The sequence below is a fragment of the Acetobacter sacchari genome, assembly GCF_017377715.1.
GTDB lineage: Bacteria > Pseudomonadota > Alphaproteobacteria > Acetobacterales > Acetobacteraceae > Acetobacter > Acetobacter sacchari.
In genome coordinates, this window is the sequence record NZ_JAFVMF010000018.1 from 1 (window position 1) to 56,854 (window position 56,854).

Below are 56,854 nucleotides of genomic sequence, written 5' to 3' on the forward strand. Positions count from 1 at the left end.
CAAGAAGAAACGCCGTCAGCATATCCCTCTCTATTCCATATTCTCTTGTCAAAGACCGCTTGAGGCGCTTCCGTTTTCAAGGCCGCGCCGTTTGGTGAGGCGGTTTCTACGTATTTCGGATGGGGCTGTCAACGCGCCTGTTTCAGGATTGAAAATCGGCTGACGACTGCGGAAAAACCCAACACGAATCGCAAAACGCCCGATTCTCATGGGGCAAAATTCGCTCGCCGAGGAAAGAATTTTGCCCTCGGCGCGCCGGGACCCGCTTTGGGCGTAGAAACTCACAAACGCCGGCCAAGGCCCATGGCCGGAGAGCGCGCACCTGACGGACGCAGGCGCGGCGCGTTCTCATTCTTCCGTCACTATGAGGGATTCAATTTTGGAATGCTGCGATCTTCGATTCGTCCGCCCATCCAGACCTGCACGCGACTCACAACCGGATGCAGATTAAAGCCAATTCAAGCACACGAGGCACATGGCGCAGCGCACACGGCGTGCCGGGCGCCAAAATGCTTCACCGAATCAAAACGCCCGATTTGTTTCGGAACGGGCAAACATGCCCAAAAATCCCCAAAAGACGGGAATCTTACCCCCGCCCGGCGGCTTCGCGATACTCGATGAACCATGACGCGAAACGTCGGATTCCATCCGCCAGATCGGTCTTGGGCTCCCACCCAACAAGGTCCCGTATCCTGTCGATCGACGCCCAGGTCGATTCCACATCGGCCGCCGGCCGGTCCATGACCTGAATATTCGTCTTCCGCCCAAGGGCGTCTTCCAGCAGGCCAACCATGGTCCGGACCGCTGTCGGCTGGCTGTTGCCGACGTTCAGCAACCGGGCGGCGCATCCGTCCGGCGGAGCCTCCAAAACCGCAAGCACCGCGTCAACGACATCGTCAATATAGGTGAAATCGCGCGCCAGAGCCGGACCATCGTAAAGCGTCAGACTCTCGCCACGCATGATCGCCTCGGCGAACTTGAAATACGCCATATCCGGACGCCCCCACGGCCCGTAGACCGTGAAGAACCGCAGACCAGTCTGCGGTATGCCATACAGATACTGATAACAATCCGAAGCCAGTTCGCCTGCTCGCTTCGTGGCGGCGTAGAATGACCCAGGATGGTCCACCCTGTCGCTCTCTCGAAACGGCATGGCCTCGTTCCGACCGTAGACGGAAGACGAAGACGCGTAGACGAAATGCCGCAGCTTCGGGAGGCGCCGCGCAAACTCAAGCAGCGTCACATGCCCAAGGATGTTGGCTTTCACGAAGGCGAACGGATCCTCCATTGAATACCGCACGCCCGCCTGCGCCGCCAGATGAAGGATTTCCGTAAATTCCTCCGGATTTCCAAGAACATCGGAGGAAAACGTCTCCTGCTCGGCGATGTCGCATTGGCGGAACGTGAAGCCGTCATGTTCGGTCAATCGCGCAAGGCGACGCCGTTTTAACTGCGGGTCGTAGTAGTCGTTGAGGTTATCGACCCCGACCACGCGCGCGCCCCGTGCAAGCAACGCCTCACAAACATGCGCGCCAATGAAGCCAGCGGCGCCGGTCACCAGAATCGTCACTAAAAAACCTCGCCCTTCCGCCGTCGCTTACTCGCCGCCACGTCAGCCGACGCGTTTGGCCCGGGCCGCCCGCGCACGCAAGCGCAACCTGCAAACGCCAACATGGCGGCGGACCGCCAGGTCTCCGTGGGCAGAGCGCAAAATCTCATGATACTTTACGATTTCCCGCCAAGTGCAGCCGCCTCGATACGGTCGCCGACGGAAATGCCTTCCTTGGCGGTCACGCCCCCCTGAAGCTCAAGCGTAGCGACGACCGGGCCATGGCTGCTGATATGCGCGAGGCTTCTGGGCACAGCGTTCTCGGCGATCGCCTGAATGCGGTGATCCGCGCCGATGAACACGATGTCCAGAGACGCCAGCGTATTCTCCATCCACATGTCGCTCTGCTGCGGATACGGCCAGACGAACAACATGCCGCGATCAGCCGGCACGGTCGGGCGGAACATTTCGCCCACCTGCTGTTGGCGCGGCGTTTTCGCAAGTTCGACCGAGAACAGGTGCTGTCCGTTTGCCGACACGATCGTCAGAGGCTGACGGGGCAGTTCCGGCTGGGCCTCAGTAGGCTCGCCAGTCTCGGCAGCCTGCCCAGAGGCCGCCAGTCCCGATAACGCCAGCGTCCCAATGAGCACGGCCGCCCTTCGGAATGGCGAGGAAAACAGGGACTGACGAAGATGGGACATTATGACACGCGTCCTGATGCTGCCGGAAACTCGGCGTAAGGCCAGATATTAGGAAACCAGACATATCCCGACATCCGGCGCGTAGGGAAGGCGTGACCGGAGAGGCCACGCCAGACCGGCGCTGAATGATTCACTGCAGAAACGGGTTTTCCGCGCGTTCAGCCCGGACGGTCGTCGGCGCGCCGTGCCCCGGCAGCACCAGAACGTCGTCGCCCAACGGAAGAATTTTCGTCCGCACGCCCTGCACCAGCGTCGGCCCGTCGCCATACGGAAAATCCGTGCGCCCGATCGTGCCCCTGAAGAGCGTATCGCCCGCAAAAAGCACACGATCCTGCGGTTCGAAGAACACCACATGCCCCGGCGTATGTCCGGGCACGTGCAGCACTTCGTAGCTCCGTCCCAAAAGCGGCAGGACATCGCCGTCCTGCGTGTACCGATCGGGCGCCACGCTGATCATGCCGGACAATCCGAAACGCGCGGCGTTCTCTTCAATGCTGGACAGAAGGAACTCATCCCGCTTGTCCGGCCCTATGACCGGAACCGGGGCGCCCTGCCGTTTCGTCAACGCATCCCGGAGCGCCTGCGCACCGCCCGCATGATCAAGATGTCCGTGCGTCAACAATATCGCCTCGACCGTCAGATCATGCGCAGCGATCCGCTCGAGAATGACGTCCTCGTCTCCGCCCGGATCGATCACGAGCGCGTGCCGGGTCTCCCCGTCCCAGACCAGCGAGCAGTTCTGCCGCAACGGCGTCACGGGAATGACCTCGACATCAAGTCTACGCTTCGGATCGCTCATGAATACTCCCCCGGTCGACGCCTGCGGTTCAGGCCGATTTCCAGCCGGTTTCCGGGATATCGAAGTGTGAAGCAAGCTGGCTTTCCGAAATGTTGACCAGATCCTTGACCAGCGTCTTCAGAATCTTCGCCTGAACCGCCTTCGAAAGATGTTCCCTGATCTCATGCAACGCCTCCGCTGGCGCCGCGAGAACAAAACCGTCGAAGGCCCCGCCATGCGCCTCCAGCGCGTTGAGGCGGTCCGCCACGACGCGGGCGAACGCGTCCTTCGCCCTGTCAGCAGGCGACGCGCCGGGAGGCGTTACGCCAGGACTTCCAGCCGCCTTGTTCGCGTCAAGCGTCTCAATCGCCGAAAACGCCCCGTCCTTGTGCCGAAGCAGCTTCGCTTTCGCGCCGTCCGCCACGATATAAACGACCTCTCCGTCAAAACTGTTCGTCATGATCACGGTCCTTCATCACAACGCGCCACAAGCGACGCGCGCCGCCCCAGCGTATCGGGGCATGCGGATAGGAAACCCAATCGTGTAGCGCGACAACCCCTGCGAAACGCGCGGGCGGTTCCGCAAATCCAGCGGTGTGCGGACCGTGTATCGGCTGATACAGTCATCTCATGCCCAATCCCTCGACAAACTCCTGGCCCAACGATCCCCTGCTCCATGCCCTGCAGTGGACGCAGAACGGCCATCCCGCCGCAGTCGCTACGGTCATCGGCACATGGGGGAGTTCACCCCGACCGGTCGGCAGCGTCATGACCATATGCGGCGACGGGCGCGTGGAAGGCTCGGTCAGCGGGGGCTGCGTCGAGGCGGACGTGATTTCGCGCGCACGGGAGATCATGGACGGATCCCCTCCGGCCGTACTTACGTATGGCGTGTCCAACGAGACCGCGTGGGGCGTGGGGCTGGCCTGCGGCGGACGTCTGGACGTGTTCGTTCAGGCCATCGGGACGGATGGCTTGGTAAAAGGCGCCTTTCCTGCCGCCGACCTCGAAGCAATCGCTGCGGCGCTGCGCGACAGGCGACCGGTGAGCCTCGCTCGCAGACTCGACGGCGTGCGTCATGCACTCGTCGACGGAACAAACCCGAATAGCCTGCCCGACGACATCCTGCGCGTCCTGGCCGAACCACCGCGTTCAGCTTGCGCTCGCGTCACGGACGCTGCCGGCGCGGAATGGTTCCTGCAGACCGTCGCGCCGCCCCCGAGGCTGCTCCTCATCGGCGCCGTGCACATCGCGCAAGCCCTCGCCCCGATGGCTCGACTGGCAGGATTCACGACAGCCATCATCGACCCGCGCACCGGACTCGCAACGCCGGAACGCTTTCCCTCCCAGACGTTGCTCACCGACTGGCCAGACGACGCTCTCGACAATGCGCATATCGACCCCACGACGGCTGTCGTCACACTCACGCACGACGCCAAACTCGACGATCCGGCGCTGGCGCGGGCGCTGGTCAGTCCAGCTTTCTATGTCGGGGCTCTGGGCTCGCGAGCGACTCAGTCCTCACGGCTGAAACGTCTCGCAGAGATCGGCGTGCCTGACGACGCCCTGAACCGCTTGCGCGGTCCTGTGGGCCTGGCGATCGGCGCAATCGGCGCGGAAGAGATCGCCCTGTCGATCATGGCGGACATCGTCGCGACCCGCCGAGGGGCGCGCCTTAGTCTGGAACCCGGCTGGTGATTGCGCCGGAGGGACGGATCGTCGCCGCCATTCTCGCAGCTGGACGATCCTCCCGAACGGGCAGCCAACACAAGCTTCTGGCGCAAGACGCTCTCGGGCGCGCCATGATCAGCCGGACAGTGGAACAGGTCGTCGCCAGCAATGCCGACGCCGTCCGTCTTTTCGTCGCCACGGACGGAGATTCTGTCGTCGCATCCGCGCTTTCGGGCCTGCGTCCACATCCGGCGCAATTTTCCATCGGAACAGTGCCAGACGCAGCGGAAGGCATGGCTGCGTCCGTACGGGCCAGCGTCGCATTCGCGCACGATCAGGGCGCCGCCGGACTGTTGATCTGTCTGGGAGACATGCCTCTCGTTCAATCCGAACTCATGGACGCCCTGATAACCGCCTTCCGTCGTTCCAGAGCGGACGCCATCGTCCCCGTCCACGAGGGACGGCGCGGCAATCCGACGCTCTGGGCCTCCAGTCAATTCGACACATTGTCCAGGCTGGAAGGCGATACGGGAGGGCGCGCCATTCTCGACGCTCTGGCGGCGGATTCCGATAGCCGCAGACTGTTTAGAATTGTTGGCGACGCCTCGGTTCTGACGGATTTCGATACCTCGGAACGGCTTACAGCCTTTGCCCGACTGACATGATCTGCGCGCCAGCATCACCGACGGATATGGTTCGACCTTTTACGGGACGGGCGATGAATCGCAACGAATAGCCCGAACGTTAACGATTGACCTGACCGCGCCAGACCGGAATGTAAGCAGGGTCCGGCCGACGCCCCGCGTCAGGACGGGAATTTATCGGAGTCCGACATGAGCAAAATTATCCGCACCGAACCCAACGCCATTCTATCGAAGGCGGTCGAGTATCACGGCTTCATCTATACGCAGGGCGTCGTCGCCCGTGACCTTTCACAGGACGCTACGGCTCAGACCAAAGACATCCTCGATCAGCTCGACGCGATCCTCGAAGAGCACGGTACGGACAAGACCCGCATCCTGCAGGCTCAGATCTGGCTGAAGGACATCGCTGACCGCGAAGCCCTCAACGGCGTCTGGAGCGCGTGGCTTCCGGAAGGCGGCGCCCCGGCCCGCGCATGCGTGCAGGCGGTTCTGGCGGATCCCCGCATGCTGGTCGAAATCATGCTGACCACAACGAAGTAAGAAACGCTGCCGTCGCGTCGCCCTGCGCGGCAACGCGACGGTTATCAGGCTGCGTTAACATGGCCGTTTGCCCGACCTGCGCCTTTGCAACCTGCCGGGCACATAATTGTGGCCTGCGCGCCACAATTCATCATACGGCCCGACGCCCGACGCGACTCCCCACACCAATCGCTGCAATTCCGTAAATAGCCGGGAAACATTGATTTTTGTTGTTTTTTTAGGAATTTAATCCTAATTTCTATGTACAAACATACGCTAAACGAACAAAATCATCTTCCTGTGTTTTTGCGCCGCCGTGTGACCTTGTCAGGTCAGCATTGCAATTGCTACGGAGAACAGCACGGAAGAAAGCGGGGCGTTTGAGTATGCGAATGGGTTGCTTGGGTCTGTCTCGTCTCCGCATGGCCGCCCTTTCGTTTTTCGTCACCTGCTTCGGACTGGCCGATGGAGCGCACGCTCATGTCCGCCACCCGGTCTCCCATGGCTATCATCACGTAAGACTGGCCGCCGCGCACTATCATGGCGGTCGGCATTACTACGGTGGCGGTCACGTCATTCAGTGCGTCGCTTTCGCGCGCTCCGCCTCCGACGTCGATCTTTCGGGCAACGCCCGCGACTGGTGGTATAACGCCGAAGGCCGCTACGCTCGCGGATCAGCGCCTGAACCCGGAAGCGTTCTGAATTTCCGTCCGATTCGCCGTATGCCCCTCGGTCATGTCGCCGTCGTCACAGGCGTAACCAACAGCCGCGTCATCACCATTGACCAGTCCCACTGGGGCCAGAGCGGCGTCAGCCGTAACGTCACCGTCGTCGACGTGTCGCCCGATAATGACTGGTCGGCGGTCCGGGTTGCACTGAATGGCCGAGAGGGGACTTTCGGCTCCATCTACCCGACCTATGGTTTCATCTATGCGCGCGGCGAGAACGAAGCTCCCAGCGCACCGCACATGATGACCGCGAGCGCCGAACCCGCGCAGCTCCCTGCGGGAGCCGCTGTCGAGCAGTATGCGGAAGCGACCGACACAACGGGCACGATCGAGGAAGGCTATGTCTCCCGACACGCAATGCATTCTACGCGTCGGCGCGCCCACTACACGCGGCGCGCTCACCACTGACGTTTCCGCCGGTCAAACTGCGACTTACCGGGCGCGCTTCTCTGCGGAGAGCGCGCTTTTTTTACAAGCTCTCGCTACGGAGCAAACGCCTCCGTTTTGTTTTAAGGTCACGTCAAAGCGTCGCCGCCGCCTGACGCCAGGCATTCAAAGTATCTTCCGTCCTTCAAACGCAAAAATTTGAACCAACACAGACTCCCGGCAAGACAACCTGTTGAAGCGTTTCGCTAAGCCCTTGCCCGGCTGAGGCGTGGTCGGAACGCAGGAAATCTCACATCCAGGGACTGCCGATGGAACTACGCCATCTCCGATATTTCGTCGCGGTTGCGGACCACGGCAGCTTCACCCGTGCCGCCGCAACCTTGCGCATGGAACAGCCGCCTCTCAGCCAACAGATTCGACAGTTCGAGAACGAGCTCGGCGTCACCCTGTTTCAGCGCCTGACAAGGGGCGTCAAACTCACCGATATCGGCGCCGCTTTGCTACCGCAGGCGCGCGCCGTGCTGGATCTCCAGGGCGATTTTCTTGCGGCGGCGCGAGGACTGGCGCGTGGCGATCGAGGGCAGTTGCGCGTCGGACTCGCCGGAGCCGTGCCATTGCTGCCGCTCATTCCGCTGACCATCCGCCGCTTTCGCGAAGCATGGCCGGAGGCGGACGTCTCCTTCGAGGAGAGCAACACCCCCGCCCTGTCGGAGGCGCTGCATGAGCGACGCGTCGACGTCGCGATCGTCCGGCCGCCTGTGCCCAATGACGCGCAACTGGCCGTCTATCCGCTCTTTGACGAGCCGACCGTCGTCGCTCTGCCAAGCGGCCATGCTCATGCAGCCGACGGCGCCGTCGGGCTGTCCATGATCGCGTCCGAACCGCTGATCATCTTCCCTCGCGAACTGGGGCCCGGTTTTCACGACGCAATTCTTGCCGCATGCCAGCAGGCGGGATTCACGCCGCGCCTCGGCCAGCAGGCGCCGCAGATCGCAGCGACCGTGCCGCTGGTGGCCGCCGGGCTGGGCGTGTCCGTCGTGCCCGCGTCGCTGTCGCAGATTCACGCGGGCGGCGTGACGTTTCATCCCATCAAGGAGCCCGCCCCCAAGGCGGCGCTCGCGATCGCGGTGCTACGCGGACAACATGCGCCGCTCGTCAGCCGTTTCGTCTCCGCGTTGCGTGAGGCGAGCGCAGAATGGGCAGAGCGTCAGGACGAAAACGTCACGCGCTCCAAAACGGCGACAAAAACAACAGAATCCCTGTAAAACCGATCCACGCCGCCACACCCACAGCCATACACATGACCGTCTTCCGACTATAATTTCGGAACGTCATGACCACGCCGACAATGACAAGCAGGCTCAACACTGGCAGGGCCATCACCAGAACTTCGATCCCGGCCAAAATTGGAATGGCGCTATCCGGCGGATTGTCCCACAGAAAAATGCTGGCAAAGAACAAGGGAAACGACGCCAGAAGTCCGATAACCCCGAACGCCGTCAACACGACGAGCCCCACGATGGCGGCGGGCGAGGGACGACGGGGCGCAAGAGGCGCAGAACGTCGCGTTTCGGGAACGAACGGTCGGGGCGCCGTCAACCCGCGCCAGACGGATCGCAAATCGGGCTTCACGCCCTGCGTCCGGGGCGCCCGGCCCTGTGATAGGGATGCCCCGCAGCGATGGCGCGCGCGCGATATAACTGCTCGGTCAGCATGATCCGGACCAACATATGTGGCCACGTGAAGCGGCCGAAAGACAACAGCGCATCCGCCCGCGCTACGACAGGCGCGTCGAGTCCCTCGGCCCCTCCGATAAGAAAACAGAGAGGACGACCAAGCTGCAGCCATCCCGACAGCATATCCGAGAACGCTTCGCTGTCCGGCGTCTTGCCATCCTGATCCAGCGCGACGACGAACGCGCGGTCAGGCAACGCAGCAAGCAGCGCCTCGCCCTCACGCCGCTTGATTTCGCCCGGTGAGCCTTTTCCATCCGGCAGCTCAACAATATCCAGCGCCGGCGCCAGGCGCTTCAGGTATCGCTCCATGAGCGCCCTGTCGGCCGCGTCTTTCATGCGCCCGATAGCGATAAGCCGCATCAAACTTTCCCCGCCACGCCGTCGCCGCTCCGCGCTCTTCGTCGCGCGCGATGGCCGACCCTCGCCTACAGCGTGGTGACGGCGCCGTCGTCCTGATCGTCCAGCTCCGCGCCCCACATGCGCTCAAGGCCGTAAAGCTCCCGCGCCTCGGCCTTGAAGAGATGAATAACGATGTCGCCCGCGTCGATCAGCACCCAGTCGGAGCCGTTCGCGCCCTCGACGAGAATGCGCTTCAGCCCCGCCTCAGTCAGCTTGCGGTCGATATGCTGGGACATCGCGCTGATCTGACGGTCCGCAAGGCCGGTTGCGATCACCATACGATCGGCGAACGACGCGCGACCGGTCAGGTCGATGACCACGATATCCTCGCCCTTGTCGTCGTCGATACTGTCGACAATGACCTTCAGGTACCGCTCAAGATCTTCGACGGGCGCGTGCGGTCTCTTCTTCGCATCCTTGCGCGGACCGGCTGCGGCCGCCTTCTTTCGGGGCGAGCCCGGCGCTTTGACTGCTTCCGCAAGGCGCGCGTCCACCGGCTTCGCACTCGCTTTGGGCGCTCCCGTCTTTGCGGCGGGCTTTGCTGCAGTACGGCGTTTCGGCTCCGTATCAGCGGGAGGCTTCCTGGCGATGACCGTATCTCCTGTCGGGCGGCGGCCCGTTTAAGGGCGTCTCTGGTAAGGCGTGAAACCGAAAAACGTCCACTGCATGCAGCCTGCTCGCCGCTCCGGCTCGTCCTGATCGCAGAATCTGCAGTCGGGACGGGGCGGGGCGACGACTAGACCGACGCTCGCGATCGTCTCAGATCTGTTGCCGATATACCGTTTTGCTGGCCGGGAAGAAAAGCCCAGACTGGCGGGGTTTTTTCAGCCAGCGCCCTCACCTGCCCGGAGGGCAACCGATATCGGGACAAAACAGAAGCGGTTCGCCCGCGCAACGCCGCCACATTGCTGTGCGGACGCGGCGCCACGGCGATGGGAACGCTGCGCACGAACTCCCGCCACCGGCTCCAGCGGGGAAGCTCCGCAAACACGTCGGCGCCCATAAGCCAGACGAAACGCACATGCGGAAACCGGATGCGAAGACGCCTGACGGTATCGAGCGCGTAGCGCGTTCCTAACCTCGCCTCGAGGGCAGTGGCGACGATTGCGGGCGAGTCGACCAGCGCCTGAGCCGAAGCAAGGCGCTCCGCCAGCGGCGCCATACCGCATGTCGGTTTCAGGGGGTTGCCCGGCGACACCATGAGCCAGACCTGATCAAGTCCGAGGACGCGGATCGCACGGTGCGCGATTTGCGCGTGCCCTTCATGGGCCGGATTAAACGAACCGCCCAGCAGCCCGACGCGAAGACGCCGCCCATCGCCCCAACGCGGCAATTGATCGACAGAAAAAGCCGAGGGAACCGGGGCGCTATCGTCCCCCGACCCCACGCCAGCGCCGTTTACGCGCCGGTCTGTCAGGAACGAACCTGACCATTACCGATGACCTCGTATTTATAGGTCATCAACTGCTCCAGCCCGACCGGGCCGCGCGCATGGACGCGCCCGGTGGCGATGCCGATCTCGGCGCCGAAACCGAACTCCCCGCCGTCGCAGAACTGGGTGGAGGCGTTCCACATCACCACGGCGCTGTCGACGCCGTTCATGAACCGCATGGCCGCGGCCTCATCGGCCGTTACGATGGATTCCGTATGCGCGCTGCCATAATGGGCGATGTGATCCAACGCCGCGTCGACCCCGTCGACCACGGCGATGGACAGGATCGCTCCCAGCCATTCAGTGGCGAAATCCGCCTCGGACGCCGCTGGCAACATGGGCACGATCTCTCGCGCGCGGGCGTCAGCACGGAAATCACACCCAAGCGCCGAAAGGTCTTCGACAATCTGCGGCAGCAGCGACGGCGCGATGGCCGCGTCGATCAGGAGCGTCTCGGTCGAGCCGCAGATCCCGGTGCGACGCATCTTGGCGTTGGCGACAATCTTGCGCGCCATCTGCGACTCAGCGCCCGAGTGAATGTAGGTGTGACAGAGACCTTCAGCATGTGCGAGCACCGGCACACGGGCTTCGTTCTGCACACGCTCGACGAGAGACTTGCCACCGCGCGGGATCAGCAGGTCTATCAGGCCCGCCGCGCTCATCATGTCGGCGACATGGCGACGGTCCGCGCTGGGTGCGACCTGCACCGCCGCTTCCGGCAATCCGGCGGCGCGCAGCCCCTCGACCATAGCGGCGTGAATCGCCTCGGCGCTGTAAAAACTCTCCGAACCGCCGCGCAGGATGATGGCGTTGCCCGATTTGATCGCAAGCCCTGCCGCGTCGGCGCCGACATTCGGACGGCTTTCATAAATGACGCCAATTACCCCGACGGGCGTCGCCACCCGACGAATCTTGAGGCCGTTGGGTCGCGTCCACTCGGCCAGCACGCGCCCGAGAGGGTCAGGCAGATCCGCCATGTCCTCCAGACCGCGCGCCATCGCCTCGATGCGCTCTTCGGTAAGGGTCAGACGATCACGAAAAGACTCCGTGCCGGAATACGTCTCCAGATCCCGGGCATTGGCTGCAAGGATTTCGTCCTTGCGCTCGCGCAGCGCTGCGGAGGCCGCCCACAACGCCTTGTCGCGCACGGAAGTTGGGCTTTGCGCCAGGTCCCGGGCCGCGCGCCGCGCTTCGCGGGCCATCGCCGCGATCGCGTTCGTTTCGCTGGTCTCCGCCTTCATGCTGGCGCTCATCCCGGTAACCCCATCCTTCCCTGACTTTCGGCGCGCATCGCGCCCACATCTTCAATGCGCACCCGGTGACAGGGGGCGCGTTCGACAAACTCTTAAACGTTGAAGCGGAACAGCAGCACGTCTCCGTCCTGCACCACATAGTCGCGGCCTTCGATGCGCATCTTGCCCGCTTCCTTGGCCCCTGCCTCACCGTTGTATTTCACATAGTCGTCATAGGCCACTGTCTCGCACGCAATGAAGCCGCGCTCGAAATCGTTGTGGATGACGGCGGCGGCCTGAGGCGCCTTTGTGCCCGCAGTGATCGTCCAGGCCCTCGTTTCCTTTGGGCCGACCGTAAAATACGTGCGAAGGCCGAGCAGGCCGTAGCCCGCCGCGATCACGCGGTCGAGCCCGCTGTCGCTCAGGCCGAGGCCATCGAGGAACTCCTTGCGGTCCTCCTCCCCAAGCTGGCTGACCTCCGCCTCGATGGCGGCGGAGACGATTACACAGGCCGCACCCTCGGCCGCCGCCCGCGCCTGCACCGCAGCAGAAAACGCATTGCCTGTCGCGGCTGACGCTTCCTCGACATTGCAGACATAAAGAACCGGCTTGGTGGTCATCAGCTGCAACCGTGACGCAGCGGCTTCCTGCCCCGCCGGGATCGCGGTGCGCGCAGGGCGACCTTCGCGCAGAACCTCGATCATCGGCTCCATCAGCGCGACCTGCGTCTGAGCCTCCCGATCGTTGCCGCGCGCCTTCTTCTGCAGGGCGACAATGCGCTTCTCCAGCGAGTCGAGGTCCGCCAGCATCAGTTCGGTCTCGATGATCTCAGCGTCGCGGACCGGATCGACTCCGCCCTCCACGTGCGTCACGTCATCATCCTCGAAGCAACGCAGAACGTGAATGATCGCGTCGACTTCACGAATATTGGCGAGGAACTGGTTGCCCAGGCCTTCACCGCGCGAGGCGCCGCGCACAAGACCCGCGATGTCGACGAACTCAAGACTGGTCGGCAGGATTTTCTGCGATTTGCCGATCTTCGCCAGCGCGTCCAGACGTGGATCCGGCACTGCGACGCGACCAACATTGGGTTCGATCGTGCAAAACGGATAATTTGCCGCCTGAGCTGACGCCGTCGCCGTCAAAGCGTTGAAAAGCGTGGACTTGCCGACATTGGGCAGCCCGACGATACCGCAGTTGAAGCCCATCAGTCCCTCATTCCTGTCTTGCGCGCCTGGTCTTGCCCCGGCTCCGCCTTGCCCCGATTTATCGGGCCTTGTTTCGTCTTACCGGACTCCACCGGATCATCCGCCTTGCCACCTGTCAGCAACGCGACCTTCGTCATGAACTGCTCCGGCTCGCCTCCCGCCAGAAATGGCGCGGCGTCCGCCACAGCCTCGAGAAGCGCCGCGAGCGCAGGCTGCTCGGCTTTCGCGAAATCGCCAAGCACCCAGCCATGAACACGCTCCTTAGAACCGGGATGGCCGATTCCAAGACGCACGCGCCAGTAATCGGGCACGCCAAGCTGTCGGTCGGTCGAACGCAGGCCGTTGTGCCCCGCCGCGCCGCCGCCACGCTTCACACGCACCTTGCCCGGCGCGAGATCAAGTTCGTCATGAAAAACGGATATCGCGTCGGGAGCGATCTTATAAAACGTGGCGGCTTCCCGCACGCTGTCGCCGGACGCGTTCATATAGGTCATCGGCTTGAGCAACAGCACTTTGGCGTCGCCTACGCGGCCCTCCGCGACTTCGCCACGAAACCGCTTCCGCCACGGGGAGAACCCGAAGCGCGAGGCGATCTCGTCGACGGCCATGAAGCCGATGTTATGGCGTTGGCGGCTCATGGATGGTTCGGGGTTGCCGAGTCCTACCCAGAGCTGAATCGCCGGCAGCATGTTTTTTGTCCCGAAACCGGAGGCGGCTCGCCGCCCGAGGTTCGCGGGCCTCCCTGGAGCGAAGCACGATCGACCCTAAATAGCACGACCACGCAAAAACGCTCTTGCAACAACAACCTGAAGCAGTTGCGACTGGCGATCCAGTCGCAACACGCCTCAGATCTTCGCTCAGGCCTCGGCGGCCGCAGACTCTTCCGCGTCAACCGTCGGCGCAGCGACGGTCGCGATGACGAAGTTCGGCAGCTGCAGGACCGGCGTGACGCCCTCCGTGCCCTTCAGATCGTCCCAGCGCACGTTGTCGTGGATGTCCAGCGCCGAGATGTCGACGGTGAACGCCTCCGGGATGTTCTCCGGATCGGCGTAGACTTCGACAGTGTGACGCACGACGTTCAACACGCCGCCGCGCTTCACGCCCGGAGCCTTGTCTTCGCCCGTGATGTGCACGACCACTTCCACATGCACCTTTTCGCCAGCGGCGAGGCGCTGGAAGTCCACATGCAGCGGCGCGTCGGTGACCGGGTGGAACTGGATGTCGCGCATAAGCCCGCGCTCCGTCACATCCCCGGCCTTGATTTCATACAGACGCGAACGCCAGCCAGCCTTGTTCAGCTCGCGCATAATGATGCGCGGATCGATGGCGATAAGGGTCGCCTCTTTCTTCGCGCCATACACAACGGCGGGCACCAGCCCGGCGCGCCTCGTCGCGCGCGCCGCCCCCTTACCAGCCTCCGCGCGCGTCGAAGCCTCGATTGTCGTCAATTTAGCCACTTTAAGCTCCCGAATACGAAAACACGCCAGCCTCCAGGGGTGCCGACGCGAGGCGGGTCGTGTAGCGGAAAAGCCGAGCAGAAGCAATCACGCCGTGACGCAGCCTCCTGCGGCACCGGTTCTCCTCAGCTCTCGTCTGACGTCAACCAGTTTGAAGCAACGTCAGTATCCGCCGCCGTAACTCTGGTAGCCGGACGGATAACCAGCATTCGAATATCCTTGAGGGTAGCCATACCCTCCGTAACCTTGAGGATAGCCGCCCTGTTGCTGAGGATATGAGCCATATTGCTGATTGGGCTGGTAATAGCCCGGTTGAGACTGTGGATAGCCGCGATAGCCGGAAGCACGTGCAGGCGTCGTCAACGCGCCCGTTCCGGCGCCAAGAACGCCGCCAGCCAGCGCCCCTATGGCGGCGCCCCGTCCTCCGCCAGCCAGCGCTCCGATCGCGGCGCCCGCGCCGCCGCCAAGCAGCCCGCCGCCAAGGGCCCGCTGTCCCGGATTGTACGGATCGGTGCAGCCCGCGAGCAACGTGATCAGCCCGATCCCTCCAATCAGCGACGCATTTTGCAGTAACTTCATGATCAATCACCTGAATGAGATCGAGAAAAACGTCTGGCCGCCCCATCGTCCGGAAAGCAGCGACCAGTCGCTCCGGCGCCACGGACCGCATCTCTTACAAATCGATATACGGGACCACCGTTTTGCTCGACTCCACCAAAGCCCGCATCGAATCAAACCTGACAGAGCGCGTGGATGGAGCCGAGGTTACCTTATACTAAATGTGGATCAGTACCCGTTGCGATAGTTTGAGTTCGGTCGGCTCGGCGTCGTCGCAGCGCCGCCAGCCGCGCCCACGGCGCCGCCAGCCAGCGCGCCGATCGCAGCCCCACGGCCACCGCCCGCAATCGCACCGATCGCAGCCCCGCCGCCAGCTCCGATAAGCGCCCCGGACCCTGCGCGGGCGCCCGGATCATACGGATCGCCGCAACCCGCCAGAAGCGCGGTGGAGACCAGACCGACCGCGAGCAGAGGGCGCGCGTGGCGCGCCAATTTCGATCCGGTTGACGTTTCTGTTTTGTTCGTAATCATCATGCAATCTCTCTTTTTATTTAGAACTGACCCCGCCACTTCAATGACCTCAAAAGAACCTCGAAGGTCGGCGTCATTACGGAGCTATGTATCCGGCAAGCATAGAAACGGTTTTCGAAGTCCTCGGTTCTCTGGTGGCGGCGTCACGACGCCACGAATGCTGTCCGGCCACTCAACTCCGGTTCCGGCGAGAAGAATCACCCTCGATCCGCGCCGCCTCAAGGCGGGCTGATGGCCGAAATGTGGCGGGCGTTCACGAATTATCTCTCCTGCGCGCGATTCTCTCCTTAGGCCCTTGCGGCCCGGAGGCTGCGTCGCTAAGCCCTCGGACCACCCCTGCGGACCGGACCGAATGATCAATCGCTGCGTCCGGCAGGGCCATGCGATCGAAACGCGCTGTTTTTGCGCGCCCTAAATCTTGCGCGCTCGTCACGCTGGCCAGGAGTTGTGAATGTTCTCTCGCCTGCTGGGTCTCATGTCCGCCGACATGGCCATCGACCTCGGCACCGCCAACACCCTGGTTTACGTCAAGGGGCGCGGCATCGTGCTTAACGAGCCCTCGGTCGTCGCCATTGCGGAGTCGCGCGGCAAGAAACAGGTACTCGCGGTCGGTGAGGAAGCGAAGCTGATGGTCGGGCGTACGCCGGGCAACATCACCGCCATTCGACCAATGCGCGACGGCGTCATCGCCGATTTCGAAGTCGCCGAGGAAATGATCAAGCATTTCATTCGGCGCGTTCACAATCGCCGCGCTTTCGCTAGCCCGCAGGTCATCATCTGCGTGCCGTCGGGATCGACGGCCGTCGAACGGCGCGCGATTCAGGAAAGCGCCGAGAGCGCGGGCGCCCGTCGGGTTTTCCTGATCGAGGAGCCAATGGCTGCGGCTATCGGCGCCGGGCTTCCGGTTACGGAACCATCAGGCAGCATGATCGTCGACATCGGCGGCGGCACGACCGAAGTCGCCGTGATCTCTCTTGGCGGCATTGTCTATGCGCGTTCGGTCCGCGTCGGCGGCGACAAGATGGACGACGCCATTATTTCTTATATTCGCCGGAGCCATAATCTGCTGATCGGCGAAAGCTCAGCCGAGCGGATCAAGATCAGCCTGGGCTCTGCGATGATGCCCGACGACCCGAACGACCCCGGCCCGTGGCAGCACGTCAAGGGGCGCGACTTGATCAACGGCGTCCCGAGAGAGGTCATCGTCTCGCAGGCGCAAATCGCTGAAAGCCTCGCGGAGCCGGTTTCCCAGATCGTCGACGCAGTCAACACGGCTCTTGAGAACACGCCGCCAGAGCTGGCCGCGGACATCGTCGACAAGGGCATAGTGCTGACCGGCGGCGGCGCGCTGCTTTATCGCCTCGACGAGGTTCTGCGACTGTCGACCGGGCTGCCCGTCACGGTCGGAGAAGACGCCCTGTCCTGCGTCGCGTTGGGAACCGGACGCGCTCTGGAAGAGATGAAGCGACTGCGCGACGTTCTGACGACGATGTATTAACGAAAAATAGTCATGCATCCTCGGCGTCTACCTGTCAGTATGACGCCTTGGTTCGCGGTTTCGACACAGTCGACATGAACGCGAATACAGGGAGGCTGCATGAAATCTTCACCCGCAGGCGTGAGGACGATGCAATGAGGCTGGGCTGGCGCCCTGGGACGATGGAGACGACGCTGAACCTCCTCCGCCTGATTTCCGAAACGGCGCTCGCTACTCGCGACCTCCGGGTGGGGGAGCGCCCGGCGCCATGATTCCGGTTTCCATTCAAGCTCGCCAGGCCCTCGACAAACTTCTCCTGCCGTTCATGCTGCTTATTGCCGTCGGCGTCATCCTGCTGGGTCAGGCGGATCGAAACCTTACACATGCGGCCCGCATGCTGGTCGCGGACGTGCTGTCCCCGATCTGGTCGCTGATCGCTGAACCGGGTGAACGGGTCGCCGCAGCGGTGGCCGAAATACGCGGCATCAACCATCTGGCGGAAGAAAACGCCAGTTTGCGTGCAGAGAACGAGACTCTCCGGGGCTGGTATGACGTCGCCGTGTCGCTGACCCAGGAAAACCAGACTCTGAAAAACAATCTGCGCTGGATGCCGGACCCCGTCCCGTCTTTCGTGACCGGACGCGTTATCGCTGACGCTGGCGGGTTGTATTCGCATGCTGTGCTGATCGGCGCAGGACCACAGAGCGGCGTGCGTGTCGGTAATGTAGCGCTCGCTGCGGATGGATTTGCCGGGCGCGTGACTGAAACGGGACAACGTTCCGCCCGTATCCTGCTGATCAACGATCTGTCGAGTCGCATCCCCGTAACGCTGGAAGCCAGCCATGGCTCCGCTATAATGACGGGAGACAACTCTTCATCACCGCGATTGATGTATTACGCTCAGGACAACCACCCGATTGAAGGCGAGCGCGTCGTCACCAGCGGTCAGGCTAACCTGTTGCCCGCCGGTCTGCCGATTGGCGTCGTTCACTACGCTCGAGCAGGCCAGCCTGTGGTCACGCCGTATGCACGGCTGGATCACCTGAGCATTCTGCGTATTTTCGACTTCGAAGTCGCCTCGATCGACGCACCCGACGCGCCCGGTCGGGTGCCACTGGCACCGTTGCATGCGGGCGCCGGTCCGAACGGCGCCCTTCCCGGCACAAGCGCAAGAGATGGGGACAGTGGCGACGGGACCACGTTAAGTGGAGCGACCCTTGGCGGCGTCATTGGCATCCGACCGCACGAGCGGGACGAAAAGTCGATGTCGAAGGCGAGCAATCAGACCGACAATACCGATGAAACGCAGGATAGCGACGACACGGCGCACGCACGGCAGGGAGCGACGCCGGATGCACAGGCCCCAGACGCGCCGAACGCAGACCCGTCCCTTTCCGGACGCAAAAAGGCGCAAAGCCCGAGTCCAGCCTACCCGCCGCCATTTACGGAACGCGGATGAGAGATCGCTGTGATGGCCTCCGATCCTCCGCAACAACGCCAGCAAGGGCTGCGCGCGCGCCCTTCTCTGGCGCTACGTCTCGACAGATTCGCTGCTCGGATGGCTCCAGGCGGCGTCACGGCGGCCCTGATCGCCCTGCTCTCCGCTCCTACCGGCTTGCCAGGCGCAACTGCGCTTTTGCCAGGCGTCGTCATGTCGCTGGTGTTTTTCTGGTCGGTCTGGCGGCCGGACGCGATGCCAGCGCCTATGGTCCTGTTGCTCGGCCTTTTCATGGATCTTATCGGCTTCGCGCCTCCGGGCGTGAACGCGTTCGTGCTGCTGTTGCTGCACGGGGTCGCTTCGCATCTTCGCTTTGGATTGATGCGCCTGAGTTTTCTTGTGATCTGGCTGGTGTTCGCCGTGGTCGCGGCGCTCGCCTGTGGCCTGGACTGGCTGTTGGTGTCGACTCTGTCGCTCCAGCCAATGCCTTCCGCGCCCGCGATCTTCGAGACCATGCTCGCCGTTGGCGTCTATCCGCCGTTGTCGGCGTTAAGCTCACGCGCACATCGGTTACTATCGCATCCGGACCCGCACGCATGAAGACTGACGACGAAGCAATTCGGCGTCCCGAGAACCACGCGACGGGGAGGCGCGCCGTATGAAGTTGCGCCGCCGCAAAGAACCCAAGCGCCTCATGCCGATCCGGGATCCGAAGGATCCGGGCAGCGGCGTCTTCACGCGCCGCGCGCTTCTGCTCATGGCGGCCCAGACTGCAGCCCTTGGCGTACTCGGGCGCAGGCTCTACGACCTGCAGATTCGCGATGGTGACCATTTCGCGAAGCTGGCCGACAACAACCGCATCAGCAAGCGGCTGCTGGCGCCGCCGCGCGGACTGATCGTCGATCGTTACGGCGTCGCGATCGCCGCCAACAAGACCAACTGGCGCGCACTGCTGCTTCCTGAAGAAACCACGGACGTGCAGGGCACGATCGACCGTTTCTCGGCCCTTGTACCACTTGACGAACGGGATCGCGCGCGCGTCGCCCGTGAAATGCGCCATAAACGCAAGTTCGTGCCGGTCATGCTGCGGGACTTCCTGTCGTGGGACGATATGGCCCGGATCGAACTGAACTCGCCGGGGCTGCCGGGCGTGCTGATCGACGTGGGCACGACCCGGTTTTATCCCTACGGGTCGCTGCTGGCGCACACCGTTGGCTACGTGGCGCCGCCCAATGAGCAGGATGTCGCGAAGTCCGCCCTGCTGGCGCTTCCCGGCATGCGCATGGGCCGTGCGGGCGTCGAGCAGAGTCAGGACGACCTCCTGCGCGGCGAATCCGGGTCGGTGCAGATGGAGGTCAACGCCGTCGGGCGCGTGATGGCGGAACTCGACCGGGTCGAGGGCACGCCGGGCGATCAGATCTCTCTGTCGCTCGACGTCGGGTTGCAGCAGGCGGTTCTGGGGCGCATTGGCGACCAGGTTGCTTCCGCTGTGGTCATGGACTGCCGCAATGGCGAAGTCGTGGCGATGGTCAGCAACCCGTCTTTCGATCCTTCCCTGTTCGACAGCGGCGTCAGTCGCGCGCAATGGGCGGAATGGACCAGCAATGAACGTACGCCCCTGATCAACAAGGCCGTGGCAGGCGTCTACCCACCCGGGTCGACGTTCAAACCGGCGGTGGCCATGGCGGCGCTCAGCTCCGGGGCCATCAGCGCGACTGACCGCTTTTTCTGCCCGGGGCACTTCGACATGGGCGGCGCGCGCTTCCATTGCTGGGCGAAGTACGGCCACGGATCACTCGACCTGCATCAGGCGTTGAAATTCTCTTGCGACGTTTATTTCTATGAAGTCGCGCACCGCATCGGCATGGAAAAAATAGCCGAGTCTGCGCACGCGTTTGGCCTGGGCACGGAACTGGGCATCGAATTGCCGCACCAGCGCGAGGGGCTTATCCCGACGCCCGAATGGCGTAGACGTCACGGCCATCACTGGAACGGCGGCGACACAGTCGTGAGCGGAATCGGACAAGGCTTTGTGCAGGTCACGCCGCTACAACTTGCCACGTATACCTCGCGCATCGCCACCGGACGCGCTGTCGAACCGCATCTCGTCCGAGCGGTGAACGGGTCTGTGGGCGCGAAAGCGGAGCCGACGAATTGGCCCGCACTCGACATGGATCCCAAATTTCTCGACGCCCTGCGCGGCGGTATGTTCGCCGTTGTGAACGAGCCGCATGGCACGGCGCCCAAGGCGCGGCTGGACATTCCGGGCGTGCAGATGGCGGGCAAGACCGGCTCGGCGCAGGTGCGGCGCGTCTCTCGAGCGCTTCGCGAAAGCGGCCACTTCAATTCGGCGAGTCTGCCCTGGGAGTACCGGCCGCACGCCCTTTTCATCTGCTTCGCGCCCTTTGACGCGCCCCGCTATGCGGTGTCGGTGGTGATCGAACACGGGAACGCGGGCGCAGACGCAGCCGCTCCGCTCGCGCGCGACATCATGACCGACGCGCTGACCCGTGATCCGGTCAACCACCGCATACCACCCGGCCAGACAGTCGCGGACGCGGAGTAACGACTATGGTGTTGCCGGTGAAGCCCACTAGCGGGCTCGCCAACCGTTCGGGCGCTGCAGCGCGCGGCGTGCTGGCGGGCCTCGATCCGCGCAAGAGCGGCGGCAAGTTCCGTAAACGCCTGCTGCGGGCCGAGCCCAGCTTCCGCATCCTGTCGAAGCTGTGGAGCGTCAGCTGGCTCTATGTCCTTCTTATCTGCGTTCTCGCGGGCGTAGGCTACGTATCGCTTTACTCCGCGGGGGGCGGTTCGGCGCGACCGTTCGCCGGTCCTCAGGCCATGCGTTTCGGCTTCGGGCTGGTGTTGATGATCACTGTCGCCATGATGCCGCCCCGGTTTCTGGTTCGGATCGCTGTGCCGCTCTACATCGTCGCCATCGGGTTGCTGGTGGCGGTCTTGCGGATGGGGCATGTCGGCAAGGGCGCCGAACGCTGGATCATGCTGGGCGGGATGCAGGTCCAGCCTTCGGAATACGCCAAAGTTGCGCTCGTTCTGATGCTGGCGGCGTGGTTTCACCGAATTTCCTATGCCCGCATGGGCAACCCGCTCTGGCTGATCCCGCCGACTCTCATGGTGCTGCTGCCAGTCGGGCTGGTGTTGAAGGAGCCGAATCTGGGCACCGGCGTGATTATCGGCGGCGTCGGCGCCGCCATGTTCTTCGCGGCGGGCATGCGGTTGTGGCAGATCGCGCTGCTCATTCTGCCGACGCCCGTGTTGCTGAAGATCGCGTATGCGCATCTGCACGATTACCAGAAGGCCCGCATCACCACCTTCATGCACCCGGAAAGCGACCCACTCGGCGCTGGGTACAACATCATCCAGTCGAAGATCGCACTCGGCTCCGGCGGGATGTGGGGACAGGGGTACATGCGGGGCACGCAGGGGCAGCTCAACTTCCTGCCCGAGAAGCAGACCGACTTCATCTTCACGATGATCGCCGAAGAATGGGGCTATGTCGGCGGGATCGCGGTGATTGGCCTGCTGCTTTTGCTGATCCTCGGCGGCATGATCATGGCGATCCGCAGCCGAAACCGCTTCGGGCGCCTTCTGGCGCTGGGAATTTCGGTCAATTTCTTCCTCTATTGTCTCGTCAATCTTTCGATGGTGATGGGAGCTATCCCGGTGGGCGGCGTACCTTTGCCTCTCATCTCCTACGGCGGTTCAGCCATGCTCGACGTCATGCTCGGGTTTGGCTTGCTGATGTCAGTGTGGGTGCATCGTAATTCGCGCTTCGGCGAAGAACGCGAAGAACAGGAATAGGAAACGCGCCATGTCTGGCGTGCGTCCGATCACACCCGCAATCCTGCGTTCCTACCGCCTGAGCGTCTATTCGGCTGGTGGCGTGAGCGTCCGGGTAGGACGCATCGCTCGCCGGAACATGATCGAGGGCGCGAACGCAGCGATCCTGCTCAGCGCATGCAATCCCGGCGGGCGCCGACGCCCTGATGGCTGGAATCGGCGAATGATGGAGCGGCTGGAGGAAGCCCTGCATGGAATGCCGACGGCAACAGGCGAAGGCCGTCTGGGCGGATGGTCGGAGCCGCTCTTCGCTGTAGACGCGCCTCTGGCTCGCGGAATGCGGCTCGCGCGCATGTTTCGTCAGAATGCGGTGGTTCTGGTCAAAATGGGGCGAAGGACACGTCTCGTTTTTTTGGCGCCCATGTCAAACGTCTGACGCTTGGGTCTGGGCAACAGCGATCACAATGTATCGTCGCCAGATATTGTATCGCCAGGATAAATTATTAAACTGGTTCTGATTTCGAAATAGATATTCGACGCAGGCCATCCCATGTCTTTTCCTTCCCGGCACGCTCCAACACGCCGCCAGATTCTGACCTCCATCGGCGTGAGTGCGGGAGCCGCGGCCCTTTATCACGCCATGACGGCTCTGGGGCACGCCGAAGAATCCCGGTTTGAGAAGCCTCTGACCCTCTCGCCCGCGAAAGAACGAAGCCGCGTCGTCGTCCTCGGAGCGGGTCTTGCGGGGCTGGTCGCCGCATACGAACTTGGCAAAGCTGGATACGACGTCACCGTTCTTGAATATCAAAATCGCATCGGAGGTCGTAACTGGACGCTTCGCAACGGCGACACCTACACCGAACTGGGCGGCGCTTCCCAGAAAGTGTCTTTCAGCAATAACAATTACTTCAACCCCGGACCGTGGCGCATTCCCCACCACCACAGAGCCCTGCTGCACTATTGCCGGGAATTCGGTGTTCCTCTGGAGCCGTTTGTTCAGTTCAACACCAACACATGGCTGCACAGCAGCGACGCCTTTGACGGCAAGCCGCAGCGCTTCAAAGCCGCGTCGCTCGATCTGATCGGCAATGTCTCGGAACTTCTCGCCAAAGCCACAAACGAGGGGGCGCTCGATCACAAGGTTTCGCATGAGGATCGGGAACGGCTTATCGAGGCGTTGCGGGGATGGGGCGTGCTTGACGAGACGCTGTCTTACCGCAAAAGCGTTCACACTTCGGCACATCGCGGTTATGACCGGCCACCCGGCGGCGGCGTCAGCGGCGCGCCTGTTCCCTCAGATCTTTTGCCGTTCAAGGACGTTCTCGATCCTACTGTCTGGCGATCGATGAGCTTTTTCACACAGTATGAAATGCAGCCGACCATGTTTCAGCCCGTCGGCGGGATGGATGCAATCAGCCGCGCATTCGCAAGGCATGTCGGCGGCAAAGTCATTCTCAATAGAAAAATTACCCGGATCTCTCAGGACGACACGGGCGTCGTCGTCACGAGCGTGAACACCACTACGCGGGAGACAACAAAAACGACGGCGGACTGGTGCGTTTGCGCACTTCCGCTGCCGGTCCTCTCGCAAATCGATATTCAGGTGGCGCCCGCGAAGAAAGCGGCCATTCAGGCCGTGCCTTATGCCTCTCACTGCAAGATCGGGCTGGAATTCAAGAGGCGTTTCTGGGAGGAAGACGAGAATATATACGGCGGCATCAGTTTTACAGATCAGGAAATTTCCCTGATCTCATATCCAAACGACCGCATGTTTTCGCCCGGACCCGCCGTTCTTCTCGGGGCGTTTTCCATGGGCATGGCGGGATACGACATCGCGGGCATGACGCCGGACCAAAGGCTGGAATTGGCGCTATCGCAGGGCGAGAAAATCCATCCGCAGTACAGGAAAGAATTTCTCGGCGGCGTCTCCGTCGCCTGGAGCCGCGTTCCCTGGATCATTGGATGTCGCGCGCGGTGGAGCGAAGCAGCCCGGGCTGCGCATTACGCGAACCTTGTCTCCATGGATGGAAAAATTGTTTTGGCGGGCGATCACGCGTCATATCTGGCCGGATGGCAAGAAGGCGCCTTGTTGTCATCGCTCGACGCCATAGAGCGACTCCACAAACGCGCACAGGAGATTTAAAGATGCGTCTGTGGATTCCGTCCTTTCTCATCCTGAGCGCAACTGTTGCGACGCAAGCCTTCGCCGACTCCCCCGGCGGCGCTGGTGGGCAGGCGCCGTCAGCGCATTCCGGCGCAGAAATTTACCGTCATGTTTGTCAGGCCTGTCACATGGCCGACGGAAAGGGCGGGACAGGCTCTGCGACCGTGCCTGCTCTTTACGCCAACCAGCATCTGGCGAGCCTGCCGTGGACCCTCGTCACCGTCCTGAATGGACGCGGCGGCATGCCGTGGTTCAACGGTCAGTTGACGCCAGACGAAATAACGTCCGTCGTGAATTACGTGCGGACAAACTTTGGCAATCAATATCGCGACAAGGCTACGCCTGAGCTGGTGAAACAAATGGCCGGCCCGGTCCAGGTAGACGATCACTGAAGTTCGCCGAGCGCGTTTCACCGAAAATTGCCTGCGGGGAAAATCCTCGCGAGCGGTGGAATGACATCGTCGCGAGGATTTTACTGCAGTATTTATAACAATTTCATAGAGAAACTTTATCGTCGTTGTCTTTGCCATCGCCAGAAGAAGCTGCTCCGCCCATCACGCTGACTGAACCGACGCCGCTAATTTGCTTGCTGAGGCTCTGCGGCTGGCTGGTCAAGCTCACGGAACCCGCGCCGCTGATAGAAACGTTCACCACGCCAGTTGGGCCCGCCTTCACCGAACCAGCCCCACTCACCGATACGTCCATATTGGCGACGATCATCTGCGTGAATTTCGCGGACCCAGCCCCCGACAGCTTCAGAGTCAGGTCCGCAACCTTTCCGGTTCCAGTCAAACTTCCTGCGCCATTCAGCTCCACTTCCAGTTCTTTCTGCTGATAGTCGCGGAAGTTCACGGAACCGAAACCATTCATCACGACATGTGTCAATGCGGGCGCCGTCACGGTTACACGCAGGCGAGACCCATGGCGTCCGAGTGGCCAGGATATGTTTTTCCTTTCCATCTTGAGAATATCTCCATCCATAGACAGACTGTCGACCAGATTTTTTGATCCGGTGGCAACAACGCTGGGCGTTTCTCCTTGCGTGACGATAATCTCTCCAGGAAGATCGAAGGACAGGAACGGCCCTCCTTTCCATGGAAAAGCCTTGGTTTGCACTGGAACGTGCGCGTCGTCCGACGCGTCGGCGAAATTGAGTTCAAGCGGACCGCGCAAATCAGCAAGGCCGAAACACAGCGCCGACAATGCAGCCGCGGAAGCGATGACTATGACAAGACCTCGAACCATGGCGGAGGTTCCCTTAATTTCAGATTTCGGAAGGAGCGGCGATTGTGCGGTAATGCGCGCGTCCATAACTGACGAGCATATTCATGGCTACGATCGAAATAAGAAGCCCGAGCGCGCAAAGAGCGACTCCGGCGCAGAGCATGCCAAGCCCGATCAGGACACCTTGTAGCCAGTCGACGTTCACGAATGCGCCGACGCCCATGACGCCCAAAGGCGTCAGGATCGCCCCGACGACGCTGAACGTCACGCCGACGACGATTACCACGAAAAGAAAAACTCCAACTATGAACAGCAAGGGCAAAACAAGAAAAACGTCGACCGCCAACAGGCCGATCATACCAAATACTGCGCGCATGGCGGCGTAAAACGTGCGCTCGTCGTGCCAGCGCCGGACGCCATCCTCAGCCCGGATTTCCCGGGCGAGACGCGAAGGGTCGCCCAGACCTTGCGCGATGTCTTCTTCAGAGCGCCCGTTGGCAACGCCTGCGTCGAAATGCGCCGCGTAATCATTGATCGTTTCTTCAATGACTGAACGCGGCATGCCTTTCAGGCCCGCCCGCATCCGACTGAGAAACAACCCTTTTACAAAACTGTTTTCGCTCATGTTCCTGGCTTCTCAGTCGCTTTGTGCACAGTCAAATGCGTGGGAACGCTTGCGCCCGACGCCTGCGTATCCGGGCGTGCCGCGCCCTCGTTACGCTCCGGCGAAAGCACATGCGATACGGCAGAAGAAAAACTCTCCCAGGCGCCGCGCTGCGCCTCCAGACTCCTTCGTCCCAGATCAGTCAGAGCGTAATACTTGCGTGGCGGTCCGGACGGAGATTCAACGAAATACGTAGAAACAAGAGCCTCTTTCTGCATCCGACGCATCAGGGGATAGACCGTTCCTTCTCCCATGCCGATCGCATCGGCAAGTTGGCTGGCGATGTCGTAGCCGTAGGAATCGGCGCGAGCGAGCACGGCGAGAACGCATAGCTCCAGCACGCCTTTCTTGAACTGAGTGAGATTCGGTTCCACGCGATTTCCATTTTTCAGACCTGCTCGGCAAGGACGCACTGCAAACGTCTCAGCGCCGTTAATACTGACTATACACACGTTCCTTGCATTGCAAGGTACCTACCAAAAAATTTTCCGTGCCGTCGCCTACTCTCCTTCACTGCACCCAAGTCTGTTCAAACGAATAACGTCGACCCATTATTTCAAACCTGCCGGAAGAATTGCTTATCGGAATAAAAATTCTATGCAAAACAATAACTTATATAGTTTTCCCGATCTGATATCCTAGTGACGAGGCATCAGCCACTCAAGATGACGCCTGACGATCCATTAAACCCGGCTCACAAACTCCGAACGTCAAGTCGTCGCGGCGACAAGCCCACTGCCACCGCGACAGAGCGTCGGCGCGCCCCTTTTGCCTGACCGAACTCAACAGCAGGCTTGTCGAAGCTCCCCCATGGAAGCAGCCAGCGCGGACCACCTCGCGTCAGGCAGCAGGCACACATCGGCTCTCGCTGGATGCTGCGCCCCGAAATGAAGCCTCGTCGCGAAACCGATTCAATGCTTTGCGAGGACCAATTCAGCGCCCCGGCGCTTCTATCACCTAAGATTCATTGGAACCTCAAAAGCAGGCGCCGCCTGGCGCCTCAATGTGAGGAGAAGTCGTCCATATCAACTATTTTAAGCGCGCTAAATTCTATTTGCTGATGAGGAGGGTAAAACAGGCGCAACAACCTGATTCTTCCCGCCACGCAGTACGAACAGGCAATGATCTACGTAATCGCCCCCGCAAAAGGACCGAGACAGCACATCATCGGGTCTCAAAAAATTCAGCGAGAAACTGAATGAGAAAGTAAAATTTCCTGTAATAAAGGTGATTACCACGAAAACCCTCGTGATATTCTCCGCTCCATCACGCAATCCATCCGTGATCCAAACGCGTCTACCCACCTCGTGACCGACGACCTTTTCACACCGGCGAACCGTGCTATAGTGGAAGGAGGCGCCAAGCCATGAAGCGACCGCGCCTTTCATTAACTCGCAGAACGCGACCGTTTTCGATCCGTATTCGGTCGAACCCGAATCTATTTCGCGCGCTCTAAACAATTAATTTTCCCCCACAGGGGACGAGACGTCGGCGTTTCAGCTTCAAACTGGCGCTGACGCTTGGGCCTTACACGTCCTGAATGACAGGAGCGAGACATGAGATATCACCCATTGGGCCGCACCGGCCTACTGGTGTCCGAACTGTGCCTCGGCACGATGACATTCGGCGGCGTCGGAGATCGCTGGGCTCCGATCGGCGATCTGCAGCAGCAGGAAGCTGACTCGCTGTTGCGCGTGGCGCTCGACGCTGGCGTCAATTTTGTCGATACGGCCAATGTTTATTCACAAGGTCAGTCGGAGCAGATCACCGGACAGGCGTTACGCAATCTCGGCGTGGCGCGTGACGACGTCGTGGTGGCGACAAAGGCGCTGGCGCCTATGGGCAGCGGCCCGAACGCTCGCGGGGCGTCGCGAGCGCACATCCTCGCGCAAGCGCGGGCGAGCCTGAAACGGCTGCAACTCGACCACGTGGATCTCTACCAGATTCATGGCGTCGACCCCATCACGCCGATCGACGAGACGCTGGCGGCTCTGGACACGCTCGTCCGCAGCGGGGACGTCCGCTATGTCGGCGTCTCCAACTGGCCCGCGTGGCGCATCGCCAAGGCTTTGGGAATCGCCGAACGTAAAAATCTGACGCCGCTGCATAGTCTGCAAGCTTATTACACTATCGCCGGGCGCGATCTGGAGCGGGAACTACGTCCCATGCTGCAATCGGAGCAGGTCGGCCTGATGGTGTGGAGCCCCTTGGCCGGTGGGCTGCTCTCGGGCAAATATCATCGCGACGGCACGTCGGTCGCTGGCGACGGGCGCCGCGCAACGTTCGATTTCCCGCCGGTCGATCGAGATCGCGCCTTCGCCGCGATCGACGCCATGCGCCCCATAGCCGAGGAGCATGGGTGCAGCGTGGCGCAGGTAGCAATCGCGTGGCTGCTTCACCAGCCTGTCGTGACCAGCGTGATCGTCGGCGCCCGCAGGCCGGACCAGCTTCTCGACAACATCTCCGCGACCGAGGTGCGCTTGACCGCTGACAATCTGGTGACGCTCGACGCCGCAAGCGCGCTGCCCCCGGAATATCCCGGCTGGATGATCGAGCGTCAGGCGGCGTATCGCGCGCCATGGATGACTCCAGACGATTCTTCGACAAAATCGTAACCGCACTACAAGGAAACAAGACATGCTCTCATGCGTCGGATACGCCGCCACCGCAGCGAAGGCACCGCTCGCCCCCATCGCGTTTGAACGAAGAGATGTGGGACCGGACGATGTCCGTATCGACATCACCTATTGCGGCGTCTGTCACTCGGATCTCCATCAGGCTCGCAACGAATGGAAGAACACCATCTACCCATGCGTTCCTGGGCACGAAATCGTAGGGCACGTGGCCGAGGTTGGCTCCTCCGTCACGCGCTTCAAGAAGGGTGATTTCGTCGGGGTCGGCTGCATGGTCGATTCATGTCGGGAATGCACAAGCTGTAAAGAGGGGCTGGAACAGTACTGCGAAGTCGGTTTCGTCGGCACCTATAACGGCGAAGACCGGCAGGGGCGCGGGATCACTTTTGGCGGATACTCCAGCGCCGTCGTGGTTGATCAGGCTTTCGTGCTGCGTGCGCCAACTTCGCTCGACCCCGCCGCCGTGGCGCCATTGCTCTGCGCAGGCATCACCACCTGGTCACCCTTGCGCAAGTGGAATGTCGGTCCCGGACAGCGCGTCGGCATTGTCGGACTGGGCGGACTTGGCCATATGGGCGTGAAATTCGCCCGCGCGCTGGGCGCGGAAGTCGTGTTGTTCACCACGTCGGCCAGCAAAATCGAGGACGGGCTGCGGCTCGGCGCGCATGAGGTCGTTCTCTCGAAAGACCCGGATGCGATGGCCAAGGAGAGCGGACGCTTCGACTTCATACTCGACGCAGTCTCGGCTAAACACGACATCAACGAATATCTCGGGCTACTCAAACGCGACGGCGTGCTGGTTCAGGTCGGAGCGCCCGAGGAGCCGCTGCCGGTCTCGGTGTTCAGCCTGATCATGAAGCGCCGCACCTTCGCCGGATCGCTGATCGGAGGGATCGCGGAGACTCAGGAAATGCTCGACTTCTGCGGTGAGCATGGCATCACGTCCGACATCGAGATGATTCGCATGGATGAGATCGAGGCGGCTTATGAGCGCATGCTGAAATCGGATGTGAAGTATCGCTTCGTGATCGACATGACGTCCATGCCTGCCAGCGTCTGAGGTTTCTTCTTTCGGTTGGAGCCCGTTTTGCAAGAAACGGGCTCCAACCGAGATTCAGACAGTTCGAGCGGACCACACATTTTAGAACGAAAATATATTGTTTTAATGTATGTATTTAAAATTTGAAAAACAAAATTCAAATCCGAAATTCAGTTTACGGACTTATCAAAAATCGAAATTTTTTCGCTTTGCTTTAAAAGGGAGAGCGAAAGTTCGGCCTAATGAAGTCGTTGTACCTGTCGACAAACGTACAGCCGCTATTTCAAACGGCCACACAGCACAACCACTTCGATAGCGCCCACTGCTCCCTCCAACGGACCCAGCGTCGCCATTGACTGCGCCTCGATCGCAATCACAAGCACGGGAGTATGGAAAAGCGACTTGCCTGCGCGACGAAACCGGCGCTTGATAGTATTCGTTCAGCGCCCATAAGTGCGCTGTTCGCACAAAATGGGTGCGAACCGAATTAAGCCAGTGGCTCACACGCCACTCAAGCCTCCGAAGAGAGGCGTCGGAAAAGTCAGGGTGAGTCTTATGCGTCCAGCTGTTGTCGCCGTCGCCATCACCGGTTCGGTGCCGCGCACCTCGGATAATCCGACACTGCCTGTGACTCCGACGCAGCAAATCGAATCAACACACGAAGCCTTTGAAGCCGGCGCATCACTCGTGCACATCCACGTTCGCAACGCCGACGAAAGTCCGTCATCCGACCCGGCGCTGTTTCAGGCTGTTCAGGAGGGCGTCTCCAGACATTGCCCCGGCATGATCATCCAGTTTTCCACCGGAGGCCGCGGGCGCGACGCCGACGCTCGGGGGAGTTCTTTACCGCTGCGACCGGATATGGCCTCGCTGTCGACCGGCTCGGTAAATTTTCCGACCATCGTTTACGAAAACGGCGCCGCCCTCGTCGACACTCTCGCCGCCAGCATGAAAGATCATCATGTCAGCCCGGAGATCGAAATCTTCGACCTGTCTCACATACACGGCGCACGTCGCCTTGTGGACGCCGGGTTGATGGGGCCGAAACCGCATGTGCAGTTCGTGCTTGGCGTAAAGAACGCCATGCCAGCCGACGAACATCTGCTCGACATCCTTCTTGCAGAAACAAGACGTATTCTCCCTGAGGCAACATGGACGGCGGCGGGAATCGGGCGTTACCAAACAACGGTCATGGATTGGGTTCTGGCCCGTGACTGCGACGGTGTGCGCACCGGTCTGGAAGATAATATTCGCGTAACACGTGACAGACTTGCCAAGGGCAACGTTGAACTCGTGCAGATAGCGGTCGAACGGCTCGCCGCACATGGGCGCCGTCCTGCCACGCCAGCAGAGGCGCGGCAGATACTCGGGCTTCGGGCGCCTCAATAAAAGCCACCATCTCCCTCTCGCAGTAACCTCCGCAAATATTGTTCACTTATCTGAGATGGCTCCACGCGCACCGAATTCGCCTGGGGACGGATTGCCGGGCGTGCCCAGCGATGATGAGTTTCAAATGACAGTTGCGCTTGTGCTTCCAATGTCAACCGCCTCACCAATGTACAACTCTTCAGATCATTGCAGGGCTTTTATTGTTCAATAGAAACACGGGACAAGAGAATAATGACAGCCCAACCAAACACAATGCACATGACACGCTCGGATACACCCGCGTATTTCGCCTGAGAGATACCATATGACCAAAAACTCAACCAAATCTGCAGCCCGAAATTCGCTCCAGGGTGCGCTCGTCGATTTCTTCGTGGTCTTCTTCGAACGCTTTATGCCCGATCCGTTCGTGATTGCGTTGCTTCTGACATTCGTGACTGCGATCCTCGCCGGGGCGCTTGCTCCGCATCGCACCCCGACTGATATTCTGAACGCGTGGTACGGCGGCTCCTTCAAGATCGTCGCCTTCGCGTTCCAGATGATGCTGATCCTCGTCACGGGACATGCCGTCGCCGCAGCGCCTGCGGTCAGAAGATTGCTTCGCCGACTGGTCGCTGGCGTCAACACGCCGGGACAGGCGGTATTCACTATGTATGCCCTGGTCGTTCCCGCGACCTGGCTCAACTGGGGCCTTGGGCTGGTCGTAGGCGCGTTCGTGGCTCGTGAAATCGGACGGCGCGTGCGGGTGGATTACGGATGGCTTGTCGCCTGCGGATATTCCGCGTGGTGGATGTGCAACAGCGGCCTTTCCAGCTCCATCGCCCTGTCGCAGGCGACGCATGGAAACCCCATGAACATCGTCGAGCAGCTTACCGGACAGGTTACTCCGCTCAGCGCCTCTCTCTTCTCAGCATTCACACTGGTTCCAACAATTTTGACGATCATCGTGTCAGGCTTGGCGTTTCCCCTCATACGCCCCGCGACCGAGCAATCGGTGTTCCTGAACGTCGATGAAGAACGACTAACGGCCTCGCAAGAGGCGCCAACCGCTTGGTCGCCCCGCCTCGCCGTGGAGCGCTCGTTCATCTTGTCCGCCCTGATCGCCGCCTTCGCATTCGCGGCGCTCGTCCTCAGATGGCGGGATCACGGATTCGGTTTCGATATCGAAAGTCTGATCCTCAGCTTTCTGATCGCTGGGCTCGTCTTGCAAAAAACGCCGATCGCCTATGTCGGCGCCGTAAGAGAGGCGATCTCACAGACTGGACCGATTCTGCTGCAATTCCCGTTCTACGGCGGAATCATGGGAATCATGACAGCGACGGGGCTTGCGGGGGTCATCTCTGATTTCTTCGTACACATCGCGTCGGCTCAGACATTGCCTTTCTGGAGCTTCATAAGCTCGTTGATCATCACGTTCCTCGTCCCCAGCGCGGGCGGCCACTGGGCGGTGCAGGGGCCTTTCGTCGTGCCTGCGGCGATGAGTCTGCACGCCTCGGCGCCACATGTGATTATGGCTGTGGCGATCGCCGAAAACGTAGCCAACATGCTTCAACCGTTCTGGGCCGTCCCGATCGTGGCCATCGCGGGTATCGGGATACAGCGTGTCATGGCGTTCACGGCGGTGACGTTCATGATCTCCCTTGTTATCTGCTGTGTTTCCGTTTTGGCTTTAGGTTGAAGGAGCACACGATGTTTCTCAAAAACCGCGTGGCTCTTGTTACCGGATCGACGTCAGGGATAGGGCTGGCTTATGCTCGTGCTCTGGCCGCAGAAGGCGCCGTGCTTGTGATGACCGGCTTCGGCGACCCGGCGGACATCGAGACACAGAGGCGCGCTCTTTCGGACGCATCCGGTCAGGAAGCATTTTTTATACCCGCCGACCTGAGCCTGATGGAGTCCAATAGAGCGCTGGTTCACGCAGCATGTGAGCAGGCGGGCGGCCTCGACATCCTGATCGCCAATGCGGGCGTACAGCATGTCGAGGCGATCGACACGTTTCCCGCTGAAAAATGGGAGCAGATCATCGCGCTCAATCTCAGTTCGCCCTTTCATCTGATGCAAACGGCGATCCCCCTGATGCGCGCTTCCGGCTGGGGACGGATCATCGTCACAGCGTCGATACACTCGCAGGTCGCGTCCCCTTTTAAGTCCGCTTACGTCGCAGCGAAGCATGGACTGCTCGGCCTGGTGAAAACAGCGGCGCTGGAGACGGCCGGGACAGGAATCACCGTCAACGCGATTTCGCCCGGTTATGTCTGGACGCCGCTGGTCGAAAACCAGATTCCCGACACGATGAAGGCGCGCAACATGACGCGCGAACAGGTGATCAGGGACATACTTCTGGCGGCCCAACCGACAGGGCAGTTCGTCACGGCCGAGCAGGTTGCAGCGATGGCGACGTTTCTTTGCAGGGATGAAGCCGAGCAGATCACCGGCGCAAACCAAATGATCGACGGCGGTTACACCGCACGCTAAGCGTCCGGTGTAACCTTGACTTCTCGCAGGGACGAGGCAGGAAGGCGGCGCAACCTTTCGGTTGGGAGAACGCCGCTTGCGCATCGCCTACGTGATCAATTCTCTCGAAGGCGGTGGCGCCGCCTTCCCTGTCCCTGCTGTCACCGATGTATTCAGGGACGCCGGACACGAGGTCGCGGTCTTTGCTCTGGCGCGGAAAGACGGTCTGGGCGAACCGCCTATGCGAGCTGCGGGCCTCGACGTCCGGGCCTGCGGCGCCGGTTTGCGCGATCACCTCGGCGCCTATCGTTGGCTTGGGGGCGAATTACAGGCGTGGCGGCCAACCCATCTGTGGACCTCCCTGACCCGCGCGACCCTGCTGGGGCAGCTGGTCGGACGGCGCATGGGTCTGCCCGTCGCAAGCTGGCAGCATTCCGCGCGCCTGAAACCAGCCAACCGCGCCCTGCTGCGCGCCACACGATCGCTGTCCTGCCTGTGGGTGGGAGATTCGCAATTCGTGACAGAAGCCGCGCGCGCCAGCCTGCACATTCCGCCGGAGCGCCTCGCCTGCTGGCCGATCTTTCGCGCTAATCCAAATGCCCCGTGCGCCATACCGCGGAGATCCGGCGAGCCAGTGAAGCTGGGATCTTTGGGCCGCCTGCACCCTGTAAAGGGTTATGCCGAGTTGATCGCCGCCATCGCAAGCCTGCCGCTGGAGACCCTGCCCCCATTTGATCTGACCATCGCCGGGGAAGGGCCCCAGCGCGCCGAACTGGAGGGCCTGATCGCGCAGCATGGACTGGGCGAACGCGTGCGGCTGCCCGGCTTCACTGCGGACACAGGCGCGTTCCTGAGTGGACTGCACCTTTATCTCCAACCTTCACGATGGGAGGGATTCTGCATTGGCGCGCATGAAGCCATGCAGGCAGCGCTTCCTGTTATTGGCTCCAAGGCTGGCGAAATGACGTATTCGATTCAGGACGGCGTCACCGGCTGGCATACGCCGCCTGAAGCTCCGGACGCGCTCGCGGCGGTCTTGCGCCGGGCGTTGAGCACACCAGAAGAGCTGGCAAAGATGGGCGAGAGGGCGCGCGACGTGGTGTTGTCGCGCTATTCGGCGGAGGCGTTTACGCGGACCGGGCGGGAGTTGTTGGAGAGGCTGCAGAGGGGCGGCGCTACGACGCGGCTCTGAGCGGAGTAGACGTTACGACTCCCCCTTGTTACGGTGGAGCGATATCCCGTTCGCCAGTGCAGCATACTTGCGTCGGAAATAGCGAGTCCTGCTTCTCATATAGTTTGGAGCACGTCAGGTATCGCGCAAAAAAAGCGCCACAGCGTGCTTTCAATATTTTCCTTCCGTTTCGTTCATTGGCGCGGGAACGGGTTTGGGTTGGTTGTCCAGCCACCAGGATCCATAGCGTGTGTATTGAGCAGGGACAGGAACGGTTGTACGCAACTCATCCGCCGCCGAGCGCACCCAGAACGGATCTCGCAGCATTCCTCGGCCTATCAACACGATGTCAGCACGCTCATTTTGAACGATATCTTCCGCCAACCCGGCCGAATCGATAAGACCGACCGCGCCCGTCATGATATTTAGTTTGTCCCGGAGAAGTGTAGCCGCCGGAACCTGATAGCCGGGATAACTTTTTACAGACACTGGAGCGATCCCGCCAGATGAACAATCGATAAGATCGACGCCCTGCTCCTTCATCCACTGCCCGTAGATCAGGAAATCGTCCGGGGTGTTGCCCCCCTTCATATAATCTGTGGATGAAATTCTAACAAAAAGAGGCCCCGGCCACTCGGTGCGGACGGCATCGATAATGTGTCGTAGAATACGGTAGCGATTTTCATGATTGCCTCCCCACCGATCGTTTCGTCTATTCGCAAGAGGAGATAAGAACTCGTTCAAAAGATAACCGTGAGCGGTATGAATCTCGAGAACATCGAAGTCTGCGTCTCTCGCGCGACCGGCGGCTATCCTGAAAGCTTCAATGACGCTCAAAATTTCTTCTTCGCCAAGCGGGTTCGGTGTTGTGAACCCATCGTCGAATGGGATAGCCGACGGCGCAACAGATGAAAGACCATCAATCCCGAGCATACGTCCCGCATGACCAAGCTGTGCGCCGGCGTAAGCGCCCATCTTGTGAATCACACTAACAAGACGCATCAGGCCAAGCACATGTTCATCTGACCAAATTCCGAGGTCGCCCGGTCCAATCATGCCATTTTCCAAAATGGCAAGCGTCTCCGGAAAGACAAGCGCTGCGCCGCCCAATGCGCGAGCGCCGTAATGCACGAGGTGAAAGTCACTTACAAAGCCGCCCGGCAGCCCCGAATGCATGCACATCGGGGACATGGCGATACGATTTCGCAAAGTGAGATTACGGATCGTTATTGAATCAAATAATTTCATCAGATCTTACTTTCGAACAGGCGAGCCTGAGACGACGCGGTGAATGTCGATCGGGAAGGTAAATGGCATTATCAGAATTGAAAATACGGCAAAAAAAGTCATATACTATATAAAAGTATAGCGCCGACGGTGGAAGTGAGTAGACGATGAAGAAAAGGCAAAGATGGAGCACGATTCCAGGTTGCTCGCTCGAAGCTGCGCTGAACGTAATAGGCGGTCGGTGGAAGGGAGTTTTCCTTTTTCATCTTCTTGATGGAAAAATGCGCTTCAACGAACTCAGTCGTTTGGCGAAGGGCGCATCGCCCAGACTCGTCGTCAATCAACTGCGAGAACTTGAACACGACGGCCTCATTTGTCGTGAGGTTTTCCCTGTGGTGCCGCCAAAGGTTGAATACTCACTGACTGATGAGGGGCGCAGCCTCGAACCTATCCTGATTAGCCTGAGCGACTGGGGTTACGCTTGGATCGAAAGACACCCGTTTCAGGAACCTCACCTCGTCACTGACTCTCCGGGTCCCATATCGCCTCCAGAAGCGCCTCGAACCCCATGACCACTGCGTCTCGGCAGGAGCCGAACTCACGCTCTACATCCAGAACGCCGCCCCGGATGACTTCTTCCGAGAGGCGCAGCTCCGGGAAAGGCGTTATGGCGCGCATCTTCAAACCTTCAGCGACCTGAAGCAATTGCGCACCACATTTTCCGCCCCCGCGCCCTCCATAAGTGACGGCAAGCATCGGCTTTCCACGCCATTCCTTATAGCAATGGTCGATCGCGTTTTTCAGCGCCGCCGGATAGCCCCAGTTATACTGAGGCGTAACGAACACGCATGCTGACGCATTAGCGACTTTTTGAGACCAGGCCAGTGAGTGTTCCTGGATGTAATCGCCTAGCGCAGGAATGAGTGGTTCGTCATCCATGGGCAGATGCCAGTCGCGCAGATCGACAAGCTCGACCTCCGCGCCAGTCGCAACTCGCCCGATCGTCGCGATCCATTCCGCGATCTCCGGGCAGCGCCTTCCAGACCGCACGCTTCCCATGACTAGCAAAATGGGTTCGCGCTTGCGTTGCGGCGCCTTCACTTCAGGCCGCTTTCCTGCCGCGCGCGCTCGAACAACACCACGAAATCCCGTTCGCCGTCTCCCGCGCTTACCGCGCTCAGCAATCTGTCGCGTACGACCGACGCATAAGGCAGAGGCACGGCATATTCGCCGCCGGCGTCCATGAACATCTTTACGTCCTTGAGCCCCAGCGTGACCGGCGCACCGGGCTCGTCGTAATTTTTATCGACCATCAAGCTTCCGTAACTCTTGTGAACCGGGGCATTGTAGAAACTTCCCGTCATAATATCGAATATCTTGCGCGGGTCGGTTCCGGCCTTTTCGTTCAGGGCAAAGACCTCTGACATCTGTTCTATGGTCGAATAGATCATGAAATTCAGGGAGAGCTTAACGAGGTTCGCCTGCACGGGATCTGTCCCCACAACGAAAAGATGAGGACCGAAGCATTTCAGCACAGGCCCGAGCCGCTCCACATCTCCTTCGGCTCCTGCGGCGATCACATACAGTTGCCCCGCCTCCGCAGCGGGCGGGCGCCCGAGAACATTGGCGCTGACATAAGCCTGTCCGCGTTCGGCGTGCCCGTCACGCAGGCGGCGCGCCTGCGCAAGCGAGAGGGTGCTGCAACACACGTGGATGGCTCCAGACCGGAGCGTCGTAGCGATTCCGTTGTCACCGAAGGCGGCGTCCTGAGTCGACGCGTCATCAAACAGCATGGAGAAGACAACGTCCGCATCCCGCGCGACATCTGCTGGAGTTTCTGCATAGACGGCGCCACGCGCGACAAGCGCGTCGGCTTTGGCGCGCGTGCGGTTGTGCACGACAAGATCATACCCGGCGTCGATCAGGCGGCCCGCCATCACCACGCCCATGGCTCCCAATCCTATGAAACCGATTTTCATCTGCTTTCTCTTCCATGAAGGCTGCCCGCTGCGGGGTTTGGTCACTTCGCTCATGGTAAGCCTCCCACGCTTGGCGTGCTCACGCCTGCAGGCCATATTTCGACTCATGTGCGCCACCTTCCCCATACCGCCCCTCACGCCGGATTCTGCCACCGGCGAGCCGCCGTGGCTGAGCGGTGGATATTTCAGCCAGACGACCCGCCGTATGGCTGAGCGGCATGAACACGCATACGGACAAATTCTCGGGGTTGATGAAGGTGTTATCGGCATCAGGACCGAACCCTCTTACTGGCAGATCGGTCCTGGCCAGTGCCTGTGGCTTCCACCTGGACTACCGCATCAGGCGCGCTCCCACGGCGCCATTACCGGCTGGCTTCTGTATATCAGCGAAGCCCGCAGCCAGACTTTGTCGTCTGAACCGTTCCTGACGCAGGGATCGCGGCTGCTGCGCGCGCAGGCGGAACGTCTTGCGCGCCATGCCTCCGGCATGATTTGGGATAAGCCGCTGTTTCGTTTGGCCGAGAGTTTCTGGGACGAATTCCGCTCACTACCGCACGCGGCCCTGTCGCTGCCGCTTCCGATGGACCCGCGTCTTGGACGCGTGGCCGATCTGTTAAGCGACAATCCTGCCGATCCACGTGAACAGCCCGACTGGGCGAGCGACGCCGGAATGTCACCCAGATCGTTCGTGCGACGTTTCATGGCGGAGACCGGCATGCCCTTCTCCACATGGCGACGGCGTCTGCGTGTGCTGGCCGCGCAAGAGTTGCTGGCGCGTGGCCGCAGCGTCACTGACGCAGCACTTGAAGTCGGCTACGAAAGCAGCGGCGCGTTCGGCGCCGCTTTCAGGTCGATCACCGGATGCAGCCCACGGGAGTATTCGAAACTCCGGGGAGGCGGACACGACCGGACGTCATAAGGCGGATGTTGATGCGTCGATTTCTTTTGCAGACTTGGGGCGGCTTGCGCAGTCTACTCGGTGGGGCCGAGTTCGCGTTCCTTTGGGGCAGGTTCACGCGGGATGCATCCATCCGCGCAGATCAAGATGCTCGTCAAAACAGCGTCCAAGAACCACTTGCATGAGTCGGCACGAACAAGCATGGCTCCAGCATCCAGCGAATTGCGGACACTGGTTTGCTGGGTCGGCGGATAAGTGAACAGGCGCGTCGCCACGTCCTTCATTCCTCTCGCGCAGTGAATATTATTATCCTCACATGACGAGTCGAATGAACGATGCCATGCGCCATGCGGGATACCTCCGAACGGGGCGCTGGTGTAGGCTTCCCATATGAGCAAGACCACGCCCGCTACCGCCTTTTTGCGCCGCAGTAACATCCCTTTCGAAACGCTGTCTTACGATTACGACCCATCGGCGGATCGGCTCGGAGTCCACGCCGCCGCCGCCATGGGCGAGCCGGAAGACCGGGTGTTTAAAACCCTGATGACCGAGGTTGACGGCGCGGCTGTCTGCGTCGTTATTCCCGTGGCGCGCGAGTTGAGTATGAAAAAGCTTGCGACCGCGGCAGGCGGGAAAAGCGCCAGAATGATGAAACCTGCGGACGCCGAGCGCGTGACCGGATTCAAGGTCGGCGGGATCAGTCCTTTCGGCCGCCGCAAGGCGACGCCAACAATTTTGGCGCGCGAAGCTCTGGAGCAGCCTTATATCGTCACGAACGGAGGCGCTCGCGGCGTGCAGGTGAAACTCACTCCGGCGGATGCGCTGACCGCCATGAATGGCGTTCCCGGAGACGTTTTGGCGCCGTTAAACTGAAGAGCCGCACGTCAACTCACCGACTGAAGATCGTGCGCAATGCTGGAAGCGCATTTTTGCGCCTCAGATTACTGCTTGCCACTCACGCGCCGCGAGACGGCGCTGACGGGACTGTCCGCAAACCTTTTCCTCCGCCCCTCCCTGTGTGGTTTCCATCCCCCGCGCCGGCTCAGGAATGAGACCGCCGGAACTCGTCCCTGCGGCGCCCCCGTTTGTTTCCTCTCAGATCCTCGCCGCCAGAGACACGTAAGATGACGTCCCGACGACCGCCGCACGTTTCGTGCGCGGTCGCGGCTTTTCGCCGCCAGCACCGGAGACGCTTCTTGACCGCCCAGAATTTCGACGCATGCCTCGATTTCGTTCGTACGGCGGAAGGCGGATACAGCGACGATCCCAAAGACCCCGGAAACTGGTTGCGCGGTGACAAGGGGCGGGGCGACACACTGATCGGCAGCCATTACGGCGTCTCCGCAATGACGCTGGCCGCATGGTCCGCGCCCGCAGCGATTTCGGCGGACAGCATGCGCGCGCTGGACCTGAAGACTTTCGACGCCATCGCCCGCTCGCGCTACTGGAACCCGCTCGCTGGATCCGCGCTCCCTGCGGGCGTCGATCTCATGACGTTCGACTTTGGCTGGAATTGCGGTGTGAGCACGTCGGCGACGCTGCTGCAGCGCATCGTCGGCGCCGTGGCGGATGGACGCATCGGACCAAAAACCCTCGACGCGGTGTCGCATATCGACGTCACGGACCTTTTGCCTCAGATCGATCCCGACTCTTTGGCTGCGTTGCACGCGCGGCTTGGACTTCCGCCCAGCAGCGGCATTGGCCCGGAAGTGCGCCGCGCACTCGCACGGCCGGGCGGCGCAGAAATGGTGACCGTGATGGTCCTCGGCGGCATGCAGCAACGTGAATATCGTTCCCGCGACGGATTGCGGCGCTTCGGACGAGGCTGGCTGGCGCGAACGCGGCGACGGACTGAAACTGCGCTGGCCATGGTCTCGGCGGCGACAGCCCGGGGGGCTGCGTCTTTCGAAAGCTGACTGCTGCGGCGTACAGAAAAGGGCGCATCAACCTGTTTGGCGAAAGGTTTTCACGCGCCTCCATTTCGTCTACAGAATGACCATGCCCGATGGCCGTCAGAGAACCTTCGCCTCCCGCTGCTATCGCCTTTCGTCGCAACGTCGTTCGCGCGCTGCATGGAACGCTGGTGCGTCAGGCCGATATCAGACGAGTAGTGTTTTCTACGCGATTGGCAGTGCGAGTTTCGCTGCCTCCTGCCCTGAAACTTCCCCTTGTATGTTGGCGACTACAATAATTCATCAGGATGGTCCGACGCACGCGCAGAGTCTTCGGAGCAGGTGGTGGCCCTTGCCTCGGTCGGAGCGGGCCTTGCAGCGCGTCCACATCGCTCCCGCCAGCGCACGCTTCTTCTGATGCATTCCCGCAACCGCACGTTCCTGCAAATCGCCTGCCTGGAAATCTGCGAACGTTTTGGTTTTTACGGCCTACAAAGCGTTTCGATAGCGTATTTCGTGCAGACCATGGGGCTGACGGAACAGGGAGCCGTGATGCTATGGGGCGCATTCAGCGCCCTGATGTTCGGCATTCCTGTTCTGGGCGGCTGGCTGGGCGACAGAGTTCTCGGAACGCGGCGGACAGTGACGATCGCGATGGCGTTGCTGGCCGTCGGATACAGCGGTCTCTCCTGCGGCCTGGGCGGATCGGCGGGAGTGTCTCTTGTGCTCGCCGTGCTGATACTGGGCGGCGGGATTTTCAAACCCAACGTCGCCAGCCTGTTGCGACAGACCTTCAGCGACGCCTCGGACCGCGTCGATATCGTCTTCACCATCTACTATATGTCGATCAATATCGGCGCGACCGTCGCTGCTATCGCAATTCCGTTCCTCGCCGAACATATCGGGTGGCGGAAGAGCTTCGCCATCGCAGCCGCCGTCTTGTGGTTGGGTTTCGCAGTATCCCTGACCCTTCCTCGCACCGTGGCGGCAGCGAGAAAACGCGACACATGGGTATGGCCTGCATGCGCCGCCGCAATCGGCCTCGCCTTTGTCCTGCTGCATTACCCGGCGCTGGCCCGGGTCTGCATCTGGATCGCGGCGATCGCCATTCTGCTGGTCTGGAGTTTTCTGTACCATCGCGCGACGCCCACCTGGCGCCTAGGGCTGCGGCTGTCCTTCGCATTACAGGCGCAAGCGGTCCTGTTCTTCCTGTTCAACCAGCAGATCGCGACATCACTTACCAGTTTCGCCCGAGACCATGTCGCAACTACGATTCGTGTGGCGGGCGTAAACTGTGTGCTGCAGGCTGGACAGTTTCAATCCCTGAACAATTTGTGGATCCTCGCCATCGCGCCCGGTCTGGCCGCGCTCTATCATCGCGCCGAGCGTCGTGACCGACCGATTTCCCTGCCGATCCGCTTCCTGTGCGGCTTCATCTTCCTTGCGCTTTCGTTTCAACTCTGGCGCGCCGCCGCTCTCGCCAGCATCAACGCGACAATTTCACCATGGTGGATGGTGGCGGGGTACGCCCTGTTCTCAGCGGGCGAGCTACTGATTGCAGCGCTCGGACTGGCCGCAATCGCACGCTATGCGCCCCCGGGCGCAACAGGGCAGTTGATGGGGTGCTTTTCCGTGCTGGCCGGGCTGACGAGTTATCTCGGCAGCGTCGTCGCTACAGGCGTCTCTGTCGGAGGAGCGAGCGACGGAGCCGCCGCGCCGATGGCGTACGCCCACCTGTTTGGCGACCTGTGCATGCTGGCGTCACTGGCCGCGTTAGGGTCGGCTCTTTTCATTCCCGTTGCGCGGCGCATGGACGCCCGGTGGCGTGGCGCAGAGCCAGTGACGACAACACTCAGGCGAGAGCAGGACATGATGGACATAGCCCTATGACCGAACTCCCGAACGATAAGCTCGCCCCATGGCAATGGCCGGAAAACTACTGGCGAGCCGCCGTCGGGCGCGCACGCGCCGGGCGTTCCTTGCGTCCGAAAGCCTGGCCCGATGGCGCGCGCTGTGCTTTCGCCATCTCGTTCGACGCCGATCATGACACGATTCCGCTGCGCGACAGCGACGAAAGCCCCATGCGCATCAGTCAGGGTCACTACGGCCATCGACGTGGCGTGCCACGCATCCGGGACCTGCTGCAACGCCACGCCGTGCCTGCGACATTCTTTTATCCCGCGGTCTCCGCCCTGCTCTACCCCGACGAAGTCCGGGGCGTCGTCGCGGATGGCCATGAGATCGGCATCCATTCGTGGATTCATGAGCGCAACACGCATCTCGACGGCGAAACCGAGCTTGAGCTGACAACCCGCGCGCAAGCGGTGTTGCAGGATATCGGACGTCGTCCGGTAGTCGGCATCCGCACGGCAAGCTGGGATTTCTCGGTCAACACCCTCTCCATCATCCGGCAAATGGGGCTTCTGTACGACAGCAGTCTGATGGCTGACGACGACCCCTACGAACTTCTCCAGAACGGAGAAGCCACCGGCATTGTCGAATTGCCGCCCGAATGGATCCGCGACGACGCCGTCTACTTCAATTTCGACCGGTTTTCGGCCCTGCGCCCATACACCGCGCCGCGCGATGTGCTGGATATCTTCATGGCTGAGTTCGACGGAGCCTACGACGAAGGCGGCCTTTTCCTGCTGACGCTCCACCCGCATGTCAGCGGACATCGCAGCCGCGTCGGCGTGATCTCCGCATTGCTGGAAGCCGCCCGCGCCCGCGAAGACGTCTGGTTCGCGACCCATGAGCAGGTCGCGCTGTGGTGCCGGGACAACGCAGCGGAAGTCGGACCGTGAATCCCCCGCCCCTCCTACCGGTCCGCGACGCTTGCGCGTTATGCCAGCCATGCGGGGGCTTTTTCGTCATCGGGGCGTTTCAGATGGGCGTCCAAATTCAACATGCGCAGAATCAGCAGGCGAATGCAGCAGGAGACCGCCCTCGGTGACAGATTTGACGAGGTCGCATCCCGTTCATCATGATCGTCCGATGACAGAAAAGTCGCCCTCCGCCGTCAAAAGCCTTTCGCTGGCGCGGCTGGGCGCCGGGGAAGCGTCCGGGGATGTCGTCGCGCGTGAAACCGGCGCGGCAGCAACGGCATGCACAATCGCCTCTATTGCAGGCGACCCCCAAGGGGTCGTGCGGGAAAGCGCGGCGTTTCTGGAATCGTTGCTGCATCTATGGCGGCTTGCAGGCGTCGACCCGGAGACGGTCTGGACCGAATTACACGCTCGTATCGAAATGGGAGAACTCAGCCTCCGCCTCAGCCGCTCGCCCACACGCACAGGCGCCCGGCGCATGGCTCCATGGCGGGTGGCGACGAGCAAGCTGCCTTAGCGCCGGGCGACCTGTACGCGCGCCTTTCGCCGTTGACGCAGGATTCGATGACTCGACGCGACTTGAGTGGCATAAGCCCCTGCATGAGTCGGTATGGACACCCTGACGAACCCTGTATCGGACACAGCCTGCGCCCGACCGTAGGGCGTGAGGGCGGCGCAGGAACGGCCGCTGCTCCAACTGGCTCTGACGTCCAGCCTCCGAATACGTCCTCGCCTGCGTCATGGAGCCAGTCATGGCGTCTCTGACCGATACGAGCGTTGCGGCCGCGCAATCTGCCGCCCAGTCCGCCGCTCTGGCCTGGCGTGACGATCTGTTCGCGCACCCTCCGGGAACCCTCGGGCTGGCGGCGCTCGGCCTTGTGGCGATCTCCACCCTGTTTGGCGTCTGGCGCGGCTTTTCACGTGAAGTCCTGAGTCTGGCGAGCTGGATCGTAGCGTTGGCGCTTACAGGCGCGTTCCACGATCAGGCGACGACCTGGCTGAGCGGACAGATATCGAACCACTTCATCGCATATTGGCTCGGAGTCGTTGGAACGTTCGCCGTGCTGCTGGTTCTATGTCGCGTCGTCGCGTCCCGCGTGTCCCGGCTGGTGCTGCTTTCGCCGTTTGCCGGGCTTGATCGTCTGCTGGGCGGCCTGTTCGGAGCCTTGCGGGGACTCGTCGTCGTCGCGGCCATGTACGCGTTGTCGACATGGGTGTCGCCTGCGTATCACTGGGCGGCGCAAATGCGTGACAACCCTCTCATGCAGGAAATGGCGCGCAGAACGGCGAGCGAGGCCTCGCATTTGGCGCCGCTTCTCCCCAAATTCGCGGGATCAGGTCTTGCGCCGCCGGGCGGCTCGCGCCATGACCTCGCCGAACGGAAGAGCCCGGACGCGTCCGGCTCCTCCACCCCCTGACGTATCGCCAGTTCTGCCGGTGAGGCGGACGCCCAAAAGGGACCCATCCATGCTCCAGACCTCTTCACCGTGGCAGGACACGATCGATCCGGACGACCGTCACGGCGGCGACGAACTGCATGAGGAATGCGCCGTCTTCGGCGTGTGGAACACAGCGGACGCTGCCGCGATCACCGCGCTTGGCCTGCATGCGCTCCAGCATCGCGGGCAGGAGGCGTCCGGCATCGTCACTTTCGACGGCGAGCGCTTCCATACGCACAAGGGCCTTGGCCTCGTCGGCGACGTTTTTAGCGACTCCCGCGTCATGGCGACTCTTCCGGGCGCCAACGCGATCGGGCACGACCGCTATTCGACGACCGGCGACACGCTGCTACGCAACGTGCAGCCGCTTTTCGCCGAGTTCGAATTCGGCGGCTTGGCCGTCGCCCATAACGGCAACCTGACCAACGCAAATACGCTTCGCAAAGCCCTGATCCGTCGCGGATGTCTGTTCCAGTCGACGATGGACAGCGAGGTGTTCATTCACCTGATCGCCATTTCACTCTACGCGACGGTCGAAGACCGGCTGATCGACGCGCTCAAGCAGGTGCAGGGCGCATATTCGCTCGTCGTTCTGTCACGGGAGACCCTGATGGGCGTGCGTGACCCGCTGGGCGTACGTCCGCTGGTGCTCGGGCGCATCCCCGGCTCCGCCGACGACGCGTCCGGCTGGGTGCTGGCTTCGGAAAGCTGCGGACTGGACATCGTGGGCGCCGAATTCGTGCGCGACGTGGAGCCGGGCGAGCTGGTCATCATCGACAAGAACGGCGTCCGCTCGGTGCGCCCGTTCATCCCGACGCAATCGCGTTTCTGCGTGTTTGAATACATCTACTTCGCCCGCCCTGACTCGGTGCTCGACGGCATGTCGGTCTATAACGTCCGCAAGCAGATCGGCGTCGAACTGGCGCGCGAGAGCGCGGTCGACGCCGACGTCATCGTCCCGGTCCCGGATTCCGGCGTTCCGTCGGCGATGGGTTACGCTCAGGCCAGCGGCATCCCGTTCGAGCTGGGCATCATCCGCAATCACTATGTCGGGCGGACGTTCATCGAACCGACCGATCACATCCGCAATCTCGGCGTGCGTCTGAAACACTCCACCAACCGCACCATGCTGGACGGCAAACGCGTCGTGCTGGTGGACGACTCGATCGTGCGCGGCACCACCTCACGCAAGATCGTCGACATGGTGCGCGCGGCGGGGGCGGCGGAAGTGCATATGCGCATTTCCTCGCCGCCCACGAAGCATTCCTGCTTCTACGGCATCGACACGCCCGAGCGCAGCAAGCTGCTCGCGGCGCAGCATGACGTGGCGAAAATGGCGGAGCTGATCGGCGTCGACAGCCTCGCCTTCATCTCGCTCGACGGGCTTTATCGTGCGCTCGGCCATGAAAAGCGCGACGCAGACCGCATCCGGTACTGCGACGCCTGCTTCACCGGCGACTATCCGATCCCGCTTGTCGATTACGAGCAGGAACACGGCGCCGACGCGGCCTGAGCCGACCTCATGAGCGGGCCGATCGAGAGCCCGCTTGCGGGTGCACTCACCGGGACGGCGCAGGGCGCAGTTGCAAACGCGGACATTGACTCAGGCGCCGCTTCATCCGTCGGGCGCGCCGATGGGCCACTGGTGGGCAAAGTCGCGCTGGTGACGGGCGCAAGTCGGGGAATTGGGCGGGCCGTCGCCGTCGCTCTCGCCACGCAGGGCGCTCATTGCGTCATCAATGCGCGCACGGTCGGCGGGCTTGAAGAAACCGACGATCTGATCCTCGCCGCCACAGGACGGCGCTCCACCCTGCTGCCGCTCGACCTCGGTGACGGGAGCGGCGCAGACGCGCTCGGTCCGTCCATCGCACAACGTTTTGGACGGCTTGATCTGCTGGTTCACGCTGCCGCCATGTTCGTCCCGCTGAGTCCCGTCGCACACATCCGCGACAAGGACTGGGAGCAGGCGCTGGGCGTCAACCTCACCGCGACGATGCGGCTGCTTCGGACAACAACGCCTCTTCTCAGGGCGGCGGCGTTTGCCCGCGCCGTCATTCTCATCAACCGGCCGGATACTGCGCCAGGGCGTTTTCGGAGCGGCGGCGCCGCCTGCCGCGCAGCGCTCGAAGCGCTTGTGGAAAGCTGGCGGGAGGAGATGGCGGACCGCCCAAATTTCCACATTTCTCTATTCGATCCCGGCCCGACTGCAACGCGACTGCGCGCTCAGGCGTTTCCCGGAGGAGATGGCGTCCGTCCGCGCACGCCCGACGAGGCGGCTGCGACGATCCTGTCCCTGCTCATGCCTCAGATCAACGCCGAAAACAGCGCCTCATCGCGCGCCAGGGAACCGAAGCGATGACCGAATTGCATCCCGTTTTGCGCCGCCTCGGCATGACCACGCCTATCGTGCAGGCGCCGATGGCCGGCGTGTCCACGCCTGCTTTAGCCGCCGCAGTGTCAGAGGCAGGCGGTTTGGGCTCGCTGGGTCTTGGCGCCATGAGCGTTGAGGCCGCCAGAGCCGCGATCCGTGAAACCCGTCGCCTCACCGACCGTCCTTTTTCAGTGAATCTTTTCTGCCATCGCTCGGAGGAGTGCGCGCCCGATCGCGCCGCCGCATGGCTGGAATGGCTGCGACCGGAATTCGCGCGCTACGACGCGGTCCCGCCTCAATCGTTGCGCGAAATCTATCTCAGCTTCCTCGACAACGACGCCATGCTCACCATGCTGGCTGACGAACGGCTGGCGCTGGTCAGCTTTCATTTCGGCGCGCCGTCAGCGCATGCGGCCAACGTCCTGCGGCGATCTGGCGCTCTGCTCGCCACAAGCGTGACCAGCGTATCGGAGGCGCAAGCGGCCGACGCGGCAGGCATGGACGTCCTGATCGCCCAAGGCCACGAGGCCGGCGGCCATCGCGGCGTCTTCGATCCGCAGGGGGCGGACCGAAAGCTTCCGTTGCACACGCTGCTCGGGGAGCTGTCTCAGGCGACGTCCACCCCTCTTTTCGCGGCAGGAGGGCTGATGCACGGCCGGGACGTCGCAGCGGTTCTGCAGGCCGGGGCGTGCGCAGCGCAGCTTGGCACGGCCTTCGTCGCCGCAGACGAGAGCGCCGCCAGCCCAGCTTACCGCACGGCGCTGGCGGCGTCCGGGAGCGCGTCGGAGGGGGACATCACCGTGATGACCTCCGCAATTTCGGGGCGCCCCGCCCGATGCCTTGTCAATCGCTTCACCGCTTTGGGCGCGCGCAACGATCGCCCGGCGACCCCGCCCTACCCCTATGCCTACGACGCCGGAAAAGCGCTCGACGCCGCCGCGCGCGCGGGGGGGGAGAGCGGTTACGGCGCCTTCTGGGCCGGGAGCGGCGTCCGACGCAGTCGGTTCATACCGGCCGCTCAACTGGTCGCTACCCTCACGCGGGAATGGCGCGCGGGGGGAGCCGAGAGCGCCTGAAAATACCGGCCACGCGGCCGCGGCGCGTCCTGCGCCCTATGTTGCAATGTCAGCGAAATGCTGGGCAGATGAAACCCGTGAACGCCGCTCGATGCGGCGCGTGACAGAGAGCAATAAAGAACAGGTCATGACCACTGAAAACCTTGACGCCGACGGTTTCGTGTTCGTTGCAGTAGACAAGGCATCAGATTTCTCGCTTGAAGATTTCGCCGGGAATCATCAGGCCCAGAATTACTACAACAAGCATGGCGGCGGCACTGTCGAGCACGCCTTCGCACTCGCCAACATTCTGCATATGCACAAGCTGGTCAGGGAGGCCGCGAATTTTTACGGGCTCGCATTCAACCTGCACTCGAAGAGTCCCACCGAGTATCCTCTAGCCTCGTCGCTGCTCCAGGCCCGTTTGCTGTGCCTGCTGAAAGCGGGCCTGCCGGTTCCGCCTGAAGAGCTGGAGCAGCTTCAGAGACTTTCGACCCCGATCTACAACTACATAACGGGCATCGAGATGGCCTGGCGGCAACAGAGTCCCAAGGCCGCGCTGGAGCGGATGGGTTGCTGTTTCGAGAGCTTCCACACCGGCGAAGAGGCGGACGTTCTCTATCTTGAGACAGCCTTGAGCGTCCTGAAGCCCTCGGCGCCGCAGAAGGCGGCGACGCCGGAGCAGATGATACCGCCCGCCGTCTACATGTACTGGGACCGCGACCCGCCGGAGGAAGTCACCGAAAACCTTCAGCATCATCAAGACACGCTGGATGCGCCGGTACGCATGTTCAATCGCGAGGAAGGCGCGGAGTGGCTGTATTCGACCTATGGAGCCGAAGCGCGTGATCTGTTCCTTGCGGCTCGACACCCTGCGGAAGCAGCCGATTTCCTGCGCGTTCATGTCATTCAGGAACTGGGCGGCTGGTGGCTGGACGCCGATATCAGAATACGGTCGCCCAAGGCGTTCGCCCGCCAGATTTCTCTGCAACCGTCGCACGTGTTCTTCCTGACGGACAACCACTACGTCCATAACGACTTCTTCGGCAGCCGCCGTAACAGCCCGATCCTCGCCGATTGCCTGCTCTCGATCTATCGGAACAGTTTTCTGCACAAGGATTTGTACATCGCCTACAAAACTGGTCCCGGCGTTTTCAACCGCGCACTCAACCGGCGGCTGCACGCTGCTTTCCGCGCGGGCCAGAACTTCGACCCTACGGTAACGATCCTGAACGCGGGAGATTTCGATCACATGATCGAAGATCTGAACATGGCCTACAAGCAGGGCGGCAACTGGCACGCGGCGTAAGTCGCGGCCCGAATCGCGTCTGATGCTGACGTGAGCGCCGTTTCAGGCTACTATGGTCGGCTTCAACGGCGCGACGACCGCACTGCTTCGGGGTCGCGCCCGTAAATGTCCGTTCAGATCCGAAAAGAGTCGCCCCATGCCCGGTTACCGCTCCCGCACCACGACCCACGGCCGCAACATGGCCGGCGCGCGCAGCCTCTGGCGCGCCACGGGGATGACGGACGGCGATTTCGGCAAGCCTATCATCGCTGTGGCGAACTCCTTCACCCAGTTTGTCCCCGGCCATGTCCATCTGAAAGATCTCGGGCAACTCGTCTGCGGCGCCATCGCCGAAGCAGGCGGCGTGGGGCGGGAATTCAACACCATCGCCGTCGATGACGGCATCGCCATGGGTCACGGCGGCATGCTGTACAGCCTGCCGTCGCGCGAACTGATCGCCGACGCGGTCGAGTACATGGTGAACGCGCACTGCGCCGATGCGCTGGTCTGCATCAGCAACTGTGACAAGATCACGCCCGGCATGCTGATGGCCGCCATGCGATTGAACATCCCGACAGTGTTCGTCTCCGGCGGCCCAATGGAAGCCGGGCGCGTGACGGAAGACGGGATCGAGCGGCACGTCGATCTGGTCACCTCCATGGTGGCCGCCGCCAACCCGGACGTGAGCGAGAGCGAGTCCGAGACGATCGAGCGTTCCGCCTGCCCGACCTGCGGCTCCTGCTCCGGCATGTTCACCGCCAATTCGATGAACTGCCTGACCGAGGCGCTTGGCCTTTCCCTGCCGGGCAACGGCAGTCTGGTGGCGACGCACGCCGACCGAAAAGGACTCTTCCTGAAGGCGGGCGAACTCGCGGTATCCTTGGCCCGCCGTTACTACGAAGAGAACGACGAGAGCGTGCTGCCGCGCTCCATTGCGACGCGGGAGGCGTTCGAGAACGCCATGACCGTCGACATCGCCATGGGCGGCTCGACGAACACGGTGCTTCATCTTCTCGCCGCCGCGCATGAAGGCGAGGTCGCGTTCACGATGGCCGATATCGACCGCCTGTCGCGGCGCGTGCCCAACCTCTGCAAGGTCGCGCCGTCGCGGTCCGACGTTCACATGGAGGACGTGCATCGCGCGGGCGGCATCCCGGCCATCATGGGCGAGCTGGACCGTCTGGCGCTGCTGCATCGCAACGCGCCGATGGTTCATGCACCGTCCGTGTCCGACGCGCTCACACAATGGGATATCGGCGGCGAGGCGCCCGAAGCTGCGCGCGAGTTCTTCCGCGCGGCGCCGGGCGGCGTCCGCACGACGCAGGCGTTCTCGCAGGCCAGCCGCTACAAGTCGCTGGACACGGATCGCGAAAAGGGCGCCCTGCGCGCAGGACCTCACGCCTTCAGTCAGGACGGCGGTCTGGCCGTGCTTTACGGCAACATCGCCGAAGACGGCGCCATCGTGAAAACCGCCGGCGTCGCGGCGGGACTTTTGACGTTCTCCGGACCGGCCCGCGTGTTCGAGAGTCAGGACGCCGCCGTCTCCGCGATCCTTGGCGGCAAGATCAAGGCGGGCGACGTTGTAGTGATCCGCTACGAAGGCCCCAAGGGAGGACCCGGCATGCAGGAGATGCTGTATCCAACCAGCTATCTGAAATCCAAAGGCCTGGCGGAATCCTGTGCGCTGATCACCGACGGTCGCTTCTCGGGCGGCAGCTCCGGGCTGTCGATCGGCCACATCTCGCCGGAAGCCGCCGAGGGCGGCGCCATCGGGTTGCTTCAGGATGGCGACATCATCGAGATCGACATCCCGGGCCGCGTCCTGCGGACGGCAGTACCCGATGCGGAGCTGTCGGAACGGCGCGCGCAGATGGAAGACAAAGGCGTGGACGCGTGGACGCCGGATCGCGAGCGCGTCGTCTCGACAGCGTTGCAGGCCTACGCCGCCATGACGACCAGCGCGGCGCGCGGCGCCGTGCGGGACGTGAGCCAGTTGACGCGCCGCAAGGGGCGATGATCGCCGCTGGCACGCTGCGTTGGCAGACTGTTCATGACACATCGAAAAGCCGGGCTGTTACAACGGATAGCCCGGTTTCCAGCCCCCCGTCCGATTTCGGAGCATATCGGCTGCATGCCGTTGCAGGAAGGGACGGTCCGTACTGGGCGTTTTTTCGAAAGCCCACATCTGTTCAGACAAGTCCGTCTGAACGGGGCCTGTTCTAGAACCGCCGGTCGAACACCGAGGCCGCGCTCTTCAGGCGAAAAAGGGCGGAAGGCCGCGTCGCGCCCTCGTCGGTTCGCTTCTCCCCCGTGGCTTCCAGAAAGTCACGCTCAAGCACTTTGCGCCGGAAGGCGTCAATGTTGATCCTTTCTCCGAGCACGATCTGATAAACGCGGTGAAGTTCCGGCAGCGTGAAAGATTCTCCCAGAAATCGCGCAGGCAAATCTGAATAGGCGCCCTTGCCGCGCAACCTCTCGACAGCCGCCCGAACGATAAGGTCGTGATCAAACGGCAGACCCGAGACCGCAGCGATGTCGACAAGGTCGAGGCCCGTTCTGTTCAGAGCAGGCTGAAGACATTCAAACGGCGTCAAAGAAAAATACGCGACGCTGGCTGACCAGCCGCGAGGATCCCGGTCCGCTCCGGAAAACGTTGATAGTTGCTCCACGTAGAGTTTGCTCAGGCCGACCTTGTCGCGCAGCACGCGTCGCGCCGTCTCGCCAAGATTGCAGTCTTTATCGACATGAACATAACCGCCGATCAGGGCTTGCCGACCGGCGAACGGTTCCTGCCCACGTTCGGCCAGCAGCACGCACAAACGTCCGTCACGCACCGTCAAGGGCACGAGATCGATCGTAAGAATGGGCTTTTCAAACGTGGTCGTCATGAGTGAAGCACATCGCACACGTCAAATTAAACGCAAAATGTATTTTGCATCTTGTATTCTGTCCCAATCTGCGCCCATCCTGCTTGCCGGAGAGACACCTGGAGGACGCCATGGGACACGGACGTTGGAGAGACGAGGACTGGGCGAGCTATGCGGCCGGCTCGGTACACGGGCGGAGCCGTTCCGAACTGTTCGCCTCGCGAAGCATGGATCCGCATTACGATCCGGCCCGTATCCATATCAGGGAATCCCGCGACAGCGTGGACAACCCTCTCTCCACGCCGATCATCATCGGCGTGGACGTCACGGGCTCCATGGGGGTTCTGGCGGAGGAGCTGGTGGTGCGGGGCCTGAACGAGACGTTCACGCAATTGCTCGACCGCAAACCGGTCAGCGACCCGCACGTCATGGCGCTTGCAATCGGAGACGCATTTTGTGACCGCGCGCCCTTGCAGGCGACGCAATTCGAGGCCGATCTGCGCATCATCGAGCAACTGCGCGGTCTGTGGCTGGAGGGCGGCGGCGGCGGCAATGATGGAGAAAGCTACTGTCTGGCGCACGCGTTTGCGGCATGGAAAACATCCCATGATGCTTTCGAGCGGCGCGGTCGGAAAGGCTTTTTGTTCACAGTCGGCGACGAACCCGTGCTGGACGGCGTCTCTCGGGAGCAGATCAAACGGGTCCTTGGGCTTTCTTCACAACGCGGCGTCAGAGGAAGAGAGATCGTCGCGTTGGCGCGGGAACGGTATGAAGTATTTCATATCATCGTGGACGGCACCTACGCTGCACGGAATCTCGATCATGTGCGTCACTCATGGGAATCGATTCTTCCAGAACGGGTCATTCATTTACGAGACCCGTCACGACTGGCGGAAACTATCGTAACGACGATCGAAGCGGTGGGCGACGTCGCGCATGGCGGCGCCACAACAGACGGTGGTCCGCCACTTCTCAAGCTCTCTAAATCCGCTAACAGATTTTTCGGTTTTCCCCGTTAAGGAGCATCGAGCAATGACGCATGTCGCGCAAGCCGTGATCGGGGCCGCCTACGGCGACGAGGGCAAAGGGCGCGTAGTCGATTGGCTGGCGACCTTGGCGCCGGGGGCCGTGACCGTGGTGCGCAGCAACGGTGGCGCCCAGGCCGGGCACACAGTTACGCTCGCCGACGGAACACGCCACGTCTTTCACCATATCGGCTCGGGCGCGCTTGCGGGAGCGTCGACGCATCTGTCGCAATTCATGGTTTCCCATCCCATGCTTTTTCGCGAAGAGCGGGGTCGGGTCGCAGCGAAAAGCGGTTGCGTGCATGTAACCGCGGACCCGCGCGGCGCGGTCACGACGCCATGGGACATGATGATCAATCAGGCTCTGGAGTCATCTCGTGGCGAAGGGCGGCACGGGTCGTGCGGCATGGGGTTTGGCGAAACCGTAGGACGAACCGAGGACACGGAACAGACCTTGACTGTCGCCGATCTGCGGGCGCCGCAGCTGCGTGACAAACTGCGCGCCATTCAGGGGGACTGGTTGCCCTCGCGGATGGAGCAGTTGGGTCTGGAATTCGGAAATGATTCCCCGCTGAGCCACGCTGCGTCGTCCGGTGTCGTCGAGCGATTTGTGGATGATTGCCTTTTCTTTTCCAGCGCGGTCGACCTGAGGGAGGACGCCACACTTGGCGCGGATCAGACCCTAATCTTTGAAGCCGCGCAGGGGTTGAGGCTGGATCAAAACTATCCTGACTTTCCCTACGTCACCCGCTCGAACACCGGCGTCGCCAATATTGCCGCGATCGCACGCGAGGCCGGCCTGGAGACGATCGAGGCATTCTACGTGACGCGCTGCTACCTGACCCGCCACGGCCGGGGCCCGATGAGCGATGAACGCAACATCGCGCCCCTCTTTGCGGTGGACGACCCTACGAATCAACCCAATCCCTGGCAGGAAACGCTACGCTTCGGACTGCTCGACCCAGCCGCGCTGGCATCGGACATACACGCGGACATGGCTTGCGCCAGCGGCGTCGCCTTGCGCCCCGCCATCGCCGTCACGTGTCTGGATCAGTGCGTCGGGGCGCGTGTCACGTGGATCAGGGACGGCAAAATCGTAGATGGCTCACGAGACGAGTTTCTGGCCGATATCCGTGCAGCTACGCACCTGACGCAGTTGCAGACATTTGCAGGCCCGACGAACCGTTGAAACTGGTTTGACCGGATCAAACGATGCGGCAGGGTTCAGGCTGTCACCGGAGCGCACAGTCGTTTGCGAAGAACATCGGCCACGACCATCATCAACGCCCCAATGCTCATGACGAACGCCATCGGGATGATGGAACTAGTTGGCATGTATCCCATCAGAACGCCGCTGATCGCGCCGATGCTGAACTGCATCGTTCCCAGCAACGCGGAGGCGCTTCCGGCCTGCGCCCCGTGATGGTGGAACGCCAATACGGTAGCGTTCGCGCCGACGAAACCCAGAGTTCCGGTCGTCATCATGATCAGCACGGCGACGAGCGCCGGATGGCCGGGGGTTGCGACGTGCAGCACGGTCAGCAGAAGGAACAGGGCCGCAGCGGAAGCGCAGGCGGCGACGCCTCTCTGCATCAGAGTTTCGACCGGAACGCGCTGCACTAGTTTGCCGCTGATCTGGTTGCACAGAATGAACGTGGCTGCGTTCACGCCGAAGAACAGCGCAAACTGCATCGGCGTGAAACCGATCAGGTGTTCGAACACCACGGGAGCTCCACCCAGATAGGCGAATGTAACGAAAGTGCCCGCACTTGCGATGATCGCGTTGAGCACAAAATTCGGCTCGCCCAGAAGGTTGATGTAGCGATTAAGGATCGCAGCGGGATGCAAGGGAACCCGACGGGACAGCGGCAATGTATCGGGCAACATCAGATAGACGGCGAGAATGCCCGCGACCCCGTAGAGCACCGCGATCCAGAAGATCCAGCGCCACGAGCCGAACGTGAGGACCGCGCCGCCCAGCGACGGCGCGAGGATCGGCATCGCGCCGAACACTAAAGTAAGCTGCGTCATGATGCGCGCGCCGTCCCGACCGGTCGCGATGTCGCGCACGAATGCTCGCGGCACGACGGCGCCGACCGCTCCGCCAAGGGCCGCCAGAAAGCGAAACAGGCAGAACGCATGGAAATCGGAGGTCGTGGCGCAGCCGATGGAGGCCAGCGTGAAGACCAGCAATCCCGCGATCAGCGGAGCGCGCCGCCCGAACCGATCCGACAGCGGCCCGCACGAGAACTGTCCTACGGCAAGGCCCGCGAACCATGTCGCGAGCGTGAACTGCGCGGAACCCGGCCCACCGCCCTCCAGTTCCTTGTCCAGCGTGGGAAACGCCGGAAGGTACATGTCGGTTGAAAGCGGACCGATCGCGGTGATGGCGCCAAGCAACACGATCAGTGGAAGTGGCGGCGGAGCCCCTGCGAGCAGGTGTTGGGCTGATTTGGCGGAGAACATCACGAACCGTAGGGGGCGAAAGGGAATATGTGTCATTCACCCGTTTTCCGGCATTGTCCACCGGCGCAATTCGCGGGACCGATCACAGTTCGCGACATGGCGCGCCAGCGGAGGTCCGTCTGGCGGCGATAAATATTTCCCATTCACGTCAAAATTATTTCAATACATGTCCACCCTCCAAGCCGCTAGGTTCGGACGAACACACAGCACGTTGCGGCGGAAATAAAAACTTCACAAAGATCTTTGATTTCATAAGATATTTTTATAAATCACGCTAACTGCCGCCTTTCAGCGCGTAAAGGCGAACAAATCGCCGCAAACTGTTTCAAGATCCTCCACCGGGCCTCGCGGATCGTCACTTCACCTCTCCAAGCGCATCGCCCGCCCATTGCGGAGCGCCCCGGACTCAGTTAGGTGCTTGGCTGCCCGAGCGCAGCCTCAAAAAGGCCATCTAGAGACGGCGTCCGGCGATCAGTACAACGACGACGCCCGGTGGCGGCGTCAGCGTCGCCCGCCACATTTTACCCGTGATGTCGTCGCA

At 61.7% G+C, this 56,854-nt stretch carries 56 protein-coding genes; 34 read left to right on the plus strand and 22 right to left on the minus strand.

Translation table 11 applies throughout. The features are described from left to right. Positions 1–586: 586 nt before the first annotated feature. The 4 genes from J2D73_RS15275 to J2D73_RS15290 form a co-directional block, all read right to left on the minus strand. Positions 587–1,570: an SDR family NAD(P)-dependent oxidoreductase gene (locus J2D73_RS15275; RefSeq protein WP_207882650.1), complete on the minus strand. Its 984-nt coding sequence runs from the start codon at positions 1,568–1,570 to the stop codon at positions 587–589. 155 nt (positions 1,571–1,725) lie between these two features. After that, positions 1,726–2,250 (minus strand): DUF192 domain-containing protein, encoded by a 525-nt coding sequence (locus tag J2D73_RS15280; RefSeq protein WP_207882652.1) that lies wholly within the window; start codon positions 2,248–2,250, stop codon positions 1,726–1,728. Positions 2,251–2,380: 130 nt separating this feature from the next. Then, entirely contained in the window at positions 2,381–3,049 is a 669-nt protein-coding gene (locus tag J2D73_RS15285) for an MBL fold metallo-hydrolase (RefSeq protein WP_207882654.1), read from the minus strand. 28 nt (positions 3,050–3,077) lie between these two features. Further along, positions 3,078–3,488: a baeRF12 domain-containing protein gene (locus J2D73_RS15290; RefSeq protein WP_207882655.1), complete on the minus strand. Its 411-nt coding sequence runs from the start codon at positions 3,486–3,488 to the stop codon at positions 3,078–3,080. 170 nt (positions 3,489–3,658) lie between these two features. Here J2D73_RS15290 and J2D73_RS15295 point away from each other — a divergent pair, with 170 nt between their 5' ends. The 5 genes from J2D73_RS15295 to J2D73_RS15315 all read left to right on the plus strand — a co-directional run bounded on the left by J2D73_RS15295 (position 3,659) and on the right by J2D73_RS15315 (position 8,242). Beyond that, on the plus strand, positions 3,659–4,726 hold the full coding sequence (locus J2D73_RS15295) for an XdhC family protein (RefSeq protein WP_207882656.1): 1,068 nt from the start codon (positions 3,659–3,661) through the stop codon (positions 4,724–4,726). After that, positions 4,723–5,364 carry an NTP transferase domain-containing protein gene (locus tag J2D73_RS15300; protein WP_207882658.1) on the plus strand — a complete coding sequence of 214 codons (642 nt, stop codon included), beginning with the start codon at positions 4,723–4,725 and terminating at the stop codon, positions 5,362–5,364. Before J2D73_RS15295 ends, J2D73_RS15300 begins: the two co-directional genes overlap by 4 nt. Positions 5,365–5,532: 168 nt before the next feature. Next, positions 5,533–5,883 (plus strand): RidA family protein, encoded by a 351-nt coding sequence (locus J2D73_RS15305; RefSeq protein ID WP_026398038.1) that lies wholly within the window; start codon positions 5,533–5,535, stop codon positions 5,881–5,883. Positions 5,884–6,248: 365 nt separating this feature from the next. Beyond that, complete coding sequence (locus J2D73_RS15310; RefSeq protein ID WP_207882660.1) at positions 6,249–6,998, plus strand: CHAP domain-containing protein; 750 nt, start codon at positions 6,249–6,251, stop codon at positions 6,996–6,998. Positions 6,999–7,285: 287 nt separating this feature from the next. Further along, positions 7,286–8,242 carry a LysR family transcriptional regulator gene (locus J2D73_RS15315; RefSeq protein ID WP_207882662.1) on the plus strand — a complete coding sequence of 319 codons (957 nt, stop codon included), beginning with the start codon at positions 7,286–7,288 and terminating at the stop codon, positions 8,240–8,242. Here the strand turns inward: J2D73_RS15315 and J2D73_RS15320 are convergent. The 10 genes from J2D73_RS15320 to J2D73_RS15365 form a co-directional block, all read right to left on the minus strand. Next, positions 8,199–8,609, minus strand: a complete 411-nt coding sequence (locus tag J2D73_RS15320) for a hypothetical protein (RefSeq protein ID WP_207882664.1) — start codon at positions 8,607–8,609, stop codon at positions 8,199–8,201. The genes J2D73_RS15315 and J2D73_RS15320 overlap by 44 nt on opposite strands. Beyond that, the gene (locus J2D73_RS15325; RefSeq protein WP_026398036.1) at positions 8,606–9,073 is read right to left on the minus strand and encodes a 23S rRNA (pseudouridine(1915)-N(3))-methyltransferase RlmH; all 468 of its coding nucleotides are present in this window, start codon (positions 9,071–9,073) and stop codon (positions 8,606–8,608) included. The genes J2D73_RS15320 and J2D73_RS15325 overlap by 4 nt, the downstream gene beginning before the upstream one ends. Before the next feature lie 65 nt (positions 9,074–9,138). Further along, on the minus strand, positions 9,139–9,606 hold the full coding sequence (gene rsfS, locus J2D73_RS15330; RefSeq protein ID WP_341535103.1) for a ribosome silencing factor: 468 nt from the start codon (positions 9,604–9,606) through the stop codon (positions 9,139–9,141). A 242-nt stretch (positions 9,607–9,848) separates the two neighbouring features. Further along, a complete protein-coding gene (locus J2D73_RS15335) occupies positions 9,849–10,499 on the minus strand; it encodes a nicotinate-nucleotide adenylyltransferase (RefSeq protein ID WP_207882666.1) in 651 nt (216 codons plus the stop codon). A 26-nt stretch (positions 10,500–10,525) separates the two neighbouring features. After that, positions 10,526–11,797 (minus strand): glutamate-5-semialdehyde dehydrogenase, encoded by a 1,272-nt coding sequence (locus J2D73_RS15340; protein WP_207882667.1) that lies wholly within the window; start codon positions 11,795–11,797, stop codon positions 10,526–10,528. A gap of 92 nt (positions 11,798–11,889) precedes the next feature. Beyond that, positions 11,890–12,984, minus strand: a complete 1,095-nt coding sequence (ychF, locus tag J2D73_RS15345; RefSeq protein ID WP_207882669.1) for a redox-regulated ATPase YchF — start codon at positions 12,982–12,984, stop codon at positions 11,890–11,892. Further along, the gene (gene pth / locus J2D73_RS15350; protein ID WP_207882753.1) at positions 12,984–13,661 is read right to left on the minus strand and encodes an aminoacyl-tRNA hydrolase; all 678 of its coding nucleotides are present in this window, start codon (positions 13,659–13,661) and stop codon (positions 12,984–12,986) included. Before pth ends, ychF begins: the two co-directional genes overlap by 1 nt. A 180-nt stretch (positions 13,662–13,841) precedes the next feature. Beyond that, positions 13,842–14,441 carry a 50S ribosomal protein L25/general stress protein Ctc gene (locus tag J2D73_RS15355; protein ID WP_207882671.1) on the minus strand — a complete coding sequence of 200 codons (600 nt, stop codon included), beginning with the start codon at positions 14,439–14,441 and terminating at the stop codon, positions 13,842–13,844. 162 nt (positions 14,442–14,603) lie between these two features. Further along, positions 14,604–15,020 carry a hypothetical protein gene (locus J2D73_RS15360; protein ID WP_207882673.1) on the minus strand — a complete coding sequence of 139 codons (417 nt, stop codon included), beginning with the start codon at positions 15,018–15,020 and terminating at the stop codon, positions 14,604–14,606. A 207-nt stretch (positions 15,021–15,227) separates the two neighbouring features. Next, positions 15,228–15,530 (minus strand): hypothetical protein, encoded by a 303-nt coding sequence (locus J2D73_RS15365; RefSeq protein ID WP_408736853.1) that lies wholly within the window; start codon positions 15,528–15,530, stop codon positions 15,228–15,230. Positions 15,531–15,981: 451 nt separating this feature from the next. Here J2D73_RS15365 and J2D73_RS15370 point away from each other — a divergent pair, with 451 nt between their 5' ends. From J2D73_RS15370 to J2D73_RS15405, 8 genes are all read left to right on the plus strand, one after another. Next, positions 15,982–17,028 carry a rod shape-determining protein gene (locus J2D73_RS15370; RefSeq protein ID WP_026398028.1) on the plus strand — a complete coding sequence of 349 codons (1,047 nt, stop codon included), beginning with the start codon at positions 15,982–15,984 and terminating at the stop codon, positions 17,026–17,028. 247 nt (positions 17,029–17,275) lie between these two features. Continuing rightward, entirely contained in the window at positions 17,276–18,466 is a 1,191-nt protein-coding gene (mreC, locus tag J2D73_RS15375; protein WP_207882674.1) for a rod shape-determining protein MreC, read from the plus strand. Between the two features lie 12 nt (positions 18,467–18,478). Beyond that, the gene (locus tag J2D73_RS15380; protein WP_207882675.1) at positions 18,479–19,045 is read left to right on the plus strand and encodes a rod shape-determining protein MreD; all 567 of its coding nucleotides are present in this window, start codon (positions 18,479–18,481) and stop codon (positions 19,043–19,045) included. Positions 19,046–19,103: 58 nt separating this feature from the next. After that, positions 19,104–21,011, plus strand: coding sequence for a penicillin-binding protein 2 (gene mrdA / locus J2D73_RS15385; RefSeq protein WP_207882677.1), 1,908 nt, complete (start codon positions 19,104–19,106; stop codon positions 21,009–21,011). A 5-nt stretch (positions 21,012–21,016) separates the two neighbouring features. Further along, the gene (gene rodA / locus J2D73_RS15390; protein ID WP_207882679.1) at positions 21,017–22,267 is read left to right on the plus strand and encodes a rod shape-determining protein RodA; all 1,251 of its coding nucleotides are present in this window, start codon (positions 21,017–21,019) and stop codon (positions 22,265–22,267) included. Positions 22,268–22,277: 10 nt separating this feature from the next. Further along, positions 22,278–22,682: a DUF3293 domain-containing protein gene (locus J2D73_RS15395; RefSeq protein WP_207882680.1), complete on the plus strand. Its 405-nt coding sequence runs from the start codon at positions 22,278–22,280 to the stop codon at positions 22,680–22,682. Positions 22,683–22,796: 114 nt separating this feature from the next. After that, the gene (locus tag J2D73_RS15400; protein WP_243429999.1) at positions 22,797–24,389 is read left to right on the plus strand and encodes a flavin monoamine oxidase family protein; all 1,593 of its coding nucleotides are present in this window, start codon (positions 22,797–22,799) and stop codon (positions 24,387–24,389) included. Between the two features lie 2 nt (positions 24,390–24,391). Further along, entirely contained in the window at positions 24,392–24,802 is a 411-nt protein-coding gene (locus J2D73_RS15405; RefSeq protein WP_207882682.1) for a c-type cytochrome, read from the plus strand. Between the two features lie 103 nt (positions 24,803–24,905). Here the strand turns inward: J2D73_RS15405 and J2D73_RS15410 are convergent, their stop codons facing one another. Genes J2D73_RS15410 through J2D73_RS15420 form a run of 3 tightly spaced genes read right to left on the minus strand, consistent with a single transcriptional unit; the run spans position 24,906 to position 26,672 of the window. After that, entirely contained in the window at positions 24,906–25,655 is a 750-nt protein-coding gene (locus J2D73_RS15410) for a GIN domain-containing protein (RefSeq protein WP_207882684.1), read from the minus strand. 19 nt (positions 25,656–25,674) lie between these two features. Further along, entirely contained in the window at positions 25,675–26,259 is a 585-nt protein-coding gene (locus J2D73_RS15415) for a DUF1700 domain-containing protein (protein ID WP_207882685.1), read from the minus strand. After that, on the minus strand, positions 26,256–26,672 hold the full coding sequence (locus J2D73_RS15420) for a helix-turn-helix transcriptional regulator (RefSeq protein WP_207882687.1): 417 nt from the start codon (positions 26,670–26,672) through the stop codon (positions 26,256–26,258). The genes J2D73_RS15415 and J2D73_RS15420 overlap by 4 nt, the downstream gene beginning before the upstream one ends. Before the next feature lie 1,182 nt (positions 26,673–27,854). Here J2D73_RS15420 and J2D73_RS15425 point away from each other — a divergent pair. The 6 genes from J2D73_RS15425 (at position 27,855) to J2D73_RS15450 (ending at position 35,002) form a co-directional block, all read left to right on the plus strand. Beyond that, positions 27,855–28,913: an aldo/keto reductase gene (locus J2D73_RS15425; protein WP_207882689.1), complete on the plus strand. Its 1,059-nt coding sequence runs from the start codon at positions 27,855–27,857 to the stop codon at positions 28,911–28,913. A 22-nt stretch (positions 28,914–28,935) separates the two neighbouring features. Then, the gene (locus tag J2D73_RS15430) at positions 28,936–29,991 is read left to right on the plus strand and encodes an NAD(P)-dependent alcohol dehydrogenase (RefSeq protein ID WP_207882691.1); all 1,056 of its coding nucleotides are present in this window, start codon (positions 28,936–28,938) and stop codon (positions 29,989–29,991) included. A gap of 534 nt (positions 29,992–30,525) precedes the next feature. Beyond that, on the plus strand, positions 30,526–31,359 hold the full coding sequence (locus J2D73_RS15435) for a BKACE family enzyme (RefSeq protein WP_207882692.1): 834 nt from the start codon (positions 30,526–30,528) through the stop codon (positions 31,357–31,359). Positions 31,360–31,663: 304 nt separating this feature from the next. Then, the gene (locus J2D73_RS15440; protein WP_207882694.1) at positions 31,664–33,034 is read left to right on the plus strand and encodes a TIGR00366 family protein; all 1,371 of its coding nucleotides are present in this window, start codon (positions 31,664–31,666) and stop codon (positions 33,032–33,034) included. 11 nt (positions 33,035–33,045) lie between these two features. Next, on the plus strand, positions 33,046–33,831 hold the full coding sequence (locus tag J2D73_RS15445) for a 3-hydroxybutyrate dehydrogenase (protein WP_207882695.1): 786 nt from the start codon (positions 33,046–33,048) through the stop codon (positions 33,829–33,831). 76 nt (positions 33,832–33,907) lie between these two features. Beyond that, positions 33,908–35,002, plus strand: a complete 1,095-nt coding sequence (locus J2D73_RS15450) for a glycosyltransferase family 4 protein (protein ID WP_207882697.1) — start codon at positions 33,908–33,910, stop codon at positions 35,000–35,002. 150 nt (positions 35,003–35,152) lie between these two features. Here J2D73_RS15450 and namA read toward each other — a convergent pair whose 3' ends face one another. After that, a complete protein-coding gene (namA, locus tag J2D73_RS15455; RefSeq protein ID WP_207882699.1) occupies positions 35,153–36,229 on the minus strand; it encodes an NADPH dehydrogenase NamA in 1,077 nt (358 codons plus the stop codon). Between the two features lie 146 nt (positions 36,230–36,375). On the opposite strand from namA, the gene J2D73_RS15460 reads away from it, so the two are divergent. Beyond that, positions 36,376–36,780, plus strand: coding sequence for a winged helix-turn-helix transcriptional regulator (locus tag J2D73_RS15460; RefSeq protein WP_207882701.1), 405 nt, complete (start codon positions 36,376–36,378; stop codon positions 36,778–36,780). Here the strand turns inward: J2D73_RS15460 and J2D73_RS15465 are convergent. Both J2D73_RS15465 and J2D73_RS15470 read right to left on the minus strand, forming a co-directional pair. Continuing rightward, on the minus strand, positions 36,728–37,309 hold the full coding sequence (locus tag J2D73_RS15465; RefSeq protein ID WP_341535104.1) for an NADPH-dependent FMN reductase: 582 nt from the start codon (positions 37,307–37,309) through the stop codon (positions 36,728–36,730). The two genes, J2D73_RS15460 and J2D73_RS15465, sit on opposite strands and share 53 nt — an antisense overlap. Next, entirely contained in the window at positions 37,306–38,241 is a 936-nt protein-coding gene (locus tag J2D73_RS15470) for an NAD(P)-dependent oxidoreductase (protein ID WP_243430000.1), read from the minus strand. The genes J2D73_RS15465 and J2D73_RS15470 overlap by 4 nt, the downstream gene beginning before the upstream one ends. A gap of 52 nt (positions 38,242–38,293) precedes the next feature. Between J2D73_RS15470 and J2D73_RS15475 the strand changes: the two genes are divergently transcribed. From J2D73_RS15475 to ilvD, 12 genes are all read left to right on the plus strand, one after another. After that, a complete protein-coding gene (locus J2D73_RS15475; protein ID WP_207882703.1) occupies positions 38,294–39,106 on the plus strand; it encodes an AraC family transcriptional regulator in 813 nt (270 codons plus the stop codon). A 369-nt stretch (positions 39,107–39,475) separates the two neighbouring features. Then, a complete protein-coding gene (gene ybaK / locus J2D73_RS15480; protein ID WP_207882705.1) occupies positions 39,476–39,958 on the plus strand; it encodes a Cys-tRNA(Pro) deacylase in 483 nt (160 codons plus the stop codon). A 323-nt stretch (positions 39,959–40,281) separates the two neighbouring features. Then, the gene (locus tag J2D73_RS15485) at positions 40,282–41,001 is read left to right on the plus strand and encodes a glycoside hydrolase family 108 protein (protein WP_207882706.1); all 720 of its coding nucleotides are present in this window, start codon (positions 40,282–40,284) and stop codon (positions 40,999–41,001) included. A gap of 321 nt (positions 41,002–41,322) precedes the next feature. Beyond that, entirely contained in the window at positions 41,323–42,867 is a 1,545-nt protein-coding gene (locus J2D73_RS15490; RefSeq protein WP_207882708.1) for an oligopeptide:H+ symporter, read from the plus strand. Continuing rightward, on the plus strand, positions 42,864–43,781 hold the full coding sequence (locus tag J2D73_RS15495; RefSeq protein WP_207882710.1) for a polysaccharide deacetylase family protein: 918 nt from the start codon (positions 42,864–42,866) through the stop codon (positions 43,779–43,781). The genes J2D73_RS15490 and J2D73_RS15495 overlap by 4 nt, the downstream gene beginning before the upstream one ends. Positions 43,782–43,971: 190 nt before the next feature. Further along, positions 43,972–44,319 carry a nucleoside triphosphate pyrophosphohydrolase family protein gene (locus J2D73_RS15500; protein ID WP_207882712.1) on the plus strand — a complete coding sequence of 116 codons (348 nt, stop codon included), beginning with the start codon at positions 43,972–43,974 and terminating at the stop codon, positions 44,317–44,319. A gap of 235 nt (positions 44,320–44,554) precedes the next feature. Then, positions 44,555–45,220, plus strand: coding sequence for a CvpA family protein (locus J2D73_RS15505; RefSeq protein WP_207882713.1), 666 nt, complete (start codon positions 44,555–44,557; stop codon positions 45,218–45,220). 49 nt (positions 45,221–45,269) lie between these two features. Then, positions 45,270–46,754 (plus strand): amidophosphoribosyltransferase, encoded by a 1,485-nt coding sequence (purF, locus tag J2D73_RS15510; RefSeq protein WP_086643794.1) that lies wholly within the window; start codon positions 45,270–45,272, stop codon positions 46,752–46,754. A gap of 9 nt (positions 46,755–46,763) precedes the next feature. Then, positions 46,764–47,600, plus strand: coding sequence for an SDR family NAD(P)-dependent oxidoreductase (locus tag J2D73_RS15515; RefSeq protein WP_207882714.1), 837 nt, complete (start codon positions 46,764–46,766; stop codon positions 47,598–47,600). Further along, positions 47,597–48,688, plus strand: coding sequence for an NAD(P)H-dependent flavin oxidoreductase (locus J2D73_RS15520; protein WP_207882715.1), 1,092 nt, complete (start codon positions 47,597–47,599; stop codon positions 48,686–48,688). The genes J2D73_RS15515 and J2D73_RS15520 overlap by 4 nt, the downstream gene beginning before the upstream one ends. A 127-nt stretch (positions 48,689–48,815) precedes the next feature. Then, complete coding sequence (locus tag J2D73_RS15525; protein ID WP_026397985.1) at positions 48,816–49,976, plus strand: glycosyltransferase family 32 protein; 1,161 nt, start codon at positions 48,816–48,818, stop codon at positions 49,974–49,976. A 136-nt stretch (positions 49,977–50,112) separates the two neighbouring features. Continuing rightward, positions 50,113–51,972, plus strand: coding sequence for a dihydroxy-acid dehydratase (gene ilvD, locus J2D73_RS15530; RefSeq protein ID WP_207882716.1), 1,860 nt, complete (start codon positions 50,113–50,115; stop codon positions 51,970–51,972). Between the two features lie 202 nt (positions 51,973–52,174). Here the strand turns inward: ilvD and J2D73_RS15535 are convergent, their stop codons facing one another. Beyond that, complete coding sequence (locus J2D73_RS15535; protein ID WP_026397983.1) at positions 52,175–52,843, minus strand: NUDIX hydrolase; 669 nt, start codon at positions 52,841–52,843, stop codon at positions 52,175–52,177. A gap of 110 nt (positions 52,844–52,953) precedes the next feature. Between J2D73_RS15535 and J2D73_RS15540 the strand changes: the two genes are divergently transcribed. Further along, a complete protein-coding gene (locus J2D73_RS15540; RefSeq protein ID WP_207882717.1) occupies positions 52,954–53,841 on the plus strand; it encodes a hypothetical protein in 888 nt (295 codons plus the stop codon). Between the two features lie 13 nt (positions 53,842–53,854). After that, positions 53,855–55,036, plus strand: coding sequence for an adenylosuccinate synthetase (locus J2D73_RS15545; protein WP_207882718.1), 1,182 nt, complete (start codon positions 53,855–53,857; stop codon positions 55,034–55,036). A 35-nt stretch (positions 55,037–55,071) separates the two neighbouring features. Here the strand turns inward: J2D73_RS15545 and J2D73_RS15550 are convergent, their stop codons facing one another. Then, positions 55,072–56,313 (minus strand): multidrug effflux MFS transporter, encoded by a 1,242-nt coding sequence (locus tag J2D73_RS15550; RefSeq protein WP_207882763.1) that lies wholly within the window; start codon positions 56,311–56,313, stop codon positions 55,072–55,074. Positions 56,314–56,854: the final 541 nt, after the last annotated feature.

Excerpts from the sequence above, each read along its gene's own strand:
- J2D73_RS15325 (WP_026398036.1), bottom strand. The coding sequence starts at position 9,073 with ATGCGGCTTATCGCTATCGGGCGCATGAAAGACGCGGCCGACAGGGCG.
- J2D73_RS15525 (WP_026397985.1), top strand. The coding sequence starts at position 48,816 with ATGACCACTGAAAACCTTGACGCCGACGGTTTCGTGTTCGTTGCAGTA.
- mrdA (WP_207882677.1), top strand. The coding sequence starts at position 19,104 with ATGAAGTTGCGCCGCCGCAAAGAACCCAAGCGCCTCATGCCGATCCGG.
- J2D73_RS15500 (WP_207882712.1), top strand. The coding sequence starts at position 43,972 with ATGACAGAAAAGTCGCCCTCCGCCGTCAAAAGCCTTTCGCTGGCGCGG.
- J2D73_RS15365 (WP_408736853.1), bottom strand. The coding sequence starts at position 15,530 with ATGATTACGAACAAAACAGAAACGTCAACCGGATCGAAATTGGCGCGC.
- J2D73_RS15435 (WP_207882692.1), top strand. The coding sequence starts at position 30,526 with ATGCGTCCAGCTGTTGTCGCCGTCGCCATCACCGGTTCGGTGCCGCGC.
- J2D73_RS15305 (WP_026398038.1), top strand. The coding sequence starts at position 5,533 with ATGAGCAAAATTATCCGCACCGAACCCAACGCCATTCTATCGAAGGCG.
- J2D73_RS15495 (WP_207882710.1), top strand. The coding sequence starts at position 42,864 with ATGACCGAACTCCCGAACGATAAGCTCGCCCCATGGCAATGGCCGGAA.
- J2D73_RS15410 (WP_207882684.1), bottom strand. The coding sequence starts at position 25,655 with ATGGTTCGAGGTCTTGTCATAGTCATCGCTTCCGCGGCTGCATTGTCG.
- J2D73_RS15415 (WP_207882685.1), bottom strand. The coding sequence starts at position 26,259 with ATGAGCGAAAACAGTTTTGTAAAAGGGTTGTTTCTCAGTCGGATGCGG.
- ychF (WP_207882669.1), bottom strand. The coding sequence starts at position 12,984 with ATGGGCTTCAACTGCGGTATCGTCGGGCTGCCCAATGTCGGCAAGTCC.
- J2D73_RS15540 (WP_207882717.1), top strand. The coding sequence starts at position 52,954 with ATGGGACACGGACGTTGGAGAGACGAGGACTGGGCGAGCTATGCGGCC.
- J2D73_RS15535 (WP_026397983.1), bottom strand. The coding sequence starts at position 52,843 with ATGACGACCACGTTTGAAAAGCCCATTCTTACGATCGATCTCGTGCCC.
- mreC (WP_207882674.1), top strand. The coding sequence starts at position 17,276 with ATGATTCCGGTTTCCATTCAAGCTCGCCAGGCCCTCGACAAACTTCTC.
- ilvD (WP_207882716.1), top strand. The coding sequence starts at position 50,113 with ATGCCCGGTTACCGCTCCCGCACCACGACCCACGGCCGCAACATGGCC.
- J2D73_RS15425 (WP_207882689.1), top strand. The coding sequence starts at position 27,855 with ATGAGATATCACCCATTGGGCCGCACCGGCCTACTGGTGTCCGAACTG.
- J2D73_RS15475 (WP_207882703.1), top strand. The coding sequence starts at position 38,294 with ATGTGCGCCACCTTCCCCATACCGCCCCTCACGCCGGATTCTGCCACC.
- J2D73_RS15340 (WP_207882667.1), bottom strand. The coding sequence starts at position 11,797 with ATGAGCGCCAGCATGAAGGCGGAGACCAGCGAAACGAACGCGATCGCG.
- J2D73_RS15290 (WP_207882655.1), bottom strand. The coding sequence starts at position 3,488 with ATGACGAACAGTTTTGACGGAGAGGTCGTTTATATCGTGGCGGACGGC.
- J2D73_RS15280 (WP_207882652.1), bottom strand. The coding sequence starts at position 2,250 with ATGTCCCATCTTCGTCAGTCCCTGTTTTCCTCGCCATTCCGAAGGGCG.
- J2D73_RS15310 (WP_207882660.1), top strand. The coding sequence starts at position 6,249 with ATGCGAATGGGTTGCTTGGGTCTGTCTCGTCTCCGCATGGCCGCCCTT.
- J2D73_RS15380 (WP_207882675.1), top strand. The coding sequence starts at position 18,479 with ATGGCCTCCGATCCTCCGCAACAACGCCAGCAAGGGCTGCGCGCGCGC.
- J2D73_RS15470 (WP_243430000.1), bottom strand. The coding sequence starts at position 38,241 with ATGAGCGAAGTGACCAAACCCCGCAGCGGGCAGCCTTCATGGAAGAGA.
- J2D73_RS15545 (WP_207882718.1), top strand. The coding sequence starts at position 53,855 with ATGACGCATGTCGCGCAAGCCGTGATCGGGGCCGCCTACGGCGACGAG.
- J2D73_RS15370 (WP_026398028.1), top strand. The coding sequence starts at position 15,982 with ATGTTCTCTCGCCTGCTGGGTCTCATGTCCGCCGACATGGCCATCGAC.
- J2D73_RS15440 (WP_207882694.1), top strand. The coding sequence starts at position 31,664 with ATGACCAAAAACTCAACCAAATCTGCAGCCCGAAATTCGCTCCAGGGT.
- J2D73_RS15405 (WP_207882682.1), top strand. The coding sequence starts at position 24,392 with ATGCGTCTGTGGATTCCGTCCTTTCTCATCCTGAGCGCAACTGTTGCG.
- J2D73_RS15295 (WP_207882656.1), top strand. The coding sequence starts at position 3,659 with ATGCCCAATCCCTCGACAAACTCCTGGCCCAACGATCCCCTGCTCCAT.
- J2D73_RS15505 (WP_207882713.1), top strand. The coding sequence starts at position 44,555 with ATGGCGTCTCTGACCGATACGAGCGTTGCGGCCGCGCAATCTGCCGCC.
- J2D73_RS15520 (WP_207882715.1), top strand. The coding sequence starts at position 47,597 with ATGACCGAATTGCATCCCGTTTTGCGCCGCCTCGGCATGACCACGCCT.
- purF (WP_086643794.1), top strand. The coding sequence starts at position 45,270 with ATGCTCCAGACCTCTTCACCGTGGCAGGACACGATCGATCCGGACGAC.
- J2D73_RS15460 (WP_207882701.1), top strand. The coding sequence starts at position 36,376 with ATGAAGAAAAGGCAAAGATGGAGCACGATTCCAGGTTGCTCGCTCGAA.
- J2D73_RS15430 (WP_207882691.1), top strand. The coding sequence starts at position 28,936 with ATGCTCTCATGCGTCGGATACGCCGCCACCGCAGCGAAGGCACCGCTC.
- J2D73_RS15550 (WP_207882763.1), bottom strand. The coding sequence starts at position 56,313 with ATGTTCTCCGCCAAATCAGCCCAACACCTGCTCGCAGGGGCTCCGCCG.
- J2D73_RS15515 (WP_207882714.1), top strand. The coding sequence starts at position 46,764 with ATGAGCGGGCCGATCGAGAGCCCGCTTGCGGGTGCACTCACCGGGACG.
- rodA (WP_207882679.1), top strand. The coding sequence starts at position 21,017 with ATGGTGTTGCCGGTGAAGCCCACTAGCGGGCTCGCCAACCGTTCGGGC.
- J2D73_RS15360 (WP_207882673.1), bottom strand. The coding sequence starts at position 15,020 with ATGAAGTTACTGCAAAATGCGTCGCTGATTGGAGGGATCGGGCTGATC.
- J2D73_RS15285 (WP_207882654.1), bottom strand. The coding sequence starts at position 3,049 with ATGAGCGATCCGAAGCGTAGACTTGATGTCGAGGTCATTCCCGTGACG.
- J2D73_RS15400 (WP_243429999.1), top strand. The coding sequence starts at position 22,797 with ATGTCTTTTCCTTCCCGGCACGCTCCAACACGCCGCCAGATTCTGACC.
- J2D73_RS15445 (WP_207882695.1), top strand. The coding sequence starts at position 33,046 with ATGTTTCTCAAAAACCGCGTGGCTCTTGTTACCGGATCGACGTCAGGG.
- ybaK (WP_207882705.1), top strand. The coding sequence starts at position 39,476 with ATGAGCAAGACCACGCCCGCTACCGCCTTTTTGCGCCGCAGTAACATC.
- namA (WP_207882699.1), bottom strand. The coding sequence starts at position 36,229 with ATGAAATTATTTGATTCAATAACGATCCGTAATCTCACTTTGCGAAAT.
- J2D73_RS15395 (WP_207882680.1), top strand. The coding sequence starts at position 22,278 with ATGTCTGGCGTGCGTCCGATCACACCCGCAATCCTGCGTTCCTACCGC.
- J2D73_RS15315 (WP_207882662.1), top strand. The coding sequence starts at position 7,286 with ATGGAACTACGCCATCTCCGATATTTCGTCGCGGTTGCGGACCACGGC.